The following is a 57,152-nucleotide window of genomic DNA, read 5'->3' as shown; positions in this document are numbered from 1 at the left end:
GCGCTGCCCCGTCAGCGAAGCGCCATTCTCGACCAGGGCGGCCGCAGGCTCAAGGATTTCCCGCGGCCCTTGGCACCTGCCGCCGCCTTGCAGCAGGCCGCCTCAGGGTGTTGCGGCGGCAGGCCATCCGGCGCACGCCCGGTTTTTCCGGCCTTAACCCGGATCCCCCATCCTTCAGGGCATCGGAGGAATCGGGACGCAGGATTCATCATGTCTGCAAATTCTGGAGTACACACATGCCGCAAACCGATCCGTTCGCAAGCCATCGCCGCGGGCTGGAAAGCCCGGCTGCAACCCATTTTGCCATCACCCCCCAGGATGGCACCGACCTGCCGCTGCGCCCGCGCGTTCTGCGGGTTGTCTCCGGCGGCGACCTGGCCGTCCGGGATGCGGCAGGGACAGTCATTGTCTATCCGGTCGCGGCCGGCGAGACGATTGCCTTCTCGGCTGCCGGGATCGAGGCAACCGGCACAACGGCAACTGTCGCGGGGTGGTACTGATGCTGGGGGCCGGGCTTTCAATCACCGGTGCGGCCGTGCAGGGGCCGCCGGTGCCGCCCTCCGCCCTGATCGACCTGGACTTCCGGCAGGACCGCTATGTGATGGCCGGCACCGAAAGACGCTTTGACGAGCTGCTCGCCTACAGCGGCACCGGCCCCCGCACCTTCACCGGACCGGCAGGGGAGTGCCTCTGGGCCGCGCACAACCTGGTGCTGAACAGCGAGGCCCCGGCTGCCCAGACGATCAGCACCGCCCCCGCCGCCGGCTATACGGTGGCCATGGAGGGGACCGGATCGGTGGCCCTGTCCGGCGCTGCCGCAGGCACGGCAACCGAGGGCAGCCCGGCCGTGGTGACGGCAGGCTCCACCGCCCTGACGCTGACCGTGTCCGGAACGGTCACCAGGATGTGGGCCTACCGCTCCGATCTCGGCGGCATGGCAGACAATCCGGACAACCTGCTGGGGGCAGGGTTCGAAACCTATGTGCCCTCCGGTGCCGCGCCGGCCTTCACGGCGCGCCGCAGGACCTATGCGGACGGCGCGCCGGCAGGGGTGCTCATCGAGGATGAGGCTGCGGTAAACATCGTCGCGCAGAGCCATGACCTGTCCGCTGCCTATTGGGTCAGGAGCAATCAGCTGGCGGTGGCCGCCTCCGGCAGCATTGCCGGGGTTCCCGCATGGGAACTGGGCGACAGCAGCACAACAGGCTTTGCGCTCTGCACCGCAAACATCGGGGCCGTCGCGGGGGTTCACACCGCCTGCTGCCTGGTCCGCAAGAACCCGTCCCAGTCCTCCTTGTTCAGCGCGCGCCTGTCCGTCGGGTCGAACCAGTTCTGCGGCATCTCGTTTGACACCGTCACCGGTGCCATCACGGACAAATGGAACGACGGGCTCATCACGCGGCCGGACGGGACGAAAATGCGGGCGGCCCTCGACAGGGGAGACCACTGGTTCGTGTGGTTCACCTATGACCCGTCGCTGCTGGCCGGGATCAATGCCACTGCTGATTTCCAGCTGTTCCCGGCCCATGACGGGCTGGACACCGTTTCCGGATCGCAGGTTACCGGGTCGCATGTCTGCACCGCCCTCCAGGTGACCGCCGGCTATACCCCCGGCTCGTTCATCCCCACGGCAGGCAGCCCGGCCGCCCGCGCGGCTGAGACGCTGGCCCTGCGCGCGCCGGGGCTGCCTGCGGGCATGCCGCAAGCGGTCTCTGTTGCCTTCGATGGCAGCCTGCGTTTTGCGGACACCGGGTCCGCCGCCGCTGCCAGGTTCTTCGACTGGCAGGCCGGTGCCGGCACCTTGCTGCGGGCGGAGCTGAACACCGGCGGCGGTGCAACCGGGCAGATCCGGGTTTTCAGTGAACAGTCCGGGGCCGCCAGCACCGCAAGCGGGCAGGCCGCAGCCTATGCGCCCGGGCTTGATGTGCCGGTCAGTTTTGCCGTCCGCCACCAGGCGGCCCTTCTGGAACTGATGGTGCAGGGGGCGGCTGCCCCGGGCCTGCCTGCGCCGTCAGCGCTGCCGGATCTGGCGGCAGCCGGGATCAGCCTGGCGCCCGTGTTCAACGGCCACCTTGGCCGCTTCCGCATCTGGAGCCAGGATCTGGGCAGCGGCGGCGCCAGGCGGATAACAGCCTGAGCGGCGCCCCGCCCCTGCCCGCGCGGCCTGCTCCGGCAGCACGCGGCGCGGGTCCGGCGGCGGCGGCGGGCCTTCAGAACAGGAAGTCATCCGCCGCCAGCTGGCCGGGCTGCACCCCCTCCAGGAACACCGTGCCGCTGCCGGTGCCGATCAGCGTGCCGCTGCCTTGCGCGCGGATCTCCAGCGCCGCAAAGCCGCCGCTCAGCGCCAGGGCCTGCAAATCAATCCAATCCGTTCCCGGCGCGAAATCGGTGACCGTGTCGCGGCCATGGCCGGCCGCAAACACAAAGGCATCCGCTCCCCAGCCGCCTGTCAAACCGTCATCGCCGCCGCCGCCGCCCAGCCGGTCATTGCCCGCACCGCCGAAAATCCGGTCATTGCCATCACCGCCGCCGCACTGGTCATCACCGCCGCCGCCATAGATCACATCACCGCCGCTGCCGCCCCACAGGACATCCGCCCCGTCGCCGCCTGCCAGCGTGTCCTGCCCGTCTTCCCCCAGCAGCGTGTCGGCGCCGCTGCCGCCGCCCAGCCAGTCCAGCCCGGCACCGCCCGCCAGCCGGTCGGCACCGGAGCCGCCGTCCAGCCGGTCATCGCCGTCCCGGCCCCACAGGCTGTCCTGCCCGTCCCCGCCCCACAGGCTGTCATTGCCCAGGCCGCCATCCGCCATGTCGCGGCCGCCGCCGCCCCACAGCCGGTCGTGGCCGCCGCCGCCCCACAAACGGTCCGCCCCCCAGCTGCCGCCCAGCTGGTCGTGGCCCCAGCCGCCCCAGAGCGTATCCGCCCCGCCGCCCCCGGACAGCGTGTCATCCCCCGCCAGCCCGGAGATCGCGTCATCGCCGCTGCTGCCCTGCAGCGCGTCATGCCCGGCGGTGCCGTAGAAGCCGCCGCCCGGCAGGGTGTCGCCCAGCTCCTGCTGCTGCGGAAATTCAAACTGCAGCGCCGGACCGAACACATCCTCCAGCTCCAGCCGCCCGCCGCCCGCCTGCGCCACCACGATCCGCATGCCGCCGATCTCCAGGTCGATGCCATAGCTGCGGCCGCGGCTCTGCAGCTGGGCCGGGCTGTAAAGCCCCTCGAACAGCGACAGGTCGAGACGGTCCTCGCCGGGGGTGAAGTCGCGCACGGTCACCGCCTCGGACACCGGGTCAGAGACCGGGGCAATGACAAAGATATCGGCGCCGGCGCCGCCGTTCAGCTCGCCGCCGCCCGCGCCCGAGACCAGCACGTCATCACCGGCATGGCCATAAAGATCCGCCGCCCCCGCGCCGCCCTCCAGCACGTCATTTGCAGCGCTGCCATCCAGCCGCGCATCGCCTGCCCCGGCCTGGCGCACAATCCCCAGCTCCGCCAGCGGCAGGGTGAACCGGCTGATGCCGCCCTCTGTGCCCGACGCCGCAAAGACCTGCAGCTGACCGCCCGCAACCACTGCCTCCAGCGCCGTGACATTCTGCAGCCCGAGGCCGGGCATATGCTCCAGGCTCTGCACATGGATCAGCGCGCCGCCCGGGGTCAGGGTGAACAGGCTGAGACCGCCGTCATTGCCCGCCGCCAGCACCAGCAGGTGCTCCCCCGCCTGCACCACCTCCAGCGCCGACACCCCGCCGAAGCGGGTCATCGCGGTATCGTGCAGCTGCGCCCGGAACTGCAACCCGCCCGCCGCGTCAACCTGAACCAGCGTCAGCGAGCTGCTGCCCGCCGCCGCCAGCAGCGCCCAGGCCTTACCATCCATCTCAAAGCTTTCCAGCGCGGTGATGCCTGAGACAGACAGCCCCTGCCCCGCGCCCAGCACCGCCCCGGGCGTGAGCGCGCCGGTCGCCGCATCGGCGCTGTAGGCCCGCAACCCTCCGGCGTCTGCCGCCAGCACCACCGGCCCGCCCGCGGTCTGCACCGTGGACAGCAGCGCCGAAGTATCCAGCTGGTAGGCTTGCGCAGCGCCGCCCAGGCCAGCCTGCGCCTGCACCGCGCCATCCGCATCCAGCTGCCAGCCCTGCAAACCGCCGCCCGCCAGCTGCAGCACGGCCACCGCGCCAAGCCCGCCCGCATCCGCGCCCGCCAGCGCCTGCTGCTGCTGGCTGCCCAGGCTGCCGCCGCTGCCCAGGGCGTAATAGCTGAGACCGCCGCTGGTCCCCTCCTGCAGCAGCCGCAGATCCCCGCCGATCTCCGCCAGCTCGAAATTGCCGGTGCGCAAAGACGCCTGGCCATGCAGCTGCTGGCCCGCCAGCTGCGGCACACCGCCGGTTCCGGGCAGCTGCCAGCGGCTGATGCCGCCGTTCAGGCCGTTGATGGCATAAAGCGTGGCCTGGCCGTTCTGCACCGTGATCTCCAGATCGCGCAGATCGGTGCCGAAAATCATGTCATCCGTGCCGAACCGTCCCGTGAATGCCAGTGCCATCGTGCCGCTCCCATGCGCCGCTGAACCCGAGGTGAACCCGGGTGCGAAACTGGCGGGCACAGGCGGCGCAAGGCGGGCGGCAAATCGGGCAAAACCGGGGACATTGTTTAGAGATTGAAAACAATTGCGCGAACAGGCGGAGAATGGGACAGGAACAGAGCGGGACCGGCACCGCCCTCCGCGGGGGTGTTGCGCAAGCAGCGTACGCCCCGTTAGCGCCGTCTTGACCCGGCTCTGGCACTCTGGGAGGCGATCCCGTTTCCCCATCCCGGAGCCCCGCCGATGACCCAGGCCTCGCCGATCCTCGCCCTGCCCTACCTGATGCCCTCCCAGGCGCAGAAACACGTGACCCATAATGAGGCGCTGCAGATGCTGGATGCGCTGGTGCAGCTCAGCGCCGAAGCCTTCGATGCGGTGACGCCCCCCGCAAGCCCCGCCCCGGGCGAGACCCATGTGCTGGCACCCAGCCCGGCAGGCGCCTGGGCCGGCCAGGGCAACGCCATCGCCGTCTGGCAGGGCGAGGGCTGGATGTTCCTCTCCCCCCTGCCCGGCTGGCGCGCCTGGGGCATCGCGGAACAGGAGCTCAGGGTCTGGACCGGCAGCGCCTGGGCCCTGCCGCCCGCCGAGACCCAGAACCTCGCCCGTCTCGGGGTCGGCACCGCGGGTGACGCCGCCAACCCGCTGGCCGTCTCCGGCCCGGCAACCCTGCTGAGCCACGCAGGCGCCGGCCATCAGCTGAAGATCAACAAAGCCGCCAGCGCTGACACCGCCGCGCTGCTGTTCCAGTCGAACTGGAGCGGCCGCGCCGAGATGGGGCTGGCGGGCACGGATGATTTTGCGGTGAAGCTGTCGGCGGACGGCAGCAGCTGGAGCACCGCCCTGGCGCTGACATCCGCAGGCCGGGCAGGCCTCGGCACCGCCAGCCCGGCGGCGCATCTGGAGATCCAGGGCAGCAGCGATGATTACCTCCTGGCCGGTGATGGCGGCGCCAGCCCGGATTTCCGGCTGGGCGCCGACGGCAACGGCAGCTGCTCCGGCGCCTGGTCCGGCGGCGGCGCCGATTATGCGGAATGGTTCGAATGGGATGACGGCAACCCCGAAGGCGCAGACCGCCGCGGCCTATCGGTGGTGCTGGCGGGCGCAAAGATCCGCGCCGCAAAGGCCGGCGAGGAGCCCATCGGGGTGATCAGCGCCAATCCGGCGGTGGTGGGCGACGGCGACATGGATGCATGGAAGCACCGCTGGCTGCGCGATCCCTACGGCGCCCTGCTGCGCGATGCGGCAGGCCGCCCGCAGGAAAACCCCGCCTATGATGCGTCACGGGTCTATGTGCCGCGCGCGCAGCGCCCGGAATGGGCGCTGGTGGGGCTCTTGGGCAAGCTGCGCCTGCGCCAGGGCCAGCCGGCGGGCGCGGGCTGGATCCGGATGCGGCAGACGGCGCCGGGGATCGGGGAATGGCTGGTGCGCTGAGCCGCCGTCAGCCGTCCTCTTCCTGCGGCGCCAGCCTGGCCAGGGCGCGCTCCTGCAGCATCGCCTGGACCCCGCCCAGAAATCCCATCCGGTCGCCCAGTTTCACCGCCGTGAGCTGCTGGACCTCGGCCATGCCGCGCGGTTTCTCCGCCAGCCGCTCCCAGAACAGCGCATCGGGAAAGGCCTCCAGCGCCTCCGACGCCAGGGAGAACAGCCGGTTCAGCCCTTCCGGCGGCACATGGCGGCCGCACCACAGCACATGGTCGGCCAGCCAGTGGAAATAGCGCGCCTCCAGCGCCGCCGCCTGCCCGGTTTGCGCCAGCATGGCGCGGATGGTTGCCGCGTGCTCGAAGATCTGCAGGGGCTTCAGGCCCATCGAGGCGACAGTCTGGCCTTCCCGCTCCATCCGGTGCACATGGGTGACCGGCTCGAAGAAGCAGAAGCTGGCGGCCCGCACCGAAGTTTCCCAGTGGAACGGGTTGTCCTCGAAGAAGTAATCGCCCACCGGGAAGCGGATCCCCTGCTGCTCCAGGAAGCGGCGCCGGTAGATCTTGCGCCAGGGGAAGGGCGCCATCTGCAGCAGCAGCTCCCGGCGCGCCTCTAGATCCCCGGTGCCGCGCACCCGGTCCCACAGATGCGCTTCCGGGTAGCGGGTGTAATTGCCGCTGCTGTTCCAGTATTCCTTGCAGCCGCAGACGATGAAATCCGCCTCCGTCTGCTGCAGCTTCTGCACCGCGGCAGCCAGGTTGTGCGGCAGCACCCAGTCGTCGCCGTCCACGAAGACCACGATATCGCCGGTGGCGCGCTCCAGTCCGGCATTGGCGGCACAGGCCACGCCGCCGATGGTGTTTTGGGCAAAGAAGACCGGCACATAGGCCACCCGGTCCGCCGGTGCCGCGGCGCCAATGGCATCCGCGATCTGCCGGGTGGCATCCCTGGAGCCGTCGTCGACCACGATCAGCTCGAGATCCTCAAACCCCGCATCGGCCACCGACTGCATCGCGGTGGCGATGAAGGGCTCGACGTTGTAGGCGGTGATGATGGCGCTGATCCGGGTCATTCCACAGCCGCCCCGGTGCCGGGCCGCGCCGCCTGGCTCTGCTCCCAGAAGCCTTCGGCGGCCTCTGCATATCTGCGGCGCCAGTGCTGCGCCCCGCCGCCGCCGCCCGCGCACAAGCCCCCGCTCATCCAGGTGAACAGATCCTCGCAGAAGGCGCCGAAGACCGGCAGCAGCAGGTCTGCCTGGCCGTGCGCCAGCAGCTCTTCCTCCACATTCGCCAGCTCGCCGAACACCGCCATCCGCTTTTCCCCCACGTACTGGGTGGCGCGGCCGCCTTCGGGGATCTCCCAATGGGTGATCAGCGGCGGCGCCCAGTCAAGCACGCCGAACTGGCGGCAGCGCAGGAAGCTCTGCCAGTGCGGGGTGATGTCCTCATGCATGCGCAGATCCGGGAAGCTGACCGCCGCCTGCTGCAGGAAACCGCGGCTGTAGAGCTTGTTCCAGGGAAAGTTCACCGTCGCCATCGCCTCCGGCCGGTCCTGCAGCCGGAACCGCTGCAGCGGGAAGCTGGCCTCCGGGCTGCGGCTGAAGAAGCGGCGGTCGACCGGATGCATGTCATAGGTGAAACGCAGCTCCGGATCACGGCTGAGATGGTATTTGAACAGCACGAAATCCGTCTCCCCGCCCAGGGGCGCCAGCCGCATCACGTCAAAGAAACAGGGCGCCAGCAGATCATCCGCATCCAGGAACATCACCCGCTCTTCCTCAGCCAGGGTGATGCCCAGGTTGCGCGCGGCGGCCGGGCCGCCGTTTTCCGCCATCCGGCGGTAGGTAATGCGGAGGTTATCCGGCAGCTCTGCCGCCGCCACCGCGGCTTCGGTGCCGTCCTGCGAGCAATCGTCAACGATCACCAGCTGCACCCGGGCGCCGCAGGCGGCGAAATACCTGACATGCCGCTGCAGCCCCGCCGCGTCATTATAGGCGGGGATGATGAAGCTGTAGCCGAAAGAATCCTGTGCCATGGCTGCGCTCAGATCAGCAGCGCTTCAGCGCCGTGCAGGGTCACATCAAAGCTGCGCCCCTCGAAGAAATAGAGCACCTCGGCGCCATGCGCCTGGGCCGCCAGCCCCGCATCGACGGGCAGGAACACCAGATCCTCCTGGCGGGCGCCGGTCAGCACCACCAGATCGCGGGCGAAGACATCCTTGAACCCCTCCGCCAGCAGGTAGCGCAGGCAGATCCGGAACCGGCCCGGGCCGCGGCTCGAGCAGTCCAGCAGCTGGCCCAGGTAGCGGCCCTGGCGCAGCACGCCGTGATCGATGCCGTAGGACAGCGAGAACCAGGGGCTTTGGCCGATGTCCTGCAGCTGCAGCCGCAGCCCGTCGCCCTCCGGCTCCGGGGCGGCCAGCACCTCGACCCCGGCGTCCGGCTGGTAATCCAGCCAGATGCCCGGCGCCAGCGCATGGCGCGGCCGCGGCGTGCGGGCCTCTTCCACCGTCCGCGGCAGCGCGGCCAGACGGGCGTTTTCCGGCCCGAACGGGGAGCGTTTGCGCACCAGCCCGCTGGCCAGTTTGCGCAGGGCTTTTCTAGTTTCTGCCATCTGCCTGTCCTCGTGATCTTCCGGGCCGCGGGATCATGCGGCCCCTATTGCGGTGCAAGGCCCGGCTCCTCCAGCTTGCGGAACGCGATCTGGCTGCCCAGCTTCATTTCGATCTCCACCCCGCCGTCCGCCAGCAGCCCGTGGCAGGCGCGGATCACCCCGTCGCCCCACCAGTTGGCATTGCGGTAGTCATCGGCAATCAGCAGCCCGCCGGGCCTGAGCTTGGCCAGCCAGCCCGCCAGATCCGCCTTCACCGCCGCATAGCTGTGATCGCCGTCGATATAGGCAAAATCCAGGCTGCTGTCCGCAAACCGCGCCAGCGCCGCCAGGCTCTCCATCCGCAGCACCTCGATCCGGCCGCGGGCGATCTGCCGGGTAAACCGCTTCAGCACCCGGCCATGGCGCGCGTCCATCTTCGCCTGGCTCATCCCCTTGCCGCCGTAGAGCGCGCCGCTGCGCGCCTCGTCATAGGCCCAGGGATCGATCAGGGTCAGTTTCTTCGGCTGCGCCACCTCCAGCAGGCGTTCGGAAAACGCCCCCTCATGAACGCCGATCTCGACCCCTTCGCCCCGTTTGCGGATCTGCTGGATGACGCTGGCGCGCTCATCGGTAATCACTCTCAGCATGCGGCTTTCCCTGCCTGCGCCCCGGTCACTGCCAGATGCTCTCGACGCCGCCGCCCTGCAGGCGGCCGGTAAAGCTCGGCGGCACCAGCCAGAAGCTGCCGTCCGACAGCAGCTGCACGATCAGGAACGGCCGCCGCCCGTTGCGCAGGCTGGTCGGGATCTCGATCTCCACCTCGCGCAGGCCGGCCTGCCAGAGCGCCGCCAGCCGGGCGGTGTCGACCTGCGCCAGCGCCTCGTTCTCCCAGCGCAAGAGCGCCAGCGGCTCTTCGCCCTGCGGATGGATCAGGCGGGCTTCCGCGGCCGTTTCCCCCGGCTCCAGCGCCACCGAGACGCAGAGGCTGCGCGCCTCGCGCCGGATCCGGATGACCCGCTCCCGGTTCGAGTCCCTGTAGGCCCCGTCCAGCCGCTTCAGGAAGCGCTCGGCCCGCTTTCTGCCAACCGGCCCGCGCGCCGCCGCCAGAGCCTCCAGATGGCGGTCCAGCGCCGCCTCCAGGTCCAGCACCGGCGCCGCCTCCCGGGCCCGCCCGGCCTGGCCATGGGCGCGTTCATAGGCAGCGATTTCTGCCGCGTGGCTGCTGCGGAAGCGCTCCAGCCCCGCCGCCATTGCAGCGGTCGGCGCCTTGCTGGCGGCCGCCTTCGCGTCCTGCGACACCATCAGGAACAGGTTTGCCAGATCTTCGCGGGTCAGCCCGTTCAGCCGCTTCATCAGGCGCATCAGCGCCGCCTGCTGCGGTGTCAGCGATTCATTGGTCAGCGCCCGCGGCACCGGCGCAAACGCCCCGGCCCGGATGCCTGCCAGGCCAAAGAACCAGGGCTCGATGCCGCCGGCCGCGCGGATCTGCTCGAAACAGCCCAGATGCAGTTTCGACACCGCCGCCGGCGCCTGCAGCACGGATGCGATATGATCGAAGTCGAACAGCCCCAGCTGGTCCAGCGACGCCGCAAACTCATCCACCGTGCTGGTGAAGCCGTTCCAGGGGTTGCCGCACATTTCCACATAGAGCGAGCTGAGCCAGTCCGCCGGATGGCGCAGCACGCAGGCCACCTCCACCCCGATCCCCTCAAACGGCGCCAGCATCGCGGCAAAATCCGCACCCTTGTCCCAGAACCGGGGCGATACGATGTTCTCCGCCGACAGGATCAGCGTCTCCACCGGCCGGCCCGCGATCTGCGACACCTCCTGGACCTCGGCGGACAGCGCCTCCGCCACCCCCGGCGCGCCTTCCAGGATCTTCTGGAACAGGCTGGCATGGCCCGGGGTGCGCTCGCGGCGGACCCCGAATTCGCGATTGGTGCCGAACACCGGATAATGGACCCCGGCCTCCAGCAGCGCAAAGCGGTTGCGCTCCATCACCTGCTGCAGCGTCGAGGTTCCGGTTTTCGGCAGCCCGGTGTGCAGGATGATCCGCTTGATCTGCTGCTGCAGCGGCACCGGCGCGGCAGACACGGCCGGCGCGGCATCGCGGCGGAACGACAGCGCGCGGGTGATCACCTCATCGGCGTCCGCATCCGCGCCGCGCAGGCCCGCCAGCAGCGGCGCCGGCGGCCGGGGGCGGGCCAGGATCTGCAGCAGCAGGTCATCCTCCCCCTGTTTCAGCGCCAGCCGCAGGATGTCCATGCGGCCTTCGCGCAGGAACCCCTCGCGGCCGTTGATGTTCAGCACCGTGTCCCGGTACAGCGCCGGCAGATCCTGCACCAGCGCGCGCAGGCCCGCGAAATACTCCGCGACCAGCGGCCGGAACCGCTCGAAACCGGCCAGGCGCTGGCAGATGCGGCCCCAGTATTCATCCAGCTGCTGCAGGTAGAGGATCGCATTGGCGGCCTCGAACCCCTGCCCCGAGCGCCCCTCGGCCCGCGCCGCGGCAAAGGCGGCGTTCAGCTCGCTCAGGTGCTGCACATATTGCGCCAGCTGATCGCGGTTGACCTGCTTCATGGTCGAATTGGCAACATTGAAGTGATCGACCGCAAACAGCTCGCTGACCCCGGCCCGGCGGGTCCTCAGCAGCGCCTCGATCACGAACAGCCGGTCCTCGCGCTGGCGCAGCCGTGGCGAGAAGATCACCCCGTTGTCCTGCAGGAAGGCACGGCTGTAGAGGATCTGCCAGCAGCTGACCACATTGGCCAGCTCCGGCGCCGAGGCCACCGAATGGGCCTCTCCCGGCTGCATCCCCAGCCGCCGGGCCGGGCTGCGCACCATCTCCGGCGACACGTTGTAGAACCGCGCGATCAGCATCTCCAGCCCGTGCCGGTCCGCCTCCGCCACCCATTGCGCCAGCACATGCAGATCGCAGAAGGCATCATCGCTGTCGAGAAAGGCGATATAGCGGCCGCGGGCCAGCTCCATGCCGCGGTTGCGCGCGGTGGACTGGCCCAGGGTCGCCTCGCGCGGCTCGATGCGCAGCGGCGCCTGCGGGTTCTCCTCCTGGATCTGGCGCAGGATATCGAGCGAGAAATCGCTGCTGCAGTCGTCCAGCACGATCACCTCATGCGCCACCCCCTGCTGGGCCAGCGCCGACAGCACCGACCGTTTCAGAAAGGCTTCGGAATTGTAGGAGGGGATAACAACGCTGACATCAATGGGTTCCGGCATGGTGTCTCTGTTCCTGTACTCTATACGGACCGCAGTCTTGCGGGATCTGCGTCATGTGCCTGCGGCAGCCTGGCCGCGGATGGATTCGCCACGCTGCGGCGCTTACAGCCGGTCATAGCCGAAAGTCTCGAAGTCGCGGGCATAAAATGCGCTCAGCACCGCAAGCGCCTCTGCCCCCAGCCGCGCCGGCTCATAGCCCTGCGCGGCAAAGCCGCCGGTGCGGTTGGCCTCGGCCATCTCCGGCAGCCAGCGCGACACCGGCGATGCCGCCAGGCTGCCGGCCTGCTCCAGCTTCAGCACCTCATCGGCCCAGCGGGCCCCGTCGAGATTGGCGAAATGCACCTGCGGGCGGAAATGCACCAGCTTGTGGTCGTTCTCCACCGCATGCAATTTCAGCGCCTGCAGCGCAAAGGCGGCCGCCACCCTGTAGAAGGCCTCCGGGTCCGACAGGATGGCATTGCGCATATGGCCGGTGCCCAGCTTCAGGTGCTGCGACACCGCCGACATGAAACGCTGATAGGGATCGCGCACGAAGACGAACTTCAGATAGCCCTGCACCCCGGCAAAGGCCTTGGGGAAGAACCGGCGCATCTGGAACGGGGTGATATGGGCCAGATCGAGGATCTTGCCCGCCTCGTTCACCGGCCGCCATTCAAAGAACAGGTTGTCCCGGGTGTCATAGGGCAGCAGCGTGTTGTGGCAGCTCATCCCGGCGCATTTCGGGTTGTGGATAAAGACGAATTTTTCCGTATCAGAGACGATCATCCGGCATCTTCCCCCGGGTTACAGCGGCGCTGCAAAAAACGCAGGCGCGGCGGCGCCCTTCTCCAGGCAGGCGGCAAAGCCGCGCGCCGCGTCCAGCGCCTCGCGGATGGTCACATCCATGTCCAGGTAGCGGTAGGTGGCCAGACGGCCCACAAAGGTGACGCCCTGCGTCTCCTCCGCCCGCTGCACATAGGCCGCCAGGAGCGCCTTCTCCTGCACCTGGCGGATCGGGTAGTAGGGGATGTCGCCGGGCTCTGCCAGCCGCGAGAACTCGCGGTAGAGGACCGAGCCTTCATGGCTTTCCCAAGGGCTGAAATGCTTGTGCTCGGTGATGCGGGTGTACGGCACCTCTTCCTCGCCGTAGTTCATCACCGCGCAGCCCTGGTAGTCGCCCTGATGGGTGAAGCGCTCGAAATCCAGGGTCCGGTAGCCAAGGCGGCCCAGCTCGTAGCCGAAGTAGCCGTCCAGCGGCCCGGAATAGAACACATGGTCATACCCCTGCCCCATCTCCGGGGTGAATTCAGTCTCTAACCGGACCGAAATGCCCGGATGATCGAGGATCCCGGCGATCATCGCGGTATAGCCGTTCTCCGGCATGCCCTGGAATTTGTGGAAGAAGTAATTGTCGTCGTAGTTGAACCGCACCGGCAGCCGTTTCAGGATCGAGGCGGGCAGCTCGGAAGGATGCATGCCCCATTGCTTGATGGTGTAGCCCTTGAAAAACGCCTCATAGAGATCACGGCCCACGAACCGCATCGCCTGCTCTTCGAAGGTCTGCGGATCTGTGATCGTGGTGTCGGCCTGTTCGTTGACGATGAAATCATGCGCCTCCTCGGGCCGCATCACCTTGCGGAAGAACTGGTTGATGGTGTGCAGGTTCACCGGCAAGGAGAACACTTCCCGCTCGCCCGTGAGCCCGCGGGTGGTCGATTTCACCCGGTTCTTATAGGGCTTGAAGGTCCCGAAGCGGTTCACATAGTCCCAGACTTCGGCATCATCGGTGTGGAAGATATGCGGCCCGTAGACATGCACCATCACGCCGGTCTCCGCGTCGCGCTCGGTGTGGCAGTTGCCGCCGATGTGGTCCCGGCTGTCGATCACGGTGACCGCATGGCCGGCCTCTGCCAGGTGGCGTCCGATCACCGCACCGGAGAGGCCTGCCCCCACCATCAGAAATTTGCCTGCCGCCATCAGCCCCGTTCCTTGCCGCTGTCTTGCCTGGGTTAAACGGGAAATACCGGCGTGGCACAACAGCCCGCGCGCAATAAATCCCCCGCCGGGCCGGAAACCGCTTTTCCGGCCCTGCCAGTTGCCGTATTTGCCCGCATATGCAGCCTCAAGACCTCCCCTTCGATGACACCGGCCCGGACCAGTCTCCTGACCGGCAGCCCTTGCCCGGCAGCCTGATCACCCTGCAGAACATCCTGCTGCCGGAGCCGGAAATCTGCAGCGAGGAGACGCTCTATTTCCATGCCGAAGGCGGCGCCGCCTGCTGCCCCGGCCAGGGCCTGTTCCAGCTGCCCGGCGGCAGCCGTCTCAGCTTCAACAGCTACTTCAACCTGTTCAATCTCGGCGCCTGGAGCCGGGCCTGCCGCCTGCCGCCGCTGTTCGCCGAAATCACCGGCCAGGGCCGCACCGCCCTCCGGCTGGTGCTGACCCGCCCCGGCGGCGGCACCGAAACACTGTTCCGCACCGAGGCGGAGCTGGACCCGGCGGCACCGCTGCGGATCCGGATCCCGCCGCTGGACGAGGGGCTTTTGCACCTGGAAGCGGCGGCGCCGGAGGGCGCGGCCGCCCTGCACGGCGCCCGCTTTGCCATTACAGAGATGCCGCAGGACCTGCCGCGGCTGGCCGTTTCCATCACCACCTTCCAGCGCGAGGCCGAGGTGCAGCGCACGGTCGCGCGGCTCAACGCCTTTCTGGACAGCTATGCCTTCGGTGCGCACATCCATGTCCAGGTGGTCGACAACGGCCAGAGCGCCGGAATCGCGCCGTCGCGCCACACCACGCCTTACATGAACCGCAACCTGGGCGGCGCCGGCGGTTTTGCCCGCGGCCTCCTGGAAGCCGAGCGCGGCGGCTTCAGCCATTGCCTGTTCATGGATGACGATGCCGCCTTCCACATGGAGAACATCCTGCGCGCCTATATGCTGCTGGCGCTAGCCCGGGACCCGCGCACCGCGCTGGCCGGGGCGATGATCAGCAGCTTCCGGCCCTGGGAAATGTGGGAAAGCGGCGCCTGGTTCGACGGCGCCTGCCGCCCGCTGTTCAACGGCACCGACCTGCGCGACCCGGACGCGGTGCAGGCGATGCTGTTCGACGAGCAGCAGCAGCAGCAGCCCGCCACCTTCTACGGCGGCTGGTGGTTCTTCGCCTTCCCGGTCGCCGCCGCCGCCCATTACCCGTTCCCCTTCTTCGTGCGCGGCGATGACATCAGCTTCTCGCTCGCCAATGATTTCCGCATCGCCACCCTGAACGGCGTGGTCTCCTTCCAGGAGGATTTTGCCGAGAAGGAAAGCCCCCAGACCCTGTACCTGGACCTGCGCAACCACCTGATCCACCACTTGGTCTTCGGCCCGCTGGAGCGCAGCGCGCTCGGCACCGCGAAAATCGCGCTGCGCTTCATGATGCGCTCGCTCCTGCGCTTCAAATACGGCAGCGCCGAGGCGCAGCTCCTGGCCTGGCAGGACGTGATGCAGGGGCCGCAGTTCTTTGACGCGCACATCGACATGTCGGCACGCCGCGCCGCCATCAAGGCGCTGATCCGCAACGAGGCCTGGCAGCAGCTGCCCGCCGCCGCCCCGGACGGGCCCGGCAGCCAGGCCGGGCTGAGCGAACGCCGCCTGTTCAGCCGCCTGCCCCGCCGTATGCGGCACTATTTCGGGCTTTTCACCCTCAATGGCCACCTGCTGCCGTTCTGGACGCGCCTGGGCGACCGGATGGTGCTGGACATCAGCGCCCGCGGCACGGTGTTCCCCGCCTTCGGCGGCGCCCGGCTCACCTATCTGAACGGCAGCCGCACCAGGGCCTATACCGTGACCCAGTCGAAACGGCGCTTCTTCAGCCTGGCCTGGCGGATGGCCTGCAGCCTGCTGGCCTGGCAGCGCGGCCACGGCCGGCTCAGGGCCGCCTACCGCAAGGGCTACGGCGAAATGGCATCCCGGGCCTATTGGGAAAAGACGCTGGCGCCGCCTGCCCCGGACCCTGCCACGCCAGCCCCTGCCGCCCCGCCGCCGGGCATCCGCCCCGCGGGCGCCGCCCCGGACCACCCCGGATCAGGGCCGCACCCATGAGACTTGTCTGCCATATCGGCACCCCGAAAACCGCCTCCACCTTCCTGCAGAACAGCTTTGCCGCCAATGCCGCCTGGCTGCAGCACCATGGCGTCCTGTACCCGGACCTGCTGTCGCGTGACGCCAATCACATCACCCTGTTCTACGCTGCCCATGAAGGGCTGCATGATTTTGCCCGCGGCCACGGGCTGCACAGCCGCGAGGACGTGCTGAAGTTCCGCCGCAAGCTGCGCAGGCAGCTGGAGCGGCAGGCCGCCAAGGCGCCGCCCGGCACCCACACCATGCTGGTGTCCTCGGAGAACCTGACCGGCAACCTGACCGGCCGCACCGGCATTGCCAATCTGCACGCGCTGTTTGACGGCCTGTTCAGCAGCATCGAGATCGTGGTCTACCTGCGCCGCCAGGATGACGCCATTCTCAGCATGTACGGCGAGTACATGCGCCGCGGTTTCAACAGCATGAGTTTTGCCCAGTTCGTGAAAGCCTGCCTGCAGCAGGACAGCCTGACCCCTTATCTCTACTACCGGCGCCTGCTCAGCCTGTGGGCAGAGGTGTTCGGCCAGGAGGCGCTGAAGGTGCGCCTCTACAGCCGCAGCCAGCTGGCCGGCGGCGGCATCCTGGAGGATGTCATGCAGCTTCTGTTCGGGGACGCCCTGCCGGACCTCTCCGCCCTGGCGCGCTCAGCGCAGGACAACACCGGGCTGTCGGCGCCGGCGCTGGAATTCCTGCGCCGGATGCAGCCGCATATCCCGTTCCGCAAGGACGGGGCCGCCAACCCCGGGCGGGAGCGGCTGCTGGCGCGCATCAACAGCCTGCCGGCCGCGCCGCGGCCGCGCATGGCCCCGGCCCGGTCGCAGCAGATCATGCAGCATTTCGCCCCCGCCAATGCCTGGGTCGCAGAGACCTTTTTCCCCGGCGCGCCGGCGCCGCTGTTTGCCGGCAGCAGCAGCGCCGGCACGCCCGGCAACCTGGGCCGGATCTCGCTGGATCAATTTGCCGCTTTCAGCGCCCATCTGCTTGGTTAGAGCCTATTTCATCTGCGCCTCATGCAGCGCGATGGCCTCTTCCAGGTCCTCGAAATAGCGCACCTTGCCGTCCTCCAGCACCAGGCCCGCATTGCAGAACTGGCGCAGCTGCGGCATCGAATGGTTGACCATGATGGCGCTGGCGGTCTTCATCCGCGCGGCAAAGACCTGCTGGCTCTTGCGGCGGAAGGCGGCGTCGCCCACCGCGGTCACCTCGTCGACCAGATAGGTGTCGAATCTGATTCCCATCGAGGCGCCGAAGGTCAGCCGCGAGCGCATGCCGGAGGAGTAGCTGCGCACCGGCATATGGTAGAACTTCCCGAGCTCGGAGAAGTTTTCGACAAATCTCACCAGCTCCGAGGTGTCCACCCCGTAGATCCGTGCAATGAACCGCACGTTCTCGGCGCCGGTCAGATCGCCGTGGAACGACGTGCCCAGCCCCACCGGCCAGGAAATGCTGCCATCGCTGGCCACCCGCCCCGAATCAGGGCGCAGGGTGCCTGCGATGATCTGCAGGAGCGTCGACTTGCCGGCGCCGTTGCGGCCCAGGAGCGCCAGCGACCTGCCCGAGGGCAGCGTCAGGGTCAGATCATCGATCACCACCTTGCGCTCGCCCTTGAGCCAGTAGCTCTTGGTCAGGTTCTCAAACCGGATCATGCCGGGCCGCTGCCCCGCAGCGGCCTGCCGCCCGGGTTTTGCGCAGCGGGGCCCGCAAGGCGCCCCCCTGCGGTCCCGGCCTCAGGCAACTGTCTCATGGCACATGCCTCCTTGCGCATCGTCTCAGCTGCGGTCGCGGACCGAGTAATAGACCAGCGCCCCGATCGACCAGCTGAGCAGCAGGAACAGCCCGGCCAGGCCGCTCAGCATGAAGCGGCGCGGGTATTCGGAGTCCTCGGCCAGGGTCGGCGTGATATAGGCGGCCAGATACAAGCTCTGGCGGGCGGCATCGTCGCGCGCCAGCTCCAGCGCCGTCAGCGCCGCCCGGTAGACCTCCTCGGCAAACTCCCGGTCCACCGTGAGCCGCTCGAACTCGGAGATCAGCGTCGGGTAATCCTCGCCCACCGCGCCGGTCTCGGTGCTGTCGGAGGCGAAGGCCTGGCGCTCGATGTCGATGCGCTCGCGGATCACCCCGATCTTCTGCTGCGCCTTGTTCAGCCGCACGTCGCCCGCGGGCACGCTGCCCGCCAGCAGGTCGTATTCAATGAGCGCCTCGGCCAGCTGCTGCTGCAGGTTGTTCATCACCCCCATGCGGCCCTGGATGTCGGCCTCCGGGTCGACAATGCGGGTGCGGGTGCGGAACCGGGTCAGCGCCTCGCGGGCTTCCTTCAGCCGCTCCAGCGCCTCCGCCAGATCGGCTTCGGCATAGCGCATCGCATCGGCGCGGGCCTGCTCGTTGAGCGCATTGATGCGGGTCTGGCTCTCCTCCAGGATGGCGCGGGTGATGGCCTGCGCGGTCTCTGGGTCATAGGCGGTGGCCTGCACCTCGATCAGGCCCGAGCTGCTGTCAAAGGCGATGCGGGCGATGCGCTGCCAGTACCAGGCCAGATCCTCGGCGCTGGCCTCCGGCCACAGCGCAAAGGCCCAGTCGCCCGGCCAGGCTTGGGTGAAATGCGCCCTGAGCCCCACCCGCGCCTCCACCGCGTTGACCATCTCCTGGCTCTGGATGAACTCGTAGAGGATATCGCTGTCGGAGGCATTGGAGGTTCCGGTGAAGGCGGCCAGCCCGCCCAGGAGGTCCTGGGCGCCGGAGTTTTCCTGGCTGCGCACGGTGAAGCCGGCGGTGGAGGCATACTGGTCCTCGGCGATGGCAAACAGGTAGATGACCGCCGCCGCCAGCGGCAGCAGAACCGCCAGCGCAAAGCTGGCAAGCAGCCCCCAGTGGCGGGTCTGCATCCGGGCCGGGCCGGCCACCGGATAGGCGGCGGTGCGGGCCGCGGCCAGTTCCTCGCGCACCTGCCGGGCCTCGGCCTCGGCCCGTTCCGCCCGCTCGCGCATCTGCTGCAGCGGCGGCTTGCCGCCCGGCCCGGGACCCGGTTCCGGTTTCGGTCCGGGGCCGCCCTTGCCCTTGCCGCCGCCCGGTTTCGCCCCCTGTTTCACACCCTGTTTCGCGCCCGGGCCCGGCTGGGCCTGGCCCTTGCCGCCATCCGTCAGATGCAGCCGGCGCCCCGGCCGGTCCTGGCTGTCCTTGCCGGCCCCGCCCTGCGGGCCGGAGCCGCCGGCCTGTGCCGCCTGGCGTTTCTGTGTCATGAGTGGCCTGTCCTGCTGCGCTGCTGTTTGTCACCGGCTTTGCTTTGCGCCATAGTACCGCCGCCGCACATGTAATCACAATGGGTATTCATGGCCAGCCTTCCTCCCGCTCCGGATGCCGTCCCGGTTCCGCCGCCCGCCGCCGTTCCAGCCCCGGCCCGGCCCGCAGGGCGCCGCCGCTTTGCCACCCTGCGCACGGTGGCGGCACTGGTGCTGCGCGAGATGTCGACCCGCTACGGGCGCACCCCGGGCGGCTATGTCTGGGCGGTGGCAGAGCCGCTGGCAGCAATCCTGTTCCTCGCGGCGGGCTTCTCGCTGGTGATCCACACCCCGTCGCTGGGCACCAGCTTCCTGCTGTTCTATGCCACCGGCTACCTGCCGTTCAATCTCTACCAGTCGGTCTCGCTCACCGTGTCCCGGGCGATCAGCTTCTCGCATCCGCTGCTGCGGTTTCCTGCCGTCACCTGGGCCGATGCGGTGATTGCCCGCTTCCTGCTGAACAGCCTGACCGGCGTGCTGGTCACCATCCTGCTGCTGGGCGGCATCCTGGCCGTCATCGACAGCCGGACGGTGCTGGAGCTGCCGCAGATGGCTGCAGCGCTGGGGCTGGCGATGCTGCTGGGGCTGGGGGTGGGCACGCTCAACTGCGTGCTGATGGGGCTCTACCCCTTGTGGGAGATGGTCTGGTCGATCATCACCCGGCCGCTGTTCCTCGCCTCCGGCATCTTCTTTCTCTACGATGACATGCCGCCGCTGGCGCAGGAGATCCTGTGGTACAACCCGCTGATCCACATCGCCGGGATCATGCGCGCCGGGGTCTACCCCACCTATACGCCTGCTTATGTGAACGTGCCCTTTGTGGTGCTCACCAGCCTGGTGCTGCTGGCGCTGGGGATGGTGCTGATGGGCCGCTTCCACCGGGTGATCCTGAACCGCTGAACCGCCCGCCCTGCCCCGGTTTGCCCCGGTTTGCCCCGGTTTGCTGCAGTCTGCTGCAGCGCCCGCAGGCTTAGCCTTCGCCGGACAGCTGCAGCACCCTGGCGTGGCGCACGCTGGTGCGGCGCAGCAGCCCGTCGCGCAGCGCATGGCCCATCAGCCGCAGGAAAACGCGGCGGCTGCCGCCATGCTGGCGCGCCTTCCAGAGCCATTTCGGCACGATCACCAGGAGCGCCGGCCAGAACAGCCAGCCCGCCGCCATCCGGTACAGCAGCAAGAGGTTGCGGTGGTAGTAATAGGCCTTCCACAACGGCACGAAACGGCCGCGCTGCGCCGCATCCGCCTGCTGCGGGCCCGCGCTCCCGCCTGCCTTCCGGGCGCGGAAGGTCGACAGGTCATGCTCAAAGCGCACCGAGGGCTCAAAGCCGATCCGGCCGCCCGATTTGGTCAGCCCCAGCGTATAGATGCCGTCATCGCCATAGATGAACAGCTCCGGATCCGGATAGCCGGTCCGCCGCACCGCCGCCGCCGAGATGAAGAAGCCGACAAATGAGGTGACATCGATCTGCATCCCCGCCCCCTCGTAATCCGCGGGCTGCACATGGAAGCCGGAGCGGCCGCCGCCCAGAAGCGTGCGCAGGAACTCGCGGGCATGCCAGAACGGGTTGCGCGAGGGGCGGTTCATCTCGCAGATGCGGCCGTCCGGGAAATAGACCGCCGCCGCCACCGCGTCCCAGCCGCCCCCGTCTGCCGCGCCCGCCGGCTGCCGGTGCATGGCCAGCCCGTGAAAGGCCGCCAGCCCGCCCGGCGCGGGGCGGCCGTCATCATCCATCACCACCAGCCAGTCGGGCGCGTGGGCTTCCATCGCCCGGCGCATGCCCATCTCGAACCCGCCGGCGCCGCCGCGGTTGCCGGCACTGGTGCGGACATCCAGCCTGGGATCCGTCTGCGACGCCAGCCACGCGGCGGTGCCGTCGGTGGAGGCATTGTCGGCTACCACCACCGCCGCCAGTTCATCCGGGGGGCTCTCCAGGAGCCGGGCCAGCGTCACCTTCAGCTTCCCGAGCCGGTTGTGGGTCACCACCACCGCCACCAGCCGCCCGGCCGCTGCCGGCTCCGCCGCCATATCCGCGGCCAGGTCTGCGGCCATGCCTTTGGCCTGCGCGGGGCTCTCCGCCGGGGTTGCTCTGCTCAGTGCCTCTGCTGCTGCCGTCAAGGGGGGCTCCCTGCCTGTGAGGTGAATCTGCTGCCGTATACGGCCCGAAAACTCATAAATCCCCGATGCTGTCAAATCCTTTACCGCCCCGGCGGCGGCCCTCTGCCGCAGCAGAACTCCGGGGTTTTTAGGTCCGTTTCGGACCAAATGTTTCGCGCGCGAAACATTTGGTCCGAAACGGACCTATTTACCAGCCCCTGTTCCAAGCCTGTTGCAAGCCTGTTTCCAGCCCCCCGCGGGTCTGCCGCCGGGGCCGGCAAAAAACCGGTTCCCGCCCTGTCCGGCGCCGTAAATCCTTCTAATCTCATAACAAGGGCGGCCGCAAAGCCGCCGCCAAAAGGGGATTGGGGAAAGGGCATTCCATGCGCATTGCGATGATTGGCACCGGCTATGTCGGACTGGTGTCCGGCGTCTGCTTTTCGGATTTCGGCCATGATGTGGTCTGTGTCGACAAGGACGGCGGCAAGATCGCGCGGCTGAACCGGGGCGAGGTGCCGATCTACGAGCCGGGCCTCGATCAGCTGATGGAGAAGAACGTGAAGGCGGGGCGGCTCAGCTTCACCGATGACCTGCCGGCGGCGGTGGACGGCGCCGAGGCGGTGTTCATCGCGGTCGGCACCCCGACCCGGCGCGGCGACGGCCATGCGGATCTGACCTATGTGATGGCGGCGGCGGAGGAGATCGCCGGGGCGCTGACCGGCTATGCGGTGGTGGTGACCAAATCCACTGTGCCGGTGGGCACCAACCGGCAGGTGAAACAGGTGATCGCCAAGGCCAATCCCAAGGCGGAGTTCGATGTCGCCTCCAACCCGGAGTTCCTGCGCGAAGGCGCCGCGATCGAGGATTTCATGAAACCCGACCGGGTGGTGGTCGGCGTCCAGAACGACCGCGCGGCAGAGGTGATGGCAGAGATCTACCGCCCGCTGTATCTGCGTGACTTCCCGATCCTGACCACCGACCTGGAATCGGCCGAGCTGACCAAATACGCGGCCAATGCGTTCCTGGCCGCCAAGATCACCTTCATCAATGAAATCGCGGGCCTCTGCGAGCGGGTGGGGGCGGACGTCAAGGAGGTCTCCCGCGGCATCGGCTTTGACGGGCGGATCGGCAACAAGTTCCTGCATGCAGGGCCGGGCTATGGCGGGTCTTGTTTCCCCAAGGACACCGCGGCGCTGGCGCGGATCGGCCAGGACCATGCCTTCCCCTTGCGCATCACGGAAACGGTGATGCGGGTGAATGACGAGGTGAAGCACCGGATGGTGGAGAAGCTGCGCGATGCCTGCGAGGGGTCCTTCAACGGCAAGACCATTGCCGTCCTCGGCGTCACCTTCAAACCCAATACCGATGACATGCGCGACGCGCCAAGCCTGACCATCGTGCCCGCCCTCGTGGGCGGCGGCGCCAAGGTGCGGGTGGTGGACCCGCAGGGCCGGTCCGAGGGCGAGGCGCTCCTGCCCGGGGTCAAATGGGAGGAGGATCCCTATATGGCGGCGAGACAAGCCGACCTGGTGGTGCTCCTGACGGAATGGAACGAGTTCCGGGCGCTAGATCTCCAGAAGCTGGCCCGCAAGATGCAGACCCCGCGGATGGCGGACCTGCGCAATATCTACTCAGCGAAATCCGCCAGACGGGCCGGTTTCGAGACGTACATCTCGGTGGGGCGGGGGGAGGCAAAATAGGTCCGGACCGGACCAAATGTTTCGCGCGCGAAACATTTGGTCAATCGTGCTGACCTAATATCAGGCTCTAACAAGGGATGAAAATGGGCGCGGTTTCCGCGCCCTTTGCTGTTTGTTCAGGCTCTGATCAGAACTTTTTCAGCCAGGCTTCCAACTCCTTGACCAGGGCGGCACTGACGGCCTCGCCGCTGATCTCGATCTTCTGCTCGCTGGGGGTATAGGCCAGCCGCACGCCGCGGGGGGCGGGCAGGTTGATCCGCTCGCCCGGCATGGCCGCGTCCCAGTCGCCGGCGCCGCGCACCCGCGGGGCGCTGACCAGCGGCGGCACCAGGGGCCGGGAATGTTCCGCATCCCGGCCGGCATTCCGCTCCTTCGCCTGCGCTGCCAGTTGTTCCAGGGTCGGCGGGGCAGGGGGCATATCAGGCTCTAACTTGGGCATTTCAGCCGTCTGCCCCTCCACCAGACGGGTCAGCACCGCCAGCTCCGCCTCCGGGGTGGAACGGTCGGCGGCCTGCAGCGCCTGTTTTGCGCGTTCCGCAAACCCCGCATCCGCCTCGATCTCCCGCACCAGCGCCAGGCCCAGCTTCTCGCTGATCGCGGTGGGGTAGAACAGCACCGCATCCAGGGCTTCCACAAGGGTGACGAAGCTGCCGATCTTGGAACGCTTGGCGCGGGTGGCATTGCCGAACAGCGCCTGCAGCGCGTATTTGCGGCGGGTAAAGACGCCCTCCTTATAAGCCCGCACCGCGATCCGGGCGCGCTCGTAATGCGACAGGTTCACCCGGATCTCGTTTTCCTCGACCATCGCCACATAAGCGCCTTCGGCGCTGTCCGGCTTGATCACCAGCGCCTTCAGTGTGGCGAATTGCGGGTCTGATGTTTCTTCATAGAGCCTGCGAAGCGCGGTCAGGCGGCGCCAGCCGGAGATCAGGCCATGGGTGCGCCCGCCGAATGTATCCTCCAGCGGCACGACCTCTGCCGGGGTCTGCTGGCCGCGGGCGCGGATCGAGTCCATCAGCGATTGCAGCTCTTCCTCGTCCTGCTCGATGCGGTCGCGCACCAGGTGGTTCTCGTCGATCGCCGCCAGCGGCAGCTCCTCGATCATCAGCCCCTTGGCGCGGGCGTTTTCCAAGACGCCCGACAGTTCCTGCAGCGCCGCCTGGGCGGACGCATCCGAGGCCACCTGGGCAATCGGCGCGGCCCCCACACTGGCCCCCACGCTGGAGGGTGTGCCAAGCGCGGGCCTGCCGGCAGGCGCCGCTGTCAGGTAATCGCTTTGCGCCGGGGAAAGCCGTTTGCGTTTTGCCATGGTCCTCGTGCCTCTTTCCGGGTGGGGCGGTCAGACTACCCCAAATCTCTTGTTAGGGCCTTAGCCCGCCGCGCGCTGTTCGGCCTCATCCTGCAACACCTCGCGCCGCCAGACGCCGATCAGCAGCTTCTTGAAGGCGGCATAGGTCTCGTCAAAGGTCTCGCGGCCGCGGGCATAGGTCTCGCGGTTGAAGTCGCGGTAGTCGGCCTCGTAGATGCCGCTCACCTGCTCTCCCGCTTGACCGATCAGCGCGGTGAAATCCTGTTTATGGGGGGAGAGCACCCGGCCCATATAGGCCTGCATCAGCGCCGCCAGCTCGCCCTGCTGGGCGCCGTCGTAGCGGGTGATGACGGCGCGCACCGCGTCCCATTCGAAAGAGATGCCCGGCCGGCCGAGCGCGCGGGCCGCCAGGTTCTCGCCCTCCTCGATGGAGGCGAAGGTCGAATGCAGCATGTCGAAGAAACGCCCGGTGGAATCGAACTCCAGGAACGACGCGCCCATCGGCACCAGCAGGATGTCGGCTGCGGACAGCCCGTTGATGGTCAGGTAGCCAAGCGCCGGGGGCGTGTCGATGAAGATCACATCGTATTGGTCCAAGACCCCGTCGGCCTCCAGCCGCTCCGTCAGCGCATCCCACAGTTTCCAGCTGCGCGCCGCCATCCGCCAGACCGGGATCTGGAACTCCGCCCAGTAGAGGTTCAGCTGGGCGCCGATCAGGTCGATGTTGGGCCAGTGGGTGTCCTGGATCACGTCCTGCGCCGTCATCTCCATCGCCGCATCCAGCGCCTCGTCCAGCGGCTGCGGGGCGTCGCCGCGGTCGAGCCGGCGCTGGTTCTCCAGCCGCAGATGCTCACCGTAGTGGCGCGCCAGCAGCGGGAAGGCGGTCTGCCATTCATCCTCCACCTTGCCGCCGAAGATCGAGGTCATGGAGCCTTGGCTGTCCAGATCAATGACCAGCACCTTGTAGCCGTCGAGCGCTGCCGACATCGCCAGATGGGCGGCAGTGGAGGTCTTGCCGACGCCGCCCTTGAAGTTCGCCACGGCGACCATCTTGGCGGGCAGGCCTTGGGGGCGGTAGGGGGTGTAGTCCTTGGCCTTGGAGCCCTGGGCGGCGAAGAAGGCGCGCAGGCGCAGCACCTCATCCAGGGTGAACCACTTGGCGCCGCCTTCGGTCTCACTGCGGCCCTGGGGCAGATCGGGGTTGGCCTTCAGCACCCGGCGGAAATGGGCCTGGGCGACGGGGATCAGGTAGCGGGTGATCTCCCAGGTGGAGAACAGGCGCAGCTCCTTGCGGCCTTCCTCGTTCATGCCGCGGCTGGCGAGGTCAGCGCGCCCTTGCGCGCAGGCGCTTGCGATCTCGGCAAAGCCCGCGGTGCTGGTGGGGTTGTCCAGCTCCGCCAATGCGGCGTCCGGGTCGATGCTGAAATAGGGAGGGAGGCTTGCGTTCGCCTTGTGGATATCTCTGGCCATGAGAGTGCTGCCTGCTGTCGATGGGCCTTTTTGGCCCCGTCCTGTGAAGTACTGCTGTTATAACTCTGCAGCCCTGATGTGCTGCCTTTTTGCCAGAATACCCAAAAACACGGCACATGGAAGAAAAATGCGCATCCCCTTTGGTTTTTCTAAGCAAATCCGGGGTTTGCGGCAGGGGAAAGCGGGGGTGTTTCAGAGCGTGCAAAAAAATCTGCCCTGTTAAATATGGGTTATTTATTAGTTACAGGGGCGGGACGAGTCGCGCAAAGCCCTTTTTTCATGGGTGATCGGGGCAGATTCCGGGAGAGGGATGACTCTGAAACCCCGTTGAAATGACTCCGAACCCCCGATCCAACGATTCCGAACCCCCGTTGCGGCAGGGTGTGGATAACCCTAGGGTGAGTGTAATCAAAACCACGATAAAACGAGTCGCGGACCGGGGCAGAAGATTCCGGCGGACGGCTGAGCAGACGGCGGACAGGCAGATGGCAGCAGAGCTGACGGCGGGGGGAATCCCTCCGGAAGGGCAGGGGGATTTCTTCCTCTGCGATATCTTCGGGGCGATCCCCAAGAACGACCTGGCGTCGATGGAGCATCCACTGTTCTCGCTTGGCACACGGCCGGACCGGCGGATTCTGAACTACCAGCACAACGGCGCCGAGATCACCGTGACGCCTTCCGTGAAGGGGCTGGCGACGATCCACGACAAGGACATCCTGATCTTCTGCATCAGCCAGCTGATGGCGGCGCTGAATGCCGGCCGCCAGGTGAGCCGGGTGCTGCACCTGAAGGCGCATGACCTCTTGGTCGCCTGCAACCGGGAAACCTCCGGCGATGCCTACCGGCGGCTGCGCGAGGCGTTTGAGCGGCTGGCGGGCACCCGCATCACCACCAATATCGTGACCGGCGGGCAGGAGGTCACCACCGGTTTCGGCCTCATCGAGAAATGGGAGATCGTGCGCAAGGCGCCGGCGGGCAAGAAGGGCGCGGGCAAGATGGTCAGCGTGGCGGTGACGCTTTCGGACTGGCTCTACCGGGCGGTGCTGTCGAAATCGGTGCTGACGCTTTCGCGCGATTACTTCCGGCTCAGGAAACCGCTGGAGCGGCGGATTTATGAATTGGCGCGCAAGCATTGCGGGCGGCAGAACAGCTGGCAGGTCTCGGTGGAGACCCTGCTGAAGAAATCCGGCTCGGCGTCACCGCGCCGGGTGTTCCGCAAGATGATCCGCGACATGATTGAGGCGCAGCCCCTGCCCGATTACGCGCTGGAGGAGCTGGAGGGCGATGTGATCCGGTTCTCCCAGAAGGCGGCGGTGACCGAGGCGGTGCTGAATGCGCCCAGCCTGAAGCCCGCGACGCTGGAGGAGGCGCGCGCGCTGATCCCGGGCGCGGATGCCTATGCGCTGGAGGCGGAATGGCGCGCCATGTGGGTGCGGTCCGGCGCGCCGCGCCTGCGGATGCCGGATGCGGCGTTTCTGGGCTGGGTCCGCAAACGCGCCGCGGAATAGGCGGCGGGCGGCCCCCCCTGGCCCTCCTTGGGCCTGCGGGGTTTCATCTTTCCATAAATACTCATTTTGCCGGGGGCCGCAGGCCGCCGCCCTTGCCTGGACAGCGGGCCTTTCGCCTTCCTGAAAAGGTCAGCATGATTGACCAAATGTTTCGCGCGCGAAACATTCGGTCCGGTCCGGACTTATTCTGCGAAGGTGCTTGCGGGCGGCGGGGCAGGGGAGGGATTAACAGGCCCGCGCCCGGCCTTGCGGCGGGTGCGGGCCTGGCAGGCAGCCGGCCCTTCCCCCCTGGGCTGCTGCCTTGTCTCAAAGCTGGCTCAAAGCTGTCTCAAAGGTGTCTCCCCCGGTGTCTCAGCCTGTGCCTCAGCCTGTGTCTCCCCCTGTGTTTCAGCCCCGCCTTGCGCGGGCCCCCGGTCTCAGCCGCTGCCTTCCTTGAGGGCGCCGGACATGCTTTGCAGCACCGGGCTGATCAGATAATCGGCCAGGGTCTGGCGGCCAGTCTCGATCATCGCCTGGGCCGGCATGCCGGGCAGCGCCCTGACGTTGGGCAGGGCGGCAAGCTCGGCCTCATCGATGCGGATATGCACCGGGTAATAAGGCTGGCCGCCAGCCGTGTCGGTGGTGCTGCCGGCCGCGACCATCACCACCTCGCCCCGGACCGGCGGGGTGGAGCGGAAGCTGTAGGCGGTCAGCTGCACCCGCGCCTGGCTGCCCATTGCAACCTCGTCGATATCGGCCACCGCGACCTTGGTTTCCACCAGGAGGCCGGTGTCTGCGGGCATCAGCTCCAGGATGGTCTGGCCGGGGTCCACCACCTGGCCCAGGGTGTTGATCGCCAGCCCGACCACCCGGCCGTCCTGCGGCGCATGGATGGTCAGCCGTTCGGCCACGTCGCCGATCGCATCCAGCCGCTGGCGCAGGTCCAGGATCTGCTCCTGCACCTCCTGGCTTTCGGCGGCGATCCGGGCCGCCCGGTCGCGCCCGGCCTGCAGCTGCCGCTCCTTCATCTCGCCGATCCGCTCCAGCACGTTGCCGCGGTCGCTTTCCAGCGCGCCGAGGGTGCCCAGCAGGCCGCTCTGCTGCATCTGCCGGTCGCTGATCCGCGCCTTCGGCACCAGCCCCTTCTCATAGAGGCCGGAGAGATCCGCCAGTTCCGCCTGCACCAGCTCCAGCTGTTCCTCGGTGGCGGTGATGCGGGCATCGCGGCCTTCAAGCTGGTCGCCCAGCTGGCTGATGCGGGTGCGGATGATTTCCATCTGGCCCTGATAAAGCGCCCGGTTGGAGGCCAGCAGGTCGTGCTGCACTGCCACCAGCTGCGCCAGGTCCGGCGCCCGGGCGGTGAGCGCCTGCAGTTCCGCCCCCGGCTGCAGCGTGCCGCTGTCCGCCAGTTCGGCCTGCAGCCGCGCCTGCTGTGCCAGAAGGCTGGCCAGCTGGCCGTTCAGGATCGCCAGCTGCGCCTGCACCCGGCGGCCGTCGAGCCGGGCAATCACCGCGCCGGCGCTGACCCGCTGGCCCTCGGCCACGTTCAGCTCGCGCAGGATGCCGCCTTCCAGATGCTGCACCGCCAGCCGGTCGCCGGCCACGTTGAACTCGCCGGGCGCCACCACCGCGCTGGTCAGCTCGGCCTGGGTGGCCCAGAACACCAGGCCGCCGAACAGGCCGAAGCCGCAGACCGCCATCCACAGCACCAGCTGGCGCACCCGGGTCGGCGGCCGTTTGGGCAGCGGCACATCCTGGCCGGCAAGGGCCGGCATCTGGTCGCGGAAGCCGCCCTGCGCCGGTGTGCGGGCGGTCCCGGCGGCGCTGCGGGTCTCATTGTCCAGCAGGTTCATGCGCTTGCTCCCCGTGTGTCTGTGCCCTGTGTGTCCGCTCCCTGGCCCGGGCCGCCCTGGCTGTTGCGGTGGCGGAAGGGAGCGATTTTAGGGTCGTCGGAATGCGCCTGTGGCCGGGCCAGCGGCTGCGCCGCCGCCTCGATCACGTGGCGGGCCTCGCCGAAGCGGATGACGCGGCCCTCCTGCAGGAGCGCCGCATGGCTGACCCGGCGCAAGAGGCTGAGCCGGTGGGTCACCGCCACCACGGTGGCGCCGCGGGCGCAGGCTTCCTCGATGGCGGTGGCCAGCGCCTCTTCGCCCTCGGGGTCGAGATTGGCGTTGGGTTCATCCAGCACAATCAGCTTGCGGCCGCCGAAGAAGGCGCGCGCCAGGCCGATGCGCTGGCGCTGGCCGGCGGACAGGAACTCGCCGCGCGGGCCCACTTCGGCGTTGTAGCCGCCGGGCAGCGCCAGGATCATTTCATGCACCTGGGCCAGCTTGGCGGCGGCCACCACGTCGGAGGGCCGCGCGCCCGGGTCCATCAGGGCGATGTTTTCCGCCACCGTGCCCTGGAACAGTTCGACCCGCTGCGGCAGGAAGCCGACATACTGGCCGATCTGCGCCGGATCCCAGTCGGTGAGCGCGGCATCGTCGATGCGGATATGGCCGCGCACCAGCGGCTGCAGGCCTGCCAGCGCATGGGCCAATGTGGTCTTGCCCGCCCCGGAGGGGCCGATCAGCCCCAGCGACTGGCCCGGTTTCAGGTCAAAGGAGATGTCCAGCAGCAGCGGATCCGGGCGGCCCGGCAGCACCACGGTGGCGCCTTCCACCGAGATCCGGCCTTCCGGCTCGGGCAGTTCCAGCCGCTCCGGCGCGTCATCGAGATGGGCCAGGAACTGGTTGAGCCGCGCCTGCGCGCCGCGCGCGGTCAGAAAGGCGCGCCAGCCGGCAATCGACTGCTCCACCGGCGCCGCGGCACGGCCCAGCAGGATCGAGGCGGCAATCATCAGCCCCGGGGTCAGCTCATTGTTGATCACCAGCACCACGCCGACGGCCAGAACCGCGATCTGCAGCCCCATGCGCACCGCCTTGGCCAGCGAGGTGATCAGCGCCACCCGGTCGGTGGCGAGGGTGTTGAACACCAATGCCGAAAACGCCTTGAGCTGCCAGCGCGCAATCAGCGGCGCGGTCTTGCCCATGGCGTGAATGAGGCCTGCGTTCTGCATCATTTCCGACACCGCGGCATTGGTCTCGGCGGCCTGTTTGCCGGCCTCCTCCGCCGGTTCGCGGGCGGCCATTTCATTGAGCAGCGCCAGGGCGAACAAGAGCGCGATGCCGGTCAGCGCCACCAGGCCCAGAACCGGGCTGAACATAAAGATCAGCGCCAGGAAAATCACCGACCAGGGCGCGTCGAGCAGTGCCAGGAACAGCGGGCTGGTGACAAAGCCGCGCAGATCCTGGATGTCGCGGATGGGCTCTGCGCGGGCCAGCCCCGGCGGCATCCGGCCGCCGATCATGCCGCCCAGCACGGCGGGGCTGAGCCGCGCCTCGAGCCGGGACCCGAGCCGCGCCACCAGGCGCTGGCGGATCATGTCGAAGAGAAAGAAGAACACCAGCGCGATACAGGCGCCGGTGGTCAGGGCTATCAGGGTTGGAATGCTGCCCGAGGCCATGACCCGGGCAAACAGTTGCAGCATGTAGAGCGGCGCTGTCAGGATGAGAAGGTTCACAAAGATGCTTGCTGTGAAGATGGCGGCAAGCACGCCCCGTTGACCGTCAAAAACCCGTCTTACCTTCATTGTCGTAGCCCCCCGGCTGCACGCGTTGAAGTTATGAATTCTGGAGAACAGCGCCCTGGTCCAAGGATGCAATCCTTGGCCGGGGACCAAATCGCTGTCCTGAACCAGGGCTGGACGGGCCCGGGGTTGCCCCCGGGCCCGCCGTTCCTATGGCTCAGAGAGCGTGACCCCAGATGTTGGAGTAGCTGTCGTCAAAGCCGTTGTCGGACGTCAGCACCCGGATCGCCTCGTAGGAGCCCGCATCGCCGGTGGTCACGGCATTGATGCCGACGCCGCCGATCGGGATGGCGTCCTGGCCCAGCGAGGTGAACGGTGCGGCATTGCCGGTCAGGCCGAGGATGTCGACGCTGGAGCCGCCCACCGAGATGTTGGTGTCGGTGCCGTCGTCGGTCACGGTGGCCGCCGCATTCAGGGCGCCGAAGGCATCCTGTGCAGAGGTGCCGAGGCCGGCGCCGGTATTGGTGACACGGTACAGCAGCACATCGTGGTCCTGATCGATGTCGAAGTCTGTGAAGGTGTCGCTGCCGTCGTTGGAGGCAAAGGTGGCACCATCCCAGGTCAGGTCGATGATGAAGACATCCTTGCCGTTGCCGCCGGCCATGATGTCGTCGCCTTCGCCGCCCTTCAGGTAGTCGTTGCCGTTGCCGGCGCCGCCATAGAGACGGTCGTCGCCGGTGCCGCCATCCAGGAAGTCGTTGCCGCGGCCGCCGTCCAGACGGTCGTTGCCTTCCTCGCCATAGAGGCAGTCAGCGCCGTTGCCGCCGTTCAGGTAGTCGTTGTGGCGTCCGCCTTCCAGCACGTCGTTGCCGTTGCCGCCCCAGAGCTGGTCGCGGCCGTCGTTGCCGTCCAGGAAGTCGTCGCCGTTCTGGCCGCAGAGCGTGTCGTTGCCGTTGCCGCCGGACGCGACGTCATCGCCATCCCAGCCCTTGATCAGGTCATCGCCGTTGCCGCCGAACATTTTGTCGTCGCCGGTGCCGCCGAAGATGCTGTCATCGCCATTCTGGCCGAACAGGTAGTCGTCATCTGCGCCGCCGTAGATCTTGTCGTCGCCGATGTCGCCCTTGATGGTGTCGCGGCCTGCATCGCCATAGAGGCAGTCGTCATCGGCATCGCCATCGATGAAGTCGTTGCCGTTGCCGCCGCGGATGCTGTCGTTGCCGTCGCCGCCATGCAGGTGGTCGCCGCCGCGCTCGCCGTAGATGACGTCGTGGCCGCCTTCGCCGAACACGGTGTCATTGCCGGAGCCGCCGCGGATCACGTCGTTGCCGTCCGGGCCGTAATCGACCGGCTCGTAGCAGTCCGGGCAATCGACCGGCTTCAGGCCGTTATTGGCATGCAGCGCCTGGACATCGCCGCCGTCATCGTCGTCGCAGCAGCTCCAGTCGATTTTATACTTGTGGTAGTAATCGCCCAGATTGTAGCTGCGGTCGCCGAAGATCAGGTCTCCCTGCGCGCCGCCTTCCAGCACGTCGTTGCCGGAGCCGCCGCGCATGGTGTCGCGCCCGGCGCCGCCGTTGACGTCGTCGTTGCCGGAGCCGCCGCCCATCAGGTCGTTGCCGCGGCCGCCCTGCATCAGGTCGTCGTCCTGCTCGCCGAACATGGTGTCGTTGCCGCCCTGGCCGTCCATGGTGTCGTTGCCGGTGCCGCCGAGCATGCAGTCATCGCCATCGACCTGCTGGGTCTTGTTGCCGGTGCCGCTGTCGGAGCCGAAGTCCAGATCATCGTTCTGCGAGGCGCGTTCGTCGCCGAACATCTCGTCATCGCCGGAGCCGCCGATCACCAGGTCGTCGCCGAGGCCGCCGGCCATCCGGTCGTTGCCGCCCTGGCCGTTCATCCGGTCATCGCCGCCGCGGCCGTACATGGTGTCGTCGCCGTCCGCGCGGGTCTCGCCGGACTGGCCCATGTCGCCCCACATCCAGTCGTCGCCGCCTTCGCCGTCCATGCAGTCGTCGCCGAGCTCGCCATAGAGGTAGTCGCCGTCGTCGCCGTCGGTCTCGTCGCCGTCGCCGTCATCGCCGAAGATGTGGTCGTCGCCGTTGCCGCCGAACACGGTGTCCTGCTCGGCGCCGCCCAGCAGGGTGTCATTGCCGTTCTCGCCGTCGATGTAATCGCAGCCTTCCTCGCCGTCGATCCAGTCGTCTCCGTCATCGGTCTGGCCGGTGGTGTTGCCGCCGAACAGCCAGTCGTTGCCGGTGCCGCCGAGAATGGCGTCGTCGCCGCCGCGGCCTTCGATGTAGTCCTGGCCTTCCTCGCCGTGCAGCCGGTTGTTGCGGTCGTTGCCGTAGACCGCGTCATCGCCGTTGCCGGCCTGGGCGTTGTCGGCGGCGTTGTGGTCGTTGAGATCGATCACATTGCCGTCGGTGCCGCCATGCTCCCAGGCGCCGTTGTTGTAATTGGGATCGAACTTGTCATCGCTGAATTCGATTTCGCAGTCCGGGTTGCAGACTTGCCAGTCGGTATTTCCGGTTGGAGTACCCATGGTAACTTTCCTCCTCGTTAACGGTGCGGGGCGGGGCAGCAGAAGGCTGCCCGGGTCCGTGCCCCTGCCAGGGCCGCGGTTGTGGATCCTGATCCGGATCCGGCGGCGGCTGGCGCGAAAAAGGCAGCGTGGTGCCTTCTAAGGGTATTGCAGCGCATCCGCGCCGCAGCCGATGCCCCCAAATGGGGACAAAATACGCATGTCAGAAGGCGGGCAGCGGCCAGCCTGCAAGGGCGGCGAGATCCGCCGCCGCTGCCAGAAGCGGCGCGTGCCAGACGATCCCTGCCGCCAGCGCCGCTGCCGCCAGGGCCAGCGCCGCCAGCACGCTGCGCCAGCGGCGGCGCGGCTTCGGGGCGGCTGCGGCCAGCGCCTCAGCCAGCGCCGCCTTCAGCACCGGTTCGAATTCGATCCTGAGCGCGCCTTCCATCCGGTTCACCGCCTCCTCCAGCTGGTCGATGCGGGCGGTCAGCGCGGCGCGGTCGGCCGCGGCCTTCTGCGCAGCCTGCGCGCCCAGCCCCTCGTTGAGGGTGGCGAACAGCCCGACGATGCGCTTGTGCAGCTCCACCAGGTCGGCCTGGGCCGCCAGCGGCACCTCGCCCTCGCGCAGCACATTGGCGATCTGCGCCAGCACCGCGGCGCTCAGCCGCGGCGGCTGCACCGGCGCGTCCTGAGGGCTTGCATCCTGAGGGGATGCGTCCTGAGGGGGTGCGTCCTGGGAAGGGGCCGATCGGGCCTGCGGGCCCGCGGTGCCGCGGGCGCCTGCGGGCTGCGGCGGCACCGGAGCCGCCTGCTCCACCGGGTCCACAGGGTCCTGTGCGGCCTGCGGCTGCGCGCCCTGTGCCGGACGGTCCTGCGCAGTGGCCGGCGCAGCCGGGGCGGGCGGGCCCTGAAAGGGCGCATCAAGCGACAAAGTGTTCATGACGCTCTCCCCACCGAGGCCTGCCAGGTCAGCCGCTGCGCCATCTCGGCGCGGCCCGGGGCCTGCAGCTTGGCCAGCACCCGCTTGGCGTAGGTGTTGAAGGTCTGCTCCTTGAGGCCTGCGATATGCGCCGCCTCGCGGTTGGACAGCCCCAGCTGAATGAGCGCCGCCACCCGGGCCTCGGCCGGCGACAGGCCCATCTTCTGGGCCAGCATCTCGATGCGGCGGCGGTCAGGCTGGCGCGGCAGGATCGCCACCACCAGCGGCTGATCGGCGCCGCAGCGGTAGCGGGTCAGCGAGACCGGCAGCCGCATGCCGCTCTTGCGGTCCTCCAGGAACAGGATCAGCTCGCGCGGGGGCTGGCCGGGCCGGCCGGAGGCGGAGGCGCCGCCGCGGCGGGCGCGGGCGCATTCGGCGACGGCGGCGTAAAAGCCTGCGGTCTCGCCCGGGCGGGCGCAGCAGAGGCGGCCGGAGCGGTCGCTCAGCAGGTCGCCGCCATCCAGCATGTCGCGCCCCGATTCATTGCAGTGCAGCAGCTGCCCTTCGGCGTTGAGCACCAGCACCGCGCTGTCGGTCTTCTTGGAGACGGTCCACAGAAGCGCGCTGGTCACCGCGGCCTGGGTTTCGCCGGTCAGTTCGCGCAGGGCATCCTCGCGCAGCACCGGCCAGATCGCCTGCAGGATATCGCCGCAATGGCTGTCATGCGGGCCGCCGCCGAGCTGCAGCGCGATCAGATCCTCGCTGCCGTCCTCGAAGGCGCAGGAAAACAGCGCCCAGCCGCGCCCCGCGGCCAGATCCCGGGCCAGGTCCGGGTCAAGATGCTGCGGCAGCCGGGCCGCCAGCGCCTGCGCCGCGGCACCGCCCGGGCGCCGCCGCTGCAATGTCCGGGCCGCGCCCGGATGCAGCTGGCGCCGCAGCGCGGCCGCCGCGGTGCCGGATCCGGCGGCCCCCAGGGCCGCATCACTGGTCAGCACAGGTGCCTTGCGGTGTCCCGGCTGCACCAGCGCCAATTGTGTCAGAGAAGATATTTGCCTTTGCAGAGCCTTAGAAAACAATAACCTGTCCGTTCGGGAAACGGACGTACCCAACATAACCATGTTGCCCCCCGGCATGACATAATGAATGTCTTGAGGGTAGCACGCCGGCTGCAGGGTCAAACCGGGCAGAGGGGGTACGCCGAAGGCAGGGCGGGGCAGGCGGCCGCGGGCAAAATACCACCATGGGGGTAGCCGGAGCGGGCGGATACGGCGAATCGTTGAAATCACAGGTTGTTTTGGCGGCAATGCCAAATCTCTTAAAATTGTAGAAACCGGATTGGAAACACAGCGTTTCCACCTTGGGCACACTGCCAAGGGTGTAGGGCCGCCCGGGCGGATCGCGTGAAAAAACAGCCGGATAGGGACAGCCGCCCGGCGCCGTGCCGCCGCGGCCGGGCAAAAAGCACTGCGCCTGGAGGGGAAGTTTCTTAACAATAAAGGATAGATTCGCTACGGTTTATCCACAGCAATGCGCATCAGAAGTGTTTGAAGGCCTGTGCGCGCGGTCTGGCCCGGGGTGTTTTCCCGGGCGTGTTCTGTATTTATCACGATCCGGAAACGGCGGCGCGGGGGTGCTGCCGGGGCCCAGGCGGCAGCAAGCAGGCGGTATATGTTCCGGGGGGCGGCAGCGCATTGCCAGTCCGGCGGTCTGCGGGGGCAGGCCCGCCGCAAAAGCACGCTCCAGGGGGACGGGCCGGATCAGGGATCCGGCATGTTACGAGTAAAGGAGTTTTGGATGCCTGTTCACGTTGTGGGGGAAAGCAGGCTTCTCAGGGACATGTTTCTGACCATCTGTGAAGCAAATGACTATGAGACCGGGCGCTGCTGCGGCGCCCTGGCGGAATTGCCGCCGCTGAGCGCACAGGACATGGTGCTGTGCTACAGCCATGCCGCGGGCGCGGAGCTGCAGGAGGAGCTGCAGGCCTTCCGCATCCGCAACGGCGCGGTGCCGCTGATCCTGATCACCGGCGACGGCTGCCCGGTCTCCGCCCAGCGGCAGCTCAGCCGCTATGCCGAGGCAGTCATCCCGGAGCGCAAATCGGCCGGCGCGCTGATCGCGGCGCTGCAGGTGGTGCAGGACGGCTACCGCATCGTGCTGCCCGGGGCGCCGGAGGGGCAGAACGGAACCGGGCCGGAGCAGCCGGCCGGGGCGGAACCGCAAGGGATGGGCGCACCCGCCGGGCCAATGCCGCGGCACGGGCTGTCGGACCGCGAGCAGCTGATCCTGGCCAAGCTCACGGAGGGCGCCACCAACAAGAGCATCGCCAACGAGCTGGGGATCTGCGAGGCGACGGTGAAAGTGCATCTGCGCACCTGCTTCCGCAAGATCGGCGCCAAGAACCGCACCCAGGCCGCGCTCTGGGCCTCCGGGCAGCTGCCGCCGCCGGAGCCGCGCCACTGACCGCGCAGGCCGGGGAGGAGCGCAGGATCAGGCACAAGGACAGGCGCCCCGGCCCGGAAAGGGCTGCAGGCGCTGCTTGCCGGATGCAGGCGGGGCCGGGGCCCGCCGCATCCGGCCGGTGCGCAAAAGTTTTCACGAGCCTTGGGGGCTGCCACGCGGCGCTTGTGTGCTGAGAAGGCCTTGAGCGGCGGATCTGCTGCTCAAGACGCTCTGCCTGCTGGCGGCACGCCTGCACAGAGCCTGATCCGCCGTGCTTCCGGCTGCAGGTTCAGTCTCCGTGCCTCCGGCTAGACTTTAATTCTCCGCGCCTCCGGCACGAGCGCATTGATCTGCGCGATATGCTCCGGCAGGCAGCGGGTCAGGAAATCGTATTTTTCCACCACATGGGCGCGGGCACCGGGGCCGATATGGGCATATTCACCGGGATTGGCCAGCACATCGGCAACCTGATCCGCCAGTGCTTCCGGGCTGAAGAAATCGACCAGGAGCCCGGTCTCGCCATGGGTGATCGCCTCGCGCACGGGATCGACATCCGCCGCCACCACCGTGGCCTGCATCGCCATCGATTCCAGCAAGGACCAGCTGAGCACGAAAGGCATCGTCAGATAGATATGGCAGCGGCTGATCTGGATGATCCGGGTCAGATCGTCATACGGCACCTTGCCGAGGAAATGCACCCGGCTCCAGTCGACGCTATCGCCCAGCTCATCCTCCATCTCGCCGCGCAATCCGCCGGGGTGCTTGCTCTCGGCGCCATAGGAGGTCTCGCTGCCGCCGATCATCAGGATGCGGGCATCGGGGCGCTGCGCCTGGATCCGCGGCAGCGCGCGCATCATGATGTGGAAGCCGCGGGCGCGCTCCATGTTGCGGGCAATATAGGTCACCACCTCGTCGCCGCGGGTGAGGGGGTGTTGCAGCCGCCCCAGGCTGACCGAGGCGCCGGGGTCGGGTGTCAGCCTGTCGGTGCGGATGCCGTCATGGCAGAGATACATGCGGTCGCGGAAACTGGCCGGAAACCGGTCGCGCTGCCAGGCGGTGGGCACATGGCCCAGATCCACCTGCTCGATGCTGGCATACGGCACGGTGTTGCGCGCCTCGGCAAAGAAATAGGCCTGGTCGTTGGCCGGGGTTTCCGGGTCAAACCCGACCAGCCCGCCGGTGGTGCGGTAGAAATACTCGAAGAAACCGATCACCGGCACATCCGGATAGGGGTCCTTCATGAACAAAAGCTCGCCCCAGCCGGTGTGGCCGATGATGATGTCGGGGGTGAAGCCCTGCGCCTTCAGCTCGCGCGCCGCCAGCGCCGCGCCAAGGCCGGAGCCGGACGCCGCCTCCCAGTCCTTGGAGAGCCCGAAGGCATCCTTGGCAGGGGTGCGGAAGGGCTTGTAGACCACGGTTCTGATGCCCGGCAGCTGCACCCCCTGGCGCTGGGTCAGAAAGACGATTTCATGGCCGCCTTGCGCCGCCAGCCAGGGCGCCAGTTCGCGGTACTGGCCGGGCATGTTCTGATGCACAAACAAAATCTTCATGGGGCCATGCTTGCCGGGGCGGGGCAGGGGATGCAAGCGCGGGCGCGCGGCGGGCGGAGTTCTGCCTCGGCTGTTGCCCTGCCGCCAGCGCGGGGCTAGGAGTGGGCGCAGATTTGGATGCGGTGATGCGAGGACGGAATGCAGGTTGAGGAAACAGGTCTGCCAGGGCTGAAGGTGCTGACCCCGGCACGGTTCGGCGATGCGCGGGGGTTCTTCAGCGAAAGCTGGAACAAGCGGCGGATGCAGGAGGCGGGGATCGATCTGGATTTCGTGCAGGACAACCATTCGGTCTCGGCGGAAACCGGCACCCTGCGCGGCCTGCATTTCCAGTCGCCGCCCCATGCCCAGGACAAGCTGGTGCGCTGCGGCCGCGGCGCGCTGTTTGATGTGGCGGTGGATATCCGCAAGGGGTCGCCATCTTACGGCCAGTGGTTCGGCATTGAGCTCAGCGCGGAAAACGGCAAGCAGGTGCTGGTGCCCAAGGGCTTCCTGCACGGGTTTATCACCCGGGCGCCCGGTACCGAGGTGGTCTATAAATGCACCGATTACTACGCGCCGGAGTGCGACGGGGCGGTAGCCTGGGACAGCTGCGGCATTGACTGGGAGTTCGAGGGCAGCCCGGTGCTGTCTGAGAAAGACGCCGCGGCGCCGCGGCTGGCGGATTTCGACAGCCCCTTTGTCTGGGAAGGATAAGACATGAAGATTCTCGCAACCGGAGGTGCGGTATGAAACTCCTCGTGACCGGCGGCGCCGGCTTTATCGGGTCCGCCGTGGTGCGGCTGGCCATCGCCCGCGGCCATCAGGTGGTCAATCTGGACGCGCTCACCTATGCGGCCTGCCTGGACAATGTGGCGGAAGCGGCTGAAAGCCCGGACTATGCGTTTGAGCAGTGCGACATCCGCGACCGCGCCGCATTAGACACTGTTTTTGAGCGCCATGCCCCGGATGCGGTGATGCATCTGGCGGCCGAAAGCCATGTGGACCGCTCAATCGACGGGCCGGGCGATTTCATCGAGACCAATATCACCGGCACCTTCAACATGCTGGAGGCGGCGCGCAAGCATTGGACCCAGGCGGGCAAGCCGGACACTTTCCGCTTCCACCATATCTCAACGGACGAGGTCTACGGCTCGCTGCCTGCCGACCCGTCGGTGCAGTTCACGGAAGACACATCCTACGATCCGCGCTCGCCCTATTCTGCCAGCAAGGCCGCCAGCGACCATCTGGTGCGCGCCTGGGCCGAGACCTACGGGCTGCCGGTGGTGCTGACCAACTGCTCCAACAACTACGGGCCCTATCACTTCCCCGAAAAGCTCATTCCGGTGGTGATCCTGAATGCGCTGGCGGGCAAGGAACTGCCGATCTACGGCGACGGCTCCAACGTGCGCGACTGGCTCTATGTCGAAGACCACGCCGATGCGCTGCTCCTGGTGGTGCAGCAGGGCGCGTTGGGCCGCTCCTACAATATCGGCGGCGAGAACGAGCGGTCGAACCTGGAGCTGGTCAATACGCTGTGTGAAATCCTGGACCAGAAGCGCCCGCGCGCGGACGGCAAGTCCTACAAGGATCAGATCACCTTTGTCACCGACCGCCCGGGCCATGATGCGCGCTATGCCATCGATCCCAGCCGCATCCGCGAAGAACTGGGCTGGCGCCCCTCGGTGACGGTTGAGGAAGGGCTGGAGAAAACCGTGCAGTGGTATCTCGACAACGAGCCCTGGTGGCGCGCCCTGCAGGGGCGCGACGGGGTTGGCCAGCGGCTGGGCACCGGAAAGTGAAGGCGGATATGCCGCTGAGGGCTGCTTCCGGCCGCGGGTGGGGGAGAAGCCCCCGCCCGGGGGGGCGGCCGCCGGGGGCTGCCCGGCGATGCCGCCGGGCGGTACTTTGCCTTAATCGCACTTCTTCATGCTGACTGCGCATCTGCCGTCCGGCTATGTGCTGGCACGGCTGGCGCCTGAGGGGCACCGGCTTTTGCTGCCGGCCGCCCTGATTGGCGCGGTGCTGCCGGATTTCGACATGCTGTGGTTTTACCTCGTGGATCAGGGCAGCATTCATCATCACCGCTACTGGGTGCATGTGCCTGCTTTCTGGGCCCTGGTTGCGGCTCTGGCATTGCCGGTTCTGGCTCTGCGGGCCCGCGCCCTGCTGGCCCCGGGGCTGGTGTTTTTTGCCGCCCTCTTTTTGCATCTGGTGCTGGACACCATCGGCGGCGGCATCCTGTGGGGGGCGCCGTTCAATGACCGCCTTTATACGCTGGTGGAAGTGCCCGCGAGCCAGCCCCATTGGGTGCTTTCCTTCCTGCTGCACTGGACCTTTCTGCTGGAACTGGGCATCTGGGCTTCAGCCTTGTATCTGTGGCGCAAAGGGAGGCGCATATGATCCTAGTATTCGGCAAGACCGGCCAGCTGGCCCGCGAACTGGCGGCGGATGAAACCGTCACCTGCCTGGGCCGCGATCAGGCGGATCTGAGCAACCCGGCAGCCTGTGCCGCGGCCATCCGGCAGGCGGCGCCTGAGGCGGTGATCAATGCCGCCGCCTATACGGCTGTGGACAAGGCCGAGAGCGAAGAGGCGCTGGCCGGCGTGATCAACGGCGCAGCCCCCGGCGCGATGGCGGCGGCCTGTGCGGAACTGGGCATTCCTTTTGTCACCGTCTCCACCGACTACGTCTTTGACGGCAGCGGCACAGCCCCCTGGCAGCCGGGGGATGCCCCCGCGCCGGTGAACGCCTATGGCCGCTCCAAGCTGGCAGGCGAGGAGCTGGTGCGCGCCGCGGGCGGGGGTCATGCGGTGCTGCGCACCTCCTGGGTGGTCTCGAGCCACGGGAACAACTTCGTCAAAACCATGCTTCGCTTAGGGAAAGAGCGCGAGCGGCTGACCATCGTTGCCGATCAGACCGGCGCGCCGACACCGGCGCGGGACATCGCGGCGGCCTGCCTTGCGATGGCACGGCAGCTGATGGAGGACCCGGGCAAATCCGGCACCTATCATTTTGCGGGCGCGCCCCAGACCAGCTGGGCGGATTTCGCGCGCGAAATCTTTGCCCGGGCGGATGTGGCGTGCGCGGTGGAGGACATCCCCACCTCCGCCTATCCGACGCCGGCGGCGCGGCCCCTGAACTCACGGCTTGATTGCGCCGCATTAGACACTGTTTTTGGCATCCCGCAGCCGGACTGGCGGCTGGGATTGAATGATATTCTGAAGGATTTGGGAGAATTGGCATGACGGCACGTAAGGGCATCATCCTGGCTGGCGGCTCCGGCACCCGGCTCTATCCGATCACCATGGCGGTCTCCAAGCAGCTGCTGCCGCTCTATGACAAGCCGATGATCTACTATCCGCTGTCTGTCCTGATGCTGGCGGGCATCCGCGAGATCTGCGTGATCACCACGCCGCAGGACCAGGAGCAGTTCATCCGTCTCCTGGGCGACGGCAGCCAGTGGGGGGTGGAGCTTACTTACGTGGTGCAGCCCTCGCCCGACGGGCTGGCGCAGGCGTTCATCCTGGCGGAAGACTTCCTGGCAGGCGCCCCCTCGGCGCTGGTGCTGGGCGACAATATCTTCTTTGGCCACGGGCTGCCGGACCTCCTGGCGGCGGCGGACAGCCATGCGGCGGGCGGCACCGTCTTCGGCTATCACGTGGCCGATCCGGAACGCTATGGCGTGGTGGATTTCGACGCGGATGGCAAGGCGCGCGAGATCATCGAGAAGCCGCCGGTGCCGCCGTCGAACTATGCTGTGACGGGGCTGTATTTCCTGGATGGCAGCGCGCCGGAGCGGGCGCGCCGGGTCAAGCCCAGCCCGCGCGGCGAGCTGGAGATCACCGACCTTCTGCAGATGTATCTGGAAGAGGGGGCCTTGCGGGTCGAGACCATGGGCCGCGGCTATGCCTGGCTGGACACCGGCACCCATGGCTCGCTCTTGGATGCGGGCAACTTTGTGCGCACGCTGGAAAAACGCCAGGGGCTGCAGACCGGCTGCCTGGAGGAGATCGCCTATGAGCAGGGCTGGATCGATACCGCAGCGCTGGAGGCGCGGGCCGAGCTGTTCAAGAAGAACAGCTATGGCGCCTATCTGAAAGGGCTGCTGAAGTAAGCCTGCCTGAGTGAGCCGGCCTGTCAGGCCGGCTTGGAAGAGCTGACGGAAAGGCCTTGAAGGGCGGCTGCGCCTTCAAGGCCTTTTTCATTTCGTTCAGGCTGTCCGCAGCAAGGAGGCGCGGGGGCGGAAGACCTTAGGGTCAGCCCCTATTCGATCACCCCGGCGCGGCTGAAGACGCCGAAGAAATTGCCGAAGATGTTGGAGATGGTCAGCACGTCGTTGACCGGCGATTCCGTCGCCATCACCAGGTCGCCCGGGTTGATCTGGAACTGGCGCGCCGAGAACAGCCCGTCGGCAGAGGTCAGATCAAGCGAGAACACCACCCGCTGCTGGCGCGGCCCGCGCACGCCGGGCGCAATGGCCGACGCAGGGTATTCGCGCAGCACCAGGAGCCCTTTGGGATCGGCCTTGCCGTCCTGGAAACCGCCTGCCACAGACATTGCGTCCATCGCCGACATCTCGTCCTTGGAGAAGATATGCAGGTCTTCCTCGCCGGTGGCGCCGAAGGAGAGGAAATAGCGCTCGTCCTCCTCGACGAACACCCGGTCGCCGCCGCGCAGCAGGGTGTCGAGGCGCGGATTGTTCAGGAGATTGTCGACCGAGGTGCCGTAGATGCGCTGGCCGCGCACCAGCCGGATCTGCGGGTTGTTCAGCCCGGCGCTGATGCCGCCGCCCGCCGAAATCAGCCCCATCACCGTGTAGTTGCGGTCGGGCATCGGATAGGTGCCGGGCTGGGCAACGCCGGAGACCAGATCCACCGAATTGCCGCGCCCCTCGGCCATCGCCAGCTGCACCTGCGCTGACGGCACCACCGGCTCCAGCGCCTCCTGCAGTTTGCGGCGCGCCAGGTCCGGGGTCAGCCCGTTCACGTTCACATCGCCCACATAGGGCATGAAAATGGAGCCGTTGGCGGCCACTTTCATGTCCTGCAGCTGCACCATCTTCTGGTCGAGCGAGGTCAGCAGCGAGTTGTCGTTGCTGTCCCAGATGCTGAGGGACAGGAGATCGCCGGGCTGGATGATCTGGGTGCGGGCGCCCTGGTGGGCGTGCAGCCAGCTCAAGTGCTCCTGCTTGCCGGTCGGCGGCCAGGCGGCCACCGTCGGCAGCAGCGCCCGGTTCACCTTGTAGAGCGCGAAATTGGCATCCGCTTCGCCCGATTCCTTCAGGATCTCCTCGCTGGCCGGGGCGCCGCCGGGCAGGCGGGAGCAGGCCGCAGGCAGCAATGCGATGCCGAGAGCGGCAATCAGCAGGGGAATCTTGCGCATGGAGCCTCTTTTCCAAAAACGGCTTGATTTTTAACCTATGCAAGATACTGCGGTAGGTGAGGCCGTCAATAACAACAGAAGCAGACGAGGCACAGTATGAACATTCCAGCCACACTGGTGATGGGCTCCTCGGGGCGTATCGGCCAATTGCTGCGGCTGAGCTGGCCGCGCAGTGCAGAGCTGGTCTGGCAGGCGCGCTGCCCGCCCCCGGGGCTGGCGCCGGAGGCGGTGTGGGACTTCGACTGGCGCATCCTGGACCCGATGGCGGACCCGGACGGGCTGGCGCGGGCGGCGCGCGGTGCGCAGGCGGTCCTGTGCCTGGCCGGCGTGGTGCCGGGGTCGCGGCGCAACCAGCCCCTGTCGGACAATGTGGACCTGGCGCTGGCCGCGGTCCATGCGGCAGCGCGGGCGGGCGGCGGCGCCCGGGTGATCCTGACCTCCTCTGCGGCCGTCTACGGCAGCCAGCCGGGGCTGCTGGATGAAGACAGCGCCCTGCAGCCGGCCAGCGGCTACGGCCGCGCCAAGGCGGAGATGGAAATGAAGGCGGCGGCGCTGGCGGCGGAGCTGGGGGTGCAGGTGACGGCGCTCAGGATCGGCAATATCGCCGGGCTGGATGCTGCCCTGGGCGGCTGGCGGCCGGGCTTCCGGCTGGACCGCTTTCCCTGCGGCCGCACCCCGCGGCGCAGCTATATCGGCGCCCGGGCGCTGGCGCGGGTGCTGGCGGCGCTGACGGCGGCGCCGGAGCTGCCGCCGGTTCTGAACGTGGCGCAGCCGGGCACCGTGGCGATGGGCGAGCTGCTGCAGGCGGCCGGGCTGCCCTTTGACCTGCAGGCGGCGCCGGAAGCGGCCATTCCCGATGTGCAGCTGGATGTGTCGCGGCTGATGCGCCTGCTGCCGGCGGAGGTGCCGCTGGAGCCGGGCAATGCCGGCGAGATGGCTTCGGAATGGACGCCGCTTGCGCCGCATCTGCATCTCCCGGCGCCGCTCAGCTGAGCCGCCTCTGACCGCCTGCCGCCGAAACCGCATGTAAGGAAGTGCTGCCCGGATGACCTGGCGCAAACGGATTTTCGACCTGTTCTTCGCATCCCTGCTGATTGTGATCCTGGGCCCCGTCCTGCTGCTGCTGCTGCTGTGGCTGTTGTGCAAGGAGGGGCGGCCGCTGTTTTACGCGGGCGAGCGGATGAAGGGGGTGGACCAGCCGTTCCGGCTCTGGAAGCTCAGGACGATGACGGTGGTGGCGCGCGATTCCGGCGTCTCCGGCGGCGAAAAGTCGGCCCGCATCACCCCGACCGGCGCCTGGCTGCGCTCCAAGCGGCTGGATGAGTTTCCGCAGCTGTGGAACATCCTCAAGGGCGATATCTCCTTTGTCGGGCCGCGCCCGCCCCTGCGCCAGTATACCGAGGCGCATCCGGAGCTTTATGCCCAGGTGCTGAAGTCGCGCCCCGGCGTCACCGGCCTGGCCTCGATCGTCTATCACAAGCATGAGGCGGCGCTGCTGGCCCGCTGCCGCAGCACCGCGCAGACCGATGCCGTCTACTCCCGGCTCTGCGTGCCGGCCAAGGCGCGCCTGGACCTGATCTACCAGCGCCATCAGAGCATGTGCTTTGATTTCGACATCGTGTTCCAGACCATTGGCAATATCTTCCGCCGGGACTAGGGTCGGGACATCAGGAGATCGCCTTGGGGTTGTGCGGCCCGGCGGGTTTCCGCCGCCGGACGGTTTGCGGGACAGGAGAATCCGGTTATGATTGAAACTGTGTTTTATGGGCCGCGCACCGGGTTTCAGCGCATCGGAGCCGTGTTTGATTTACCTTTTTCTGCTATCCGCCAGCGGGGGGCTGCGCGCGGGCGGCAGCGGACAATAACAGGGCAGGAAATGCGGGCATCCGAGGGCAGGCAGGCATGTACAATCTGATCAGCGCGCTGTCGCGCAAACAGAAATCCTGCGTCTTCCTGGCGGTGGATCTGGCGCTGCTGCCGCTGGCGCTGCTGTTCACCCTGGCGGTGCAGCCGCTGCCGGAGCCGCCGCTGGCCATCCTGGCGCAGCTGCTGCCGCTGCTGCCCTATGCGGTTGCCGCCGCCGCCGCGCTGGCCCTGTGGCTGGGGCTGCCGCATGTGCAGCTCAACGCCTATGAACGCCATGCCGCGGCGCAAAGCGCGCTGATGGCGGGGGGCAGCGCGCTGGCGCTGGCCGGGCTCACGGCCGTCTTCGGGCCGCCGCTGGGGCCGGGCACCCATGCGGTGTTTGCGATCTGCTATTTCCTGTCGATGGCAGCGGCCCGCGCCGCGATGCTGCAGCTGGTGCTGATGATCTACCGCCGCGCCAGACCGCGCTGCCGGGTGCTGATCTACGGGGCCGGCAATACCGGCACCCAGCTGGCGCAGGCGCTGAAGGCGCATGACGGCATCGACCCGGTGGCCTTTGCCGATGACAATTCCTCGCTGCAGGGGCTGACGCTGGTCGGTCTGCCGGTGTTCGCGCCGTCGCGGATTGCCGGAATCGTCGAGGCGCGCGGCATCCGCCGGGTGCTCCTGGCGATGCCCTCGCAAAGCCAGCCGCGCCAGGCGCAGATCACCCTGGGACTGCAGAAGCTGGGGCTGGAGGTGCAGGCGCTGCCCTCCTTTGCCCAGCTCATTGGCGAGGAGGCGCTGGTCGACAAGCTGACGCCGGTGGCGCCGCAGGCCTTCCTGGGCCGGGCGGCGCGGGATGTGCCGCTGCAGGAGGCGGCCGGGTCCTATCAGGGCAAATCGGTTCTGGTTTCCGGCGCCGGCGGCTCGATCGGCTCGGAGCTGTGCCGCCAGGTGCTGGCCTGCCGCCCGTCGAAACTGGTGCTGTTTGAGCTCAGCGAACTGGCGCTCTATACCGTGCTGCAGGAACTGGGGCCGCTGGCGGCCGATGCGGGGATCGCCCTGGTGCCGGTCCTGGGTTCGGTCACCGACCCGCGCCAGGTGCGGATGGTGCTGGACCGCCACAAGGTGCAGGTGGTGCTGCATGCGGCCGCCTACAAGCATGTGCCGCTGGTCGAGGCGAACCCGCTGCCGGGACTGGCAAACAATGTCTTCGGCACCCGGACCCTGGCGCGCGCTGCGGCGCGAGCAGGCGTCGAGCGGTTCATTCTGATTTCCTCGGACAAGGCGGTGAACCCGGCCAATGTGATGGGCGCCTCCAAGCGGCTGGCAGAGCTGATTGTGCAGGATCTGGCCACCCGTCATGGGCACAGCACCGTGTTCACCATGGTGCGCTTCGGCAATGTGCTGGGGTCCAGCGGCTCTGTGGTGCCGCTGTTTCAGGAGCAGGTCAGCCGCGGCGGCCCGGTCACGGTGACCGACCCGGATGTGAAGCGTTTCTTCATGACCATCAGCGAGGCGGTGCAGCTGGTGCTGCAGGCGGGCGACATGGCCCAGGGCGGCGAGGTCTTCGTGCTGGATATGGGCACGCCGGTGCCGATCCTGCAGCTGGCCCGCCAGGTGATCGAAAGCGCCGGCCGCAGCGTGCGCGACGCGGACAATCCGGACGGTGATATCGGCATCGAGATCATCGGCCTGCGCCCCGGCGAGAAGATGGAGGAGGAGCTGACCCTGACCGGGGAGCTGGTCCATACCCGCCACCAGAAGATTTTCTGCGCCCGCGAAACCGTGCTGTCGGAGATCGAGGTCGCGGGCTTCCTGCGCAGCCTGCGCCAGGCGGTGGCCGCGGGCGACGAGGCGGCGGCGCTGCAGGTGGTGGCGCATTGGGTCGAGGGGTTCCGCCAGCGCCCGGATGCGGCGCGCCAGGGTCTCTGAACCCGGCGCCGGCGGCGCTGAGGCCGCCCGCCGCGGTTCAGCCGCCGGTGCCTGCCGCCGGACGGCGTCGGCTGCGGGCTTCGGCACGGGCTGCCACCTGCTGCACGCAATGCGCCAGACGGTGGGTGTCTTCCAGGCTCCAGCCCGGATCAACCAGAAAGGCAAGGCTGGTTTCACCCAGCTCGCGGGCATTGGGCAGCGGATGGTCCGGCCCCAGGCCGCGGCTGCGGAACACGCCTTCGCGGTAGATCTCGGAGCAGCTGCCGGAAAAGGCGGGAAAGCCCGCCGCATTGATCTCTGCCAGGATGCGGTCGCGCGACCAGCCCGGCGCCAGCGCTTCGGGGCGCACAAAGGCATAGAAGCGGTAATAGGCATGGGTGATCCCGGGCGGCGGCAGCGGCACCCGGAAGAGGCTGCAGGGGCTGAGCGCCACCGCCAGCAGCTGCGCATTGGCGGTGCGCTGCGCCCGCCACTGGTCCAGCCGCCTGAGCTGCACCCGGCCGATTGCCGCGGCCGGGCCCGCCATCCGCAGGTTGGTGCCGGGCGCGGCGCTGTGCAGCCAGCGGAAGCCGGGCGGGTGGCTGCGGTTGAACACGGTGTCATAGTCCTTGCCATGGTCCTTGTGGCTCCAGGCGCGGGACCAGAGCTCCTCATCGCTGGTCAGCAGCAGGCCCCCCTCGCCGCCGGTTGACAGGATCTTGTCCTGGCAGAAGGAGAACGAGCCGAAATCGCCGAAGGTGCCCGCATGGCGCGGCCCGATCATCGCGCCATGGGCCTGGGCGCAGTCCTCGATCACCCACAGCCCATGGGCGCGGGCCAGATCCATGACCGCCTTCATGTCGCAGGGCCAGCCGCCCAGATGCACCGGCAGGATGCCGCGGGTGCGCGGCGTGATCAGCGGCGCGATGGTTGCGGCGGTGATGTTCTGGCTGTCGCGGTCGATATCGGCAAACACCGGCACCCCGCCCGCCATCAGCACCGCGCTGGCGGAGGCGATGAAGCTGCGCGGGGTGACGATCACCTCGTCGCCGGGCTGCAGCTCCAGCGCCCTGAGCGCGCAGTCCAGCGTCACCGTGCCATTGGCCATGGCAATGGCATGGGCGGCGCCGGTATAGGCGCAGTAATCGCGCTCGAAATCCCCCACATCCGGCCCGGTCCAGGCGTTCACCTTGCCCGAGCGCAGCACCGCCGCGGCGGCGGCGATCTGCTCCTCATCGTAAATCGGCCATTGCTGCATGGCGCGTCCCCCTCACACAACCAGTCTCACCAGTACAAATCCTTCGGCAGCGGGGCGGTGGATCGTTGCCCCGCGCAACGTGGCCAGTGCCCGCAGGCTTTCCGGCGCGCGCTCATGCGGCGCCCTGCGGCACTGGCTTTCAAACAGCCGGAACGCCTCCAGCTTGCGCTCCAGCGCATCGCCGCTGATGTCCACAAACAGGTTCGGGACAAAGGGCGGTGTCAGATAGGGCGCGTTCCAATTGGTCTCCGACAGCGTTTCATAGGCCGCCACCATCGCCGGATAGGCGGGCTGATGCGGGCGGCAGGCGACCAGCGAGGACAGGAAGCTCAGCTGGTGGTCGAGATGAATGTCGCCGGGATGCGGCGCCAGCACCAGCGACGGCGCCAGCGCCTGCACCAGCGCGCTGAGCGCGCCGTTCAGCGCCCCGTGCGGCTGTTCTGCCAGCTCCGCGGCCGGAAACCCCAGCCAATGGGTCCGGGCCACCCCCAGATGGGCATGGGCGGCCTCGGCCTCGCGGCACACGGTATCGATCTGCGCGGCGCCAAAGATCTCTTCGCGGCCGCGGGTGACGATGGCCGCATGCACCTGGCGCCCCATCGCGGCCAGCCGGGCGATGGTGCCGCCCGCCCCCAGCACCTCGTCATCCGGATGCGGTGCCACAACCAGCACCGGTCCGTCTCCTGCCAGCAGGGTCATGGCGCGCGCCCTCCCAGCTTGCCGTGCAGCGGCGGCGGCGCCTCCGCCCCGGACCATTCCAGGATATCAAGGCAGGCGCCGTCGCCGCAGGCCACGGTGAAATGGCGGCCCTCCACCGCCTGCACCTGGCCGGGCAGGCCGATGTAATAGTCCTGACGCAGGCAATGGCGCACCCCGGTCAGCACCAGCGGCGCGCCGTCCGGGGTTTCGGTGAAGGCGCCGGGGTAGGGCGGGCCGCAGGCGCGGATCAGCCGGTGGATCTCTGCCGCGGGCCGGGTCCAGTCAATGCGCCCGTCCTCCGGGCGGCGGCGGGCGCAGAGGCTGGCGCCCTCTGCAGGCTGGGGCACCGAGGGCATTTCGCCCCGGGCAATCCGCTCCAGCAGCGGCGGCAGCATCTGTTCCAGCGCCGCCAGCGCCTGGTCATAGAGGCCCCGCGCGGTGATGCTGTCCGGGTCGATCGCATAGCGGGCCTGGGCGGCAACCGGGCCGTCGTCGGTGCCCCCGCCGAGCCAGAACAGGGTCGCGCCGGCCTCGCGGCAGCCCAGCAGGATGGTCCAGGGGATCACCCCGCGGCCGCGCAGCCGGGGCAGCGCCGCCGGGTGGAAGCCAAGGCAGCCGCGCCGCGCCAGCGCCCGGAACTCCGCGCTGCAGAGCTGCGACCAGCCGATCACCAGAATGAGGTCCGGCGCGATGGCGCGGATCGCCGCCAGGGTTGCGGGGTCCTCGCTGCGGGCGGTGTGGTGCAGCGCCACGCCGTAGCGCGCCGCCAAGGGCGCCAGATCGGCGTAATCGGAATGCCGGGCGGCCAGCTGCGGCGGCAGGGTCACGGCCAGGGCCGGGGCATGGCCCGCGGCGCAGATTGCCTGCAGCGCCCGGGCCGATCCTTCCACCGCGCCGACAAAAACCGTCTTCATGCCGGCACCTCCTGTCCGCAGCCCAGCCCCAGTCCCGGCTCCTGGGCCTGCAGCCAGCGGGCGGCCGCCGCCAGCCGCCGCGGCCTGCGGCGCTCGCCGCCCAGGGCCACGCCGATGGTTTCGCCGAGGATGCGCAGGTCCAGCGCCGCAGAGCGGTGATGCACATACCACAGGTCCAGCTGCAGCTTCTCGCGGTCCGCCAGCAGGGTGTTGCCGCTGACCTGGGCCCAGCCGGTGAGCCCGGGGCGCAGCTGCCCGCGCCGCCGCCCGGCCTCGCCAAAGGCGGCGATGGTCTCCGGCAGCAGCGGCCGCGGCCCCACCAGCGCCATCCGGCCGCGCAGGATCAGCGCCAGCTGCGGCAGCTCGTCCAGCCGCAGGCGGCGGATCAGTGCGGTGATCCGGGTCTGGCGCGCCGCATCCGGCAGCAGCGCGCCCTGCGCATCGCAGGTGCTGTGCATGCTGCGCAGCTTGACCAGGCGGAACGGCACCCCGTTCCGGCCCGCCCGGACCTGGCTGAAGAACAGCGGCCGCCCGAGCAGCACCAGCACCGCGCCGCAGGCCAGCACGAAAAAGGGCATGAGCAGCATGCCCGCGATGACGCATATGAGAATTTCCAGCAGCCTGTGCATGGCAGCAACCACATCCGGATGGAACGGCCCGGAAACGGGAGCCGGGATGCAGGCGGCAGGCCTTCAGAAACGCCAGGCCCCCCTCCCGCCGTTTTGCAAAATACTGCAAAGACGGTAGCCCGGCTTGCGGGGCAGTCAAATGCGGCCGCTGCCGGGGTCTCTTGGAGCCTTTTGCGGCTCTGCATTGCCGTTTGCCGGAAATGCGCCATGGTTATCATGGGCCTTCGGGGCCGGCGCGCTGTGGCGCCGGGCGGGGCAGACGCGGGAGAGAGAACATGACAGGGATCCGGCATGGGCTGACCGGGCTGCTCCTGGTGCTGGCGCTGCTGGCCGGGGCGGCGGCCACGGCGGTGCGGGCGCAGGGCTACCGGCTGCAGCCGCAGGATGAGATCCTGCTCCGGGCGCTGCGCTGGGACATGGACAAGGCCGCCTACCTGCAATGGGAGGGGGTGTCGGGGGAATATACCCTGGAGCCCGACGGCACGCTTCTGGTGCCGCTGGCCGGGCAGGTGGAGGCGGCCGGGCAGACACCGGCCGGGCTGGCGGAGCAGCTGGCGCTGATCCTGCGGCGCAGCATCGGCATGGCGGAGCCGCCGCATATCTCGATCGGGGTGACCGGCCATCTGCCGGTCTATGTGCTGGGCGATGCGGCCGCCCCCGGCGCCTATCCGTTCCGCCCGGGCCTGACGGCGCAGCAGGCGCTGGCGCTGGCAGGCGGGCTGCTGCGGCTGCCGCTGCAGGACAGCGCCGGCAACAGCCTGCAGCCGCTGCGGCTGCAGGGAGAGGTCCGGCTGCTCAGCGGCCAGATCGCGGCGCTGGAGGAGGAGCGGCGGCGGCTGGCCGCAGACCTGCAGGCGCTGTCGGATCCCGGCAGCGGTGCGGCGCCGGATGCGGGCGCGCCGCCCTCCGGCCTCGAAGCCGATATCCTGGCGGCGGCGCAGGCGGCGCGGACGGCGCAGGGCAGCCGGATCCGCGACCTGCAGCAGGTGCTGCGCCAGCAGATCAGCCATCTGACCGCGCAGATCACTCTGCGCGACAAGCAGATCGCCCTGACCGAAGAGGAGCTGGAAACCGCCAGCAGCCTGCGCGAGCGCGGCCTGACGGTCAGCGCCCGGGTGTCCTCGCTGACCACCGCGCTCAATGACCTGGAGGCCAAGCGGCTGGACCTGGAGATCGCCCGGCTGACCGCCCGCCAGCAGCTGAACCGCGCCGAGCGCGATGCGCTGGAGCTGACCGGTGACGCCCGCTCGCAGAATCTGGTGCGCCTCAATGAGGTGGAGCAGGACATCGCGGGCCTCAGCACCCGGCTGGCCACCGCCCGGCTGCTGCATGCCGAAGCGCTGGCCGCAGGCCTGCCCGCGGGCCCGGATGCAGGCCAGGGCGGCGGTGAATCCGTGGTCAGCTACCGGATCATCCGCCCCGGCGGCGCGGCGCCCGGAGCGGCCGGGCCGCAGTCCCTGCTGCAGCCCGGCGACACGCTGGAGGTCAGCCGCAGCTTCCGCTGGCCGCAGCCCGGGCAATAGCGGCAGGGGCGCCCGAATCAGCCCGGCACAGGTCCAGAGCCGCGGGCCGGGAGGTGCCGGGCCTGCCGGCAAGACTGCTGATAATCCTGTGGAAAACCTGTGCATAATTTGCCGCCGCCCGGATATTTTTTGCTGCCCGCGGAACCTGTGCTATGGTTAACGGGGGGAAATAAACCGGGGGACTTCCTTATCAGCCGTTAGGCTCAGGATGTGCCGCAGGCGGGGTTCGTGTTGTTGAACCGTGATCCGGCGGCACGCTTGCGGATAGGGAGCGGCGTTCCGGGCTGCCTGTGCAGCCGGGCGCATGACATTTTTGCCGGCCTTTTGCTGTGCCGTGTTTGCCAGAGGCAAAAATACTCACCTGAAACAACCGGAACCCCGGGGCGGGCAGCCGTGTGAGTGACCAGTGTTGCTGGAGTTTTGAGTATGCCGGGGTATGGGTTTTCTTTTTCCGGGAATGTGACAGAGGCCAAGGGGCTGGCTGGCGGCCTGGCCGGGTGGCTGGGCCGTGCTAGGAAACAGATGGCGGCGGAGCTGAAGGCCAACCGCCGCCTGGTGGCCGGCGATCTGCTGGCCGCTGTTCTGGCGGCCGTCCTGGCCGGTCTCCTGGCCTACGGGCTGGCGCCGCCTGCGGTGCGGGGGCCGGGTCCCGGCCCGCTGCTGGCCAGCCTGGCGGCGCTGTCGGGACTGGCTGCTGCGGCGGTGTTCCCGCTGGCCGGCTTTTACCGGCGCCACACCAAGTCGACCTCGCTGCGCGATATCGCCACCGTGCTCAAGGGCGCGCTGCTGGCGGTGGCGGGCACTGCCGCGCTGGCGGCGCTGCTGCCCGCGGCCGCTGCCATCCCGCTGCTGCTCCATCTCATCCAGTTCCTGCTGCTGGTGCCTGCGCTCTGCACGCTGCGGGTGGCGGCGCGGCGGCGCGAGTTCATCCGGCGCCGCCAGCGGCTGCAGGCCCGCGAAGAGGAACGCATCCCGATCCTGCTGGCCGGCACCGGCACCAGCTGCGACCTGTTCCTGCGCTCGCTGCGCCACACCGGCTCGCGCTACCATCCGGTCGGCATCATCGATGATGCCCGCAACACCGAAGGCCTCTATTTCCACGACGTGCAGATCACCGGCTCGCTGCGCGACCCCGCAGGGGTGATCGCCTGGCTCGAGGGTCTGAACCTGCTGCCGCAGCGGCTGCTGCTGACCGAACCGGTCACCCATTTCGACAGCGAGGGCATTGCCCGGCTGGTCAAATGGTGCGAGGCGCATGGCATTGCGGTGTCGCGGCTGGCGGGGCTTGATGAGATCGAGAGCGGCACCGGCGGCCGCCGGGCGCGGCTCAAGGATGTGGCGCCCGAGGATATCCTGGACCGGCCCCAGACCGCGGTGGAACGCTCGCGGCTGCGCCAGCTGCTGGCCGGGCGGCGGGTGCTGGTCACCGGCGCCGGCGGCTCGATCGGCTCGGAGCTGTGCCGCCAGATCGCGTCGTTCAAGCCGGCCGAGCTGGTGATGTTCGATCACTGCGAGCTGAACGCCTATACCATCGGCATGGATCTGGATCAGAACTTCCCCGAAGTGCCGCGCCGGATCTATGTCGGCAGCATCCGCGATGCGGCGCGGGTGGAGGCGGTGTTTGCCCGCCACCGCCCCGAGCTGGTGTTCAATGCCGCCGCCCTGAAACATGTGCCGCTGGTCGAGCAGAACCCCTGCGAAGGCGTGCTGACCAATGTGATCGGCACCCGCAACGTGGCGGATGCGGCGCGCAGCTGCGGCGCCATCGCCATGGTGCAGATCTCCACCGACAAGGCGGTGAACACCACCAATGTGATGGGCGCCACCAAACGGGTGGCGGAATTCTATGTGCAGGCGCAGGACCGGGTCACCAATGAGACCGGCGAGGACACCCGCTTCTTCTCGGTGCGCTTCGGCAATGTGCTGGGCTCCTCCGGCTCGCTGATCCCGCTGTTCCAGCGGCAGATCTCGGCGGGCGGCCCGCTGACCGTGACCGACCCGCGGATGGAGCGTTATTTCATGACCATCCGCGAGGCGGTGCAGCTGACGCTGGTCGCCGCCGCCAGCGGCCTGGCGCTGGAGATGAGCCACGGCGAGATCTTCGTCCTGGACATGGGGCGGCCGGTCAAGATCACCGATCTGGCAGAGCGGATGATCCGGCTCGCCGGGCGCACCCCGCATGAGGACATCAAGATCAAGTTCATCGGCCCGCGGCCTGGTGAAAAGCTGTTCGAGGAGCTGTTCGACGCCAGTGAGGAACGCCGCGACCCCGGCATTCCAGGGATCAGCGCGGCGCGCCCCGACGGGGTGCCGATTTCCCGGCTCCGGGCGATGATCCTGAAGCTGGAGCAGGCCGCCCGCGCAGGCCGCAGCAGCGCGGTCCGCGCATTGCTGCAGGACCTGGTGCCGGGCTACAGCAATCCGCCGCCGCTGCCGCCGAAATCCGGCCCGCGGCGGCGCACCGGCACGCTGCCCTCGGTGCCGGCCGCGCCGGGCGCCGGCCGCCGCCGCCGCGAGGCGCGGCAATGACCCGGCAGCGGCGCGCGGTGGTGATCGGCAGCCTCGGCTATTCGCTGGTCAATTTCCGGCTCGACCTAATGCGGCGGCTGCAGGCCAACGGCTATGCGGTGCTGGCGCTGGCGGCGCAGATCGATGCCGCCACTGCCGCGGTGCTGGAGGCTGAGGGCATCGCCTGGCAGGAGATCCCGCTGGAGCGCACCGGCACCAGCCCGCTGCGCGACCTGGCCTGCCTGCGGGCGGTCTGGGCGGTCCTGCGGCAGCAGCGGCCGGAACTGGTGCTGGCCTATACGATGAAGCCGATCCTGTACGGCTGCCTGGCCGCACAGCTGGCCGGTGTGCCGCGCCGCTATGCGCTGTTCACCGGGCTTGGCTACGGCTTCATGGAGGCCCGGCCGCACGGGCGGCGGCGGCGGGTGCGCGCCGTTGCGGTGCTGCTGCACCGGCTGGCGCTGCGGCGGCTGACCGCGGCCTTCTGCTACAACAGCGCCGACCGCGCCGACATCCGCCGCTTCCGGCTGATCCCGCCGCAGGTGCCGCTGCATGATGTGCCCGGCTCCGGCGTCGACACCGCGCGGTTTGCGCCTGCGCCGCTGCCCGCCGGGCCGCAGCAGTTCCTGTTTGCGGGGCGGCTGCTGCGCAGCAAGGGGCTGGAGGTGCTGGCCGCCGCCGCCCGGATCCTGCGGCAGAAGCAGCTGAGTTTCCGCCTGCAGGTGCTGGGCGGTGCCGACAGCAACCCCGATGCCATTGATCCGCAGCAGCTGGCCCGCTGGCAGGCGGAGGGGCTGATGGAACAGGCCGGCTTCACCCGCGATGTGCGCCCCTGGCTGCAGGGCTGCAGCGTCTTTGTGCTGCCGACCCGGCTGCGCGAGGGCATTCCGCGCTCGATCCTTGAGGCGATGGCCTCGGGGCGGGCGGTGATCACCACCGATGCGCCCGGCTGCGGCGAGACCCTGGGCGGCGCCGCCGGGCTGACGGTGCCGCAGAACGACCCCGAAGCGCTGGCGGCGGCAATGGAGGCCTTCATCCGCACCCCCGCGCTGGCCCGCCGGATGGGGGCGGCGGCGCGGGACCGGGCCTGCCGTGTCTATGATGTGCACCGCGTCAACCATCTGCTGATGCAGCATATGGGAATCGAGCCTGCGGCCGCTCCCGGGGCGCCTGCCGCAGTGCTGCACCCGCCCGGGCTGGCGGCGCTATGATGCGGGCGCGGGCCCTGCCGCGGCCGCCGCCGCGGGCGCGGATGCTGCGCTTCCTGCTGGCGGGGCTGGCCAATACCGCCTTCGGCTATGGCGTCTATGCGCTGGGGCTGAGTGCAGGCCTGCCGCCGCAGGCGGCGCTGGCGGGGCAGTTCGCCCTCGGCATCCTGTGGAATTACATGCTGCATGCGCGGCTGGTGTTCGGGGTTTCGGGCTATGGCCGGCTGCCGCCCTACGCACTGGCCTATGCCGTGGCTTACGGGTTCAACGCGGGGCTCTTGCAGCTGCTGCTGAGCGCGGGCGCCGGGCCCTATGCGGCCCAGGCGCTGGCGCTGGCGCCGGCCGCGGCGCTCACCTTTGTGCTGGTGTCCCTGGCACTGGGAGTGCCGCCCCGGGCCGCGGGGAGGCGGCGGCGGTGAGCCTGCTGGAGGCACCGGGCGCAAGCCGCACCGCAGGGCCTGCCGCCGGGCCTGTGTCCGGAGGGCAGGCCAGGACGCGCCTGCGGGGTGTGCTGGCAGGGCTGGCGGCAGCGCTGCTGCTGGCAGGGCTGTTCGGGCGGCTGATGGCCTATGGGCTGCGCCGGGACGAGACGCTTTATGTGCCGCCCGCCGCGCTGCTGCCGGAGCTGCAGCTCTACCGCGATATGTTCTACAACCACGTGCCGGACAGCGCCTGGCTGTTCTGGGGCTTTCACCAGCTGTCCGGCGGCTTCGGCCTGCTTGGCGCGGCACGGCTGGCGGTGTTCTGCGCCTGGCTGCTGCTCCTGGCAGGCGCCGCCTGGGCCGGCTGGCGGCTGGGGCGCTCCAGGGCGCTGGCGCTGCTGCTGCCGCTGATGCTGATCACCTGCACGCCCCTGCTGACCCAGGCCGGAATGAGCGCCACCAACAACCTGCTGCCGCTGCCCTTTGCGCTCTGGGGGCTGGGGCTGTTCGTGCAGGAGACGCTGAAGCCGGAGCCGGGCCGCGCGGGCCTGCTGCTGTCCGGGCTGTGCCTGTCGCTGGCAGCGGGCATGAAAGCCAGCGCCGTGGTCTTCATCCCGCCGGCGGCG

46 protein-coding genes (1 of these 46 only partly in view) are annotated in these 57,152 nt (G+C 68.5%); 22 read left to right on the top strand and 24 right to left on the bottom strand.

Annotation, left to right across the window (positions count from 1 at the left end):
* The first annotated feature begins 236 nt into the window (after positions 1-236).
* On the top strand, positions 237-500 hold the full coding sequence (locus tag N6L27_RS20755) for a spike base protein, RCAP_Rcc01079 family (RefSeq protein WP_271909341.1): 264 nt from the start codon (positions 237-239) through the stop codon (positions 498-500).
* Entirely contained in the window at positions 500-2,137 is a 1,638-nt protein-coding gene (locus N6L27_RS20750) for a phage head spike fiber domain-containing protein (protein WP_271909340.1), read from the top strand. Before N6L27_RS20755 ends, N6L27_RS20750 begins: the two co-directional genes overlap by 1 nt.
* Positions 2,138-2,210: 73 nt before the next feature.
* Here the strand turns inward: N6L27_RS20750 and N6L27_RS20745 are convergent, their stop codons facing one another.
* Positions 2,211-4,532: a calcium-binding protein gene (locus N6L27_RS20745; RefSeq protein ID WP_271909339.1), complete on the bottom strand. Its 2,322-nt coding sequence runs from the start codon at positions 4,530-4,532 to the stop codon at positions 2,211-2,213.
* A gap of 282 nt (positions 4,533-4,814) precedes the next feature.
* Between N6L27_RS20745 and N6L27_RS20740 the strand changes: the two genes are divergently transcribed.
* The gene (locus N6L27_RS20740; RefSeq protein ID WP_271909338.1) at positions 4,815-6,002 is read left to right on the top strand and encodes a peptidase G2 autoproteolytic cleavage domain-containing protein; all 1,188 of its coding nucleotides are present in this window, start codon (positions 4,815-4,817) and stop codon (positions 6,000-6,002) included.
* 7 nt (positions 6,003-6,009) lie between these two features.
* Here the strand turns inward: N6L27_RS20740 and N6L27_RS20735 are convergent, their stop codons facing one another.
* The 7 genes from N6L27_RS20735 to glf all read right to left on the bottom strand — a co-directional run bounded on the left by N6L27_RS20735 (position 6,010) and on the right by glf (position 13,774).
* Entirely contained in the window at positions 6,010-7,062 is a 1,053-nt protein-coding gene (locus tag N6L27_RS20735; RefSeq protein WP_271909337.1) for a glycosyltransferase family 2 protein, read from the bottom strand.
* A complete protein-coding gene (locus N6L27_RS20730; RefSeq protein ID WP_271909336.1) occupies positions 7,059-8,024 on the bottom strand; it encodes a glycosyltransferase family A protein in 966 nt (321 codons plus the stop codon). Before N6L27_RS20730 ends, N6L27_RS20735 begins: the two co-directional genes overlap by 4 nt.
* Before the next feature lie 8 nt (positions 8,025-8,032).
* Positions 8,033-8,602, bottom strand: coding sequence for a hypothetical protein (locus N6L27_RS20725; protein WP_271909335.1), 570 nt, complete (start codon positions 8,600-8,602; stop codon positions 8,033-8,035).
* A 44-nt stretch (positions 8,603-8,646) separates the two neighbouring features.
* Positions 8,647-9,228: a class I SAM-dependent methyltransferase gene (locus N6L27_RS20720; protein WP_271909334.1), complete on the bottom strand. Its 582-nt coding sequence runs from the start codon at positions 9,226-9,228 to the stop codon at positions 8,647-8,649.
* Positions 9,229-9,253: 25 nt separating this feature from the next.
* On the bottom strand, positions 9,254-11,818 hold the full coding sequence (locus tag N6L27_RS20715; RefSeq protein ID WP_271909333.1) for a glycosyltransferase family 2 protein: 2,565 nt from the start codon (positions 11,816-11,818) through the stop codon (positions 9,254-9,256).
* A 102-nt stretch (positions 11,819-11,920) separates the two neighbouring features.
* Positions 11,921-12,583 (bottom strand): sulfotransferase family 2 domain-containing protein, encoded by a 663-nt coding sequence (locus N6L27_RS20710; protein WP_271909332.1) that lies wholly within the window; start codon positions 12,581-12,583, stop codon positions 11,921-11,923.
* An 18-nt stretch (positions 12,584-12,601) separates the two neighbouring features.
* Complete coding sequence (glf, locus tag N6L27_RS20705; protein ID WP_271909331.1) at positions 12,602-13,774, bottom strand: UDP-galactopyranose mutase; 1,173 nt, start codon at positions 13,772-13,774, stop codon at positions 12,602-12,604.
* A 137-nt stretch (positions 13,775-13,911) separates the two neighbouring features.
* On the opposite strand from glf, the gene N6L27_RS20700 reads away from it, so the two are divergent.
* Both N6L27_RS20700 and N6L27_RS20695 read left to right on the top strand, forming a co-directional pair.
* Positions 13,912-15,876 carry a glycosyl transferase gene (locus tag N6L27_RS20700; protein WP_271909330.1) on the top strand — a complete coding sequence of 655 codons (1,965 nt, stop codon included), beginning with the start codon at positions 13,912-13,914 and terminating at the stop codon, positions 15,874-15,876.
* A complete protein-coding gene (locus N6L27_RS20695) occupies positions 15,873-16,901 on the top strand; it encodes a hypothetical protein (protein ID WP_271909329.1) in 1,029 nt (342 codons plus the stop codon). Before N6L27_RS20700 ends, N6L27_RS20695 begins: the two co-directional genes overlap by 4 nt.
* Before the next feature lie 3 nt (positions 16,902-16,904).
* On the opposite strand, the gene N6L27_RS20690 is transcribed toward N6L27_RS20695, so the two are convergent.
* Entirely contained in the window at positions 16,905-17,558 is a 654-nt protein-coding gene (locus N6L27_RS20690) for an ABC transporter ATP-binding protein (protein ID WP_271909328.1), read from the bottom strand.
* A gap of 123 nt (positions 17,559-17,681) precedes the next feature.
* Positions 17,682-19,148 (bottom strand): sugar transporter, encoded by a 1,467-nt coding sequence (locus N6L27_RS20685; protein ID WP_271909327.1) that lies wholly within the window; start codon positions 19,146-19,148, stop codon positions 17,682-17,684.
* Between the two features lie 90 nt (positions 19,149-19,238).
* On the opposite strand from N6L27_RS20685, the gene N6L27_RS20680 reads away from it, so the two are divergent.
* A complete protein-coding gene (locus tag N6L27_RS20680; RefSeq protein WP_271909326.1) occupies positions 19,239-20,087 on the top strand; it encodes an ABC transporter permease in 849 nt (282 codons plus the stop codon).
* A gap of 70 nt (positions 20,088-20,157) precedes the next feature.
* On the opposite strand, the gene N6L27_RS20675 is transcribed toward N6L27_RS20680, so the two are convergent.
* Positions 20,158-21,300: a glycosyltransferase gene (locus tag N6L27_RS20675; RefSeq protein WP_442915810.1), complete on the bottom strand. Its 1,143-nt coding sequence runs from the start codon at positions 21,298-21,300 to the stop codon at positions 20,158-20,160.
* A 362-nt stretch (positions 21,301-21,662) separates the two neighbouring features.
* On the opposite strand from N6L27_RS20675, the gene N6L27_RS20670 reads away from it, so the two are divergent.
* The gene (locus N6L27_RS20670) at positions 21,663-22,979 is read left to right on the top strand and encodes a UDP-glucose dehydrogenase family protein (protein ID WP_271909325.1); all 1,317 of its coding nucleotides are present in this window, start codon (positions 21,663-21,665) and stop codon (positions 22,977-22,979) included.
* 127 nt (positions 22,980-23,106) lie between these two features.
* On the opposite strand, the gene N6L27_RS20665 is transcribed toward N6L27_RS20670, so the two are convergent.
* Positions 23,107-24,288: a ParB/RepB/Spo0J family partition protein gene (locus N6L27_RS20665; RefSeq protein ID WP_271909324.1), complete on the bottom strand. Its 1,182-nt coding sequence runs from the start codon at positions 24,286-24,288 to the stop codon at positions 23,107-23,109.
* 60 nt (positions 24,289-24,348) lie between these two features.
* Positions 24,349-25,758 carry an AAA family ATPase gene (locus tag N6L27_RS20660; protein ID WP_271909323.1) on the bottom strand — a complete coding sequence of 470 codons (1,410 nt, stop codon included), beginning with the start codon at positions 25,756-25,758 and terminating at the stop codon, positions 24,349-24,351.
* A gap of 485 nt (positions 25,759-26,243) precedes the next feature.
* On the opposite strand from N6L27_RS20660, the gene N6L27_RS20655 reads away from it, so the two are divergent.
* Positions 26,244-27,266, top strand: coding sequence for a replication initiator protein A (locus N6L27_RS20655; RefSeq protein WP_271909322.1), 1,023 nt, complete (start codon positions 26,244-26,246; stop codon positions 27,264-27,266).
* 416 nt (positions 27,267-27,682) lie between these two features.
* Here the strand turns inward: N6L27_RS20655 and N6L27_RS20650 are convergent, their stop codons facing one another.
* The 5 genes from N6L27_RS20650 to N6L27_RS20630 form a co-directional block, all read right to left on the bottom strand.
* Complete coding sequence (locus N6L27_RS20650; protein ID WP_271909321.1) at positions 27,683-29,098, bottom strand: HlyD family type I secretion periplasmic adaptor subunit; 1,416 nt, start codon at positions 29,096-29,098, stop codon at positions 27,683-27,685.
* Positions 29,095-30,807: a type I secretion system permease/ATPase gene (locus tag N6L27_RS20645; protein WP_442915809.1), complete on the bottom strand. Its 1,713-nt coding sequence runs from the start codon at positions 30,805-30,807 to the stop codon at positions 29,095-29,097. The genes N6L27_RS20650 and N6L27_RS20645 overlap by 4 nt, the downstream gene beginning before the upstream one ends.
* Before the next feature lie 223 nt (positions 30,808-31,030).
* Positions 31,031-33,355, bottom strand: a complete 2,325-nt coding sequence (locus N6L27_RS20640) for a calcium-binding protein (RefSeq protein WP_271909319.1) — start codon at positions 33,353-33,355, stop codon at positions 31,031-31,033.
* 202 nt (positions 33,356-33,557) lie between these two features.
* Positions 33,558-34,274, bottom strand: a complete 717-nt coding sequence (locus N6L27_RS20635; RefSeq protein ID WP_271909318.1) for a hypothetical protein — start codon at positions 34,272-34,274, stop codon at positions 33,558-33,560.
* A complete protein-coding gene (locus N6L27_RS20630; protein ID WP_271909344.1) occupies positions 34,271-35,275 on the bottom strand; it encodes a helix-turn-helix transcriptional regulator in 1,005 nt (334 codons plus the stop codon). The genes N6L27_RS20635 and N6L27_RS20630 overlap by 4 nt, the downstream gene beginning before the upstream one ends.
* Before the next feature lie 814 nt (positions 35,276-36,089).
* On the opposite strand from N6L27_RS20630, the gene N6L27_RS20625 reads away from it, so the two are divergent.
* On the top strand, positions 36,090-36,713 hold the full coding sequence (locus tag N6L27_RS20625; protein ID WP_271909317.1) for a LuxR family transcriptional regulator: 624 nt from the start codon (positions 36,090-36,092) through the stop codon (positions 36,711-36,713).
* Positions 36,714-37,000: 287 nt separating this feature from the next.
* Here N6L27_RS20625 and N6L27_RS20620 read toward each other — a convergent pair whose 3' ends face one another.
* Positions 37,001-38,242, bottom strand: a complete 1,242-nt coding sequence (locus tag N6L27_RS20620; protein ID WP_271909316.1) for a glycosyltransferase family 4 protein — start codon at positions 38,240-38,242, stop codon at positions 37,001-37,003.
* Between the two features lie 138 nt (positions 38,243-38,380).
* Between N6L27_RS20620 and rfbC the strand changes: the two genes are divergently transcribed.
* The 5 genes from rfbC to rfbA all read left to right on the top strand — a co-directional run bounded on the left by rfbC (position 38,381) and on the right by rfbA (position 42,335).
* Entirely contained in the window at positions 38,381-38,935 is a 555-nt protein-coding gene (gene rfbC / locus N6L27_RS20615) for a dTDP-4-dehydrorhamnose 3,5-epimerase (protein ID WP_271909315.1), read from the top strand.
* 32 nt (positions 38,936-38,967) lie between these two features.
* A complete protein-coding gene (gene rfbB / locus N6L27_RS20610) occupies positions 38,968-40,020 on the top strand; it encodes a dTDP-glucose 4,6-dehydratase (RefSeq protein WP_271909314.1) in 1,053 nt (350 codons plus the stop codon).
* A 127-nt stretch (positions 40,021-40,147) separates the two neighbouring features.
* Complete coding sequence (locus tag N6L27_RS20605) at positions 40,148-40,621, top strand: metal-dependent hydrolase (protein WP_271909313.1); 474 nt, start codon at positions 40,148-40,150, stop codon at positions 40,619-40,621.
* Positions 40,618-41,466: a dTDP-4-dehydrorhamnose reductase gene (gene rfbD / locus N6L27_RS20600; RefSeq protein ID WP_271909312.1), complete on the top strand. Its 849-nt coding sequence runs from the start codon at positions 40,618-40,620 to the stop codon at positions 41,464-41,466. The genes N6L27_RS20605 and rfbD overlap by 4 nt, the downstream gene beginning before the upstream one ends.
* On the top strand, positions 41,463-42,335 hold the full coding sequence (gene rfbA / locus N6L27_RS20595; protein ID WP_271909311.1) for a glucose-1-phosphate thymidylyltransferase RfbA: 873 nt from the start codon (positions 41,463-41,465) through the stop codon (positions 42,333-42,335). The genes rfbD and rfbA overlap by 4 nt, the downstream gene beginning before the upstream one ends.
* Positions 42,336-42,484: 149 nt before the next feature.
* On the opposite strand, the gene N6L27_RS20590 is transcribed toward rfbA, so the two are convergent.
* Positions 42,485-43,603, bottom strand: coding sequence for a polysaccharide biosynthesis/export family protein (locus N6L27_RS20590; RefSeq protein WP_271909310.1), 1,119 nt, complete (start codon positions 43,601-43,603; stop codon positions 42,485-42,487).
* A 96-nt stretch (positions 43,604-43,699) separates the two neighbouring features.
* Here N6L27_RS20590 and N6L27_RS20585 point away from each other — a divergent pair, with 96 nt between their 5' ends.
* The 3 genes from N6L27_RS20585 (at position 43,700) to N6L27_RS20575 (ending at position 47,386) form a co-directional block, all read left to right on the top strand.
* On the top strand, positions 43,700-44,596 hold the full coding sequence (locus N6L27_RS20585; RefSeq protein ID WP_271909309.1) for an NAD-dependent epimerase/dehydratase family protein: 897 nt from the start codon (positions 43,700-43,702) through the stop codon (positions 44,594-44,596).
* A 52-nt stretch (positions 44,597-44,648) separates the two neighbouring features.
* Positions 44,649-45,260, top strand: a complete 612-nt coding sequence (locus tag N6L27_RS20580; protein ID WP_271909308.1) for a sugar transferase — start codon at positions 44,649-44,651, stop codon at positions 45,258-45,260.
* Positions 45,261-45,505: 245 nt separating this feature from the next.
* The gene (locus N6L27_RS20575) at positions 45,506-47,386 is read left to right on the top strand and encodes a polysaccharide biosynthesis protein (RefSeq protein WP_271909307.1); all 1,881 of its coding nucleotides are present in this window, start codon (positions 45,506-45,508) and stop codon (positions 47,384-47,386) included.
* Between the two features lie 37 nt (positions 47,387-47,423).
* On the opposite strand, the gene N6L27_RS20570 is transcribed toward N6L27_RS20575, so the two are convergent.
* Genes N6L27_RS20570 through N6L27_RS20555 form a run of 4 tightly spaced genes read right to left on the bottom strand, consistent with a single transcriptional unit; the run spans position 47,424 to position 50,865 of the window.
* Entirely contained in the window at positions 47,424-48,623 is a 1,200-nt protein-coding gene (locus tag N6L27_RS20570; RefSeq protein WP_271909306.1) for a DegT/DnrJ/EryC1/StrS family aminotransferase, read from the bottom strand.
* A 12-nt stretch (positions 48,624-48,635) separates the two neighbouring features.
* A complete protein-coding gene (locus N6L27_RS20565) occupies positions 48,636-49,322 on the bottom strand; it encodes a PIG-L deacetylase family protein (RefSeq protein WP_271909305.1) in 687 nt (228 codons plus the stop codon).
* Positions 49,319-50,236: a methionyl-tRNA formyltransferase gene (locus tag N6L27_RS20560; RefSeq protein ID WP_271909304.1), complete on the bottom strand. Its 918-nt coding sequence runs from the start codon at positions 50,234-50,236 to the stop codon at positions 49,319-49,321. Before N6L27_RS20560 ends, N6L27_RS20565 begins: the two co-directional genes overlap by 4 nt.
* A complete protein-coding gene (locus N6L27_RS20555) occupies positions 50,233-50,865 on the bottom strand; it encodes a sugar transferase (RefSeq protein WP_271909303.1) in 633 nt (210 codons plus the stop codon). Before N6L27_RS20555 ends, N6L27_RS20560 begins: the two co-directional genes overlap by 4 nt.
* Positions 50,866-51,140: 275 nt before the next feature.
* On the opposite strand from N6L27_RS20555, the gene N6L27_RS20550 reads away from it, so the two are divergent.
* From N6L27_RS20550 to N6L27_RS20530, 5 genes are all read left to right on the top strand, one after another.
* A complete protein-coding gene (locus N6L27_RS20550) occupies positions 51,141-52,388 on the top strand; it encodes a polysaccharide biosynthesis/export family protein (RefSeq protein WP_271909302.1) in 1,248 nt (415 codons plus the stop codon).
* A gap of 459 nt (positions 52,389-52,847) precedes the next feature.
* The gene (locus tag N6L27_RS20545) at positions 52,848-54,917 is read left to right on the top strand and encodes a polysaccharide biosynthesis protein (RefSeq protein WP_271909301.1); all 2,070 of its coding nucleotides are present in this window, start codon (positions 52,848-52,850) and stop codon (positions 54,915-54,917) included.
* The gene (locus N6L27_RS20540; protein ID WP_271909300.1) at positions 54,914-56,107 is read left to right on the top strand and encodes a glycosyltransferase family 4 protein; all 1,194 of its coding nucleotides are present in this window, start codon (positions 54,914-54,916) and stop codon (positions 56,105-56,107) included. Before N6L27_RS20545 ends, N6L27_RS20540 begins: the two co-directional genes overlap by 4 nt.
* Positions 56,104-56,523, top strand: coding sequence for a GtrA family protein (locus tag N6L27_RS20535; protein WP_271909299.1), 420 nt, complete (start codon positions 56,104-56,106; stop codon positions 56,521-56,523). Before N6L27_RS20540 ends, N6L27_RS20535 begins: the two co-directional genes overlap by 4 nt.
* Positions 56,520-57,152, top strand: the 5' end (the start) of a protein-coding gene (locus N6L27_RS20530; protein ID WP_271909298.1) for a hypothetical protein. 1,050 nt of this gene lie beyond the right edge of the window; the window shows 633 of its 1,683 coding nt (coding positions 1-633); it begins with the start codon at positions 56,520-56,522; its stop codon lies beyond the right edge, outside the window. Before N6L27_RS20535 ends, N6L27_RS20530 begins: the two co-directional genes overlap by 4 nt.

The sequence above is a fragment of the Leisingera sp. SS27 genome (genome assembly GCF_028368855.1).
Classification (GTDB): domain Bacteria; phylum Pseudomonadota; class Alphaproteobacteria; order Rhodobacterales; family Rhodobacteraceae; genus Leisingera.
The sequence above is the reverse complement of the archived record's forward strand: the minus strand, read 5'-3'. Positions and strand labels throughout refer to the sequence as shown.

Coding starts and splice junctions, on each gene's coding strand:
- N6L27_RS20755 (WP_271909341.1), top strand. CDS start 237: ATGCCGCAAACCGATCCGTTCGCAAGCCATCGCCGCGGGCTGGAAAGC.
- N6L27_RS20750 (WP_271909340.1), top strand. CDS start 500: ATGCTGGGGGCCGGGCTTTCAATCACCGGTGCGGCCGTGCAGGGGCCG.
- N6L27_RS20745 (WP_271909339.1), bottom strand. CDS start 4,532: ATGGCACTGGCATTCACGGGACGGTTCGGCACGGATGACATGATTTTC.
- N6L27_RS20740 (WP_271909338.1), top strand. CDS start 4,815: ATGACCCAGGCCTCGCCGATCCTCGCCCTGCCCTACCTGATGCCCTCC.
- N6L27_RS20735 (WP_271909337.1), bottom strand. CDS start 7,062: ATGACCCGGATCAGCGCCATCATCACCGCCTACAACGTCGAGCCCTTC.
- N6L27_RS20730 (WP_271909336.1), bottom strand. CDS start 8,024: ATGGCACAGGATTCTTTCGGCTACAGCTTCATCATCCCCGCCTATAAT.
- N6L27_RS20725 (WP_271909335.1), bottom strand. CDS start 8,602: ATGGCAGAAACTAGAAAAGCCCTGCGCAAACTGGCCAGCGGGCTGGTG.
- N6L27_RS20720 (WP_271909334.1), bottom strand. CDS start 9,228: ATGCTGAGAGTGATTACCGATGAGCGCGCCAGCGTCATCCAGCAGATC.
- N6L27_RS20715 (WP_271909333.1), bottom strand. CDS start 11,818: ATGCCGGAACCCATTGATGTCAGCGTTGTTATCCCCTCCTACAATTCC.
- N6L27_RS20710 (WP_271909332.1), bottom strand. CDS start 12,583: ATGATCGTCTCTGATACGGAAAAATTCGTCTTTATCCACAACCCGAAA.
- glf (WP_271909331.1), bottom strand. CDS start 13,774: ATGGCGGCAGGCAAATTTCTGATGGTGGGGGCAGGCCTCTCCGGTGCG.
- N6L27_RS20700 (WP_271909330.1), top strand. CDS start 13,912: ATGCAGCCTCAAGACCTCCCCTTCGATGACACCGGCCCGGACCAGTCT.
- N6L27_RS20695 (WP_271909329.1), top strand. CDS start 15,873: ATGAGACTTGTCTGCCATATCGGCACCCCGAAAACCGCCTCCACCTTC.
- N6L27_RS20690 (WP_271909328.1), bottom strand. CDS start 17,558: ATGATCCGGTTTGAGAACCTGACCAAGAGCTACTGGCTCAAGGGCGAG.
- N6L27_RS20685 (WP_271909327.1), bottom strand. CDS start 19,148: ATGACACAGAAACGCCAGGCGGCACAGGCCGGCGGCTCCGGCCCGCAG.
- N6L27_RS20680 (WP_271909326.1), top strand. CDS start 19,239: ATGGCCAGCCTTCCTCCCGCTCCGGATGCCGTCCCGGTTCCGCCGCCC.
- N6L27_RS20670 (WP_271909325.1), top strand. CDS start 21,663: ATGCGCATTGCGATGATTGGCACCGGCTATGTCGGACTGGTGTCCGGC.
- N6L27_RS20665 (WP_271909324.1), bottom strand. CDS start 24,288: ATGGCAAAACGCAAACGGCTTTCCCCGGCGCAAAGCGATTACCTGACA.
- N6L27_RS20660 (WP_271909323.1), bottom strand. CDS start 25,758: ATGGCCAGAGATATCCACAAGGCGAACGCAAGCCTCCCTCCCTATTTC.
- N6L27_RS20655 (WP_271909322.1), top strand. CDS start 26,244: ATGGCAGCAGAGCTGACGGCGGGGGGAATCCCTCCGGAAGGGCAGGGG.
- N6L27_RS20650 (WP_271909321.1), bottom strand. CDS start 29,098: ATGAACCTGCTGGACAATGAGACCCGCAGCGCCGCCGGGACCGCCCGC.
- N6L27_RS20640 (WP_271909319.1), bottom strand. CDS start 33,355: ATGGGTACTCCAACCGGAAATACCGACTGGCAAGTCTGCAACCCGGAC.
- N6L27_RS20635 (WP_271909318.1), bottom strand. CDS start 34,274: ATGAACACTTTGTCGCTTGATGCGCCCTTTCAGGGCCCGCCCGCCCCG.
- N6L27_RS20625 (WP_271909317.1), top strand. CDS start 36,090: ATGTTTCTGACCATCTGTGAAGCAAATGACTATGAGACCGGGCGCTGC.
- N6L27_RS20620 (WP_271909316.1), bottom strand. CDS start 38,242: ATGAAGATTTTGTTTGTGCATCAGAACATGCCCGGCCAGTACCGCGAA.
- rfbC (WP_271909315.1), top strand. CDS start 38,381: ATGCAGGTTGAGGAAACAGGTCTGCCAGGGCTGAAGGTGCTGACCCCG.
- rfbB (WP_271909314.1), top strand. CDS start 38,968: ATGAAACTCCTCGTGACCGGCGGCGCCGGCTTTATCGGGTCCGCCGTG.
- N6L27_RS20605 (WP_271909313.1), top strand. CDS start 40,148: ATGCTGACTGCGCATCTGCCGTCCGGCTATGTGCTGGCACGGCTGGCG.
- rfbD (WP_271909312.1), top strand. CDS start 40,618: ATGATCCTAGTATTCGGCAAGACCGGCCAGCTGGCCCGCGAACTGGCG.
- rfbA (WP_271909311.1), top strand. CDS start 41,463: ATGACGGCACGTAAGGGCATCATCCTGGCTGGCGGCTCCGGCACCCGG.
- N6L27_RS20590 (WP_271909310.1), bottom strand. CDS start 43,603: ATGCGCAAGATTCCCCTGCTGATTGCCGCTCTCGGCATCGCATTGCTG.
- N6L27_RS20585 (WP_271909309.1), top strand. CDS start 43,700: ATGAACATTCCAGCCACACTGGTGATGGGCTCCTCGGGGCGTATCGGC.
- N6L27_RS20580 (WP_271909308.1), top strand. CDS start 44,649: ATGACCTGGCGCAAACGGATTTTCGACCTGTTCTTCGCATCCCTGCTG.
- N6L27_RS20575 (WP_271909307.1), top strand. CDS start 45,506: ATGTACAATCTGATCAGCGCGCTGTCGCGCAAACAGAAATCCTGCGTC.
- N6L27_RS20570 (WP_271909306.1), bottom strand. CDS start 48,623: ATGCAGCAATGGCCGATTTACGATGAGGAGCAGATCGCCGCCGCCGCG.
- N6L27_RS20565 (WP_271909305.1), bottom strand. CDS start 49,322: ATGACCCTGCTGGCAGGAGACGGACCGGTGCTGGTTGTGGCACCGCAT.
- N6L27_RS20560 (WP_271909304.1), bottom strand. CDS start 50,236: ATGAAGACGGTTTTTGTCGGCGCGGTGGAAGGATCGGCCCGGGCGCTG.
- N6L27_RS20555 (WP_271909303.1), bottom strand. CDS start 50,865: ATGCACAGGCTGCTGGAAATTCTCATATGCGTCATCGCGGGCATGCTG.
- N6L27_RS20550 (WP_271909302.1), top strand. CDS start 51,141: ATGACAGGGATCCGGCATGGGCTGACCGGGCTGCTCCTGGTGCTGGCG.
- N6L27_RS20540 (WP_271909300.1), top strand. CDS start 54,914: ATGACCCGGCAGCGGCGCGCGGTGGTGATCGGCAGCCTCGGCTATTCG.
- N6L27_RS20535 (WP_271909299.1), top strand. CDS start 56,104: ATGATGCGGGCGCGGGCCCTGCCGCGGCCGCCGCCGCGGGCGCGGATG.